Annotated in this window: 59 protein-coding genes and 1 tRNA gene (2 of these 60 running past the window's edge); 29 read left to right on the top strand and 31 right to left on the bottom strand. The window is 71.4% G+C overall.

The window, feature by feature from the left end; translation table 11 throughout:
* The 3 genes in view from LTT61_RS19760 to LTT61_RS19770 are tightly spaced (at most 46 nt apart) and all read left to right on the top strand, a layout consistent with a single transcriptional unit that may run on beyond the window.
* Positions 1 to 48 carry the 3' end of a YbaB/EbfC family nucleoid-associated protein gene (locus LTT61_RS19760; RefSeq protein WP_233015561.1) on the top strand. 285 nt of this gene lie to the left of the window's left edge, so only the last 48 of its 333 coding nucleotides appear in the window; its start codon lies beyond the left edge, outside the window; the stop codon is at positions 46 to 48.
* Between the two features lie 8 nt (positions 49 to 56).
* A complete protein-coding gene (gene recR, locus LTT61_RS19765; protein ID WP_233015562.1) occupies positions 57 to 665 on the top strand; it encodes a recombination mediator RecR in 609 nt (202 codons plus the stop codon).
* Positions 666 to 711: 46 nt separating this feature from the next.
* Complete coding sequence (locus tag LTT61_RS19770; protein WP_233015563.1) at positions 712 to 1,323, top strand: LysE family translocator; 612 nt, start codon at positions 712 to 714, stop codon at positions 1,321 to 1,323.
* A 4-nt stretch (positions 1,324 to 1,327) separates the two neighbouring features.
* Here the strand turns inward: LTT61_RS19770 and LTT61_RS19775 are convergent, their stop codons facing one another.
* The 7 genes from LTT61_RS19775 to LTT61_RS19805 all read right to left on the bottom strand — a co-directional run bounded on the left by LTT61_RS19775 (position 1,328) and on the right by LTT61_RS19805 (position 7,915).
* Complete coding sequence (locus tag LTT61_RS19775) at positions 1,328 to 1,972, bottom strand: hypothetical protein (protein WP_233015564.1); 645 nt, start codon at positions 1,970 to 1,972, stop codon at positions 1,328 to 1,330.
* Positions 1,969 to 2,175 (bottom strand): hypothetical protein, encoded by a 207-nt coding sequence (locus tag LTT61_RS19780; protein ID WP_233015565.1) that lies wholly within the window; start codon positions 2,173 to 2,175, stop codon positions 1,969 to 1,971. The genes LTT61_RS19775 and LTT61_RS19780 overlap by 4 nt, the downstream gene beginning before the upstream one ends.
* A gap of 36 nt (positions 2,176 to 2,211) precedes the next feature.
* Positions 2,212 to 2,913: a type 1 glutamine amidotransferase gene (locus LTT61_RS19785; RefSeq protein ID WP_269821768.1), complete on the bottom strand. Its 702-nt coding sequence runs from the start codon at positions 2,911 to 2,913 to the stop codon at positions 2,212 to 2,214.
* Positions 2,910 to 4,145, bottom strand: coding sequence for a Mur ligase family protein (locus LTT61_RS19790; RefSeq protein WP_233015566.1), 1,236 nt, complete (start codon positions 4,143 to 4,145; stop codon positions 2,910 to 2,912). The genes LTT61_RS19785 and LTT61_RS19790 overlap by 4 nt, the downstream gene beginning before the upstream one ends.
* 68 nt (positions 4,146 to 4,213) lie before the next feature.
* Entirely contained in the window at positions 4,214 to 4,846 is a 633-nt protein-coding gene (locus LTT61_RS19795) for a pyridoxamine 5'-phosphate oxidase family protein (RefSeq protein ID WP_233015567.1), read from the bottom strand.
* A gap of 19 nt (positions 4,847 to 4,865) precedes the next feature.
* A complete protein-coding gene (locus LTT61_RS19800; protein ID WP_233015568.1) occupies positions 4,866 to 6,626 on the bottom strand; it encodes a hydroxysqualene dehydroxylase in 1,761 nt (586 codons plus the stop codon).
* Positions 6,627 to 6,985: 359 nt separating this feature from the next.
* On the bottom strand, positions 6,986 to 7,915 hold the full coding sequence (locus tag LTT61_RS19805) for an EamA family transporter (RefSeq protein WP_233015569.1): 930 nt from the start codon (positions 7,913 to 7,915) through the stop codon (positions 6,986 to 6,988).
* A gap of 90 nt (positions 7,916 to 8,005) precedes the next feature.
* On the opposite strand from LTT61_RS19805, the gene LTT61_RS19810 reads away from it, so the two are divergent.
* Both LTT61_RS19810 and LTT61_RS19815 read left to right on the top strand, forming a co-directional pair.
* On the top strand, positions 8,006 to 8,950 hold the full coding sequence (locus LTT61_RS19810) for a LysR family transcriptional regulator (RefSeq protein ID WP_233021101.1): 945 nt from the start codon (positions 8,006 to 8,008) through the stop codon (positions 8,948 to 8,950).
* A complete protein-coding gene (locus LTT61_RS19815) occupies positions 8,947 to 9,624 on the top strand; it encodes a dienelactone hydrolase family protein (protein WP_233015570.1) in 678 nt (225 codons plus the stop codon). Before LTT61_RS19810 ends, LTT61_RS19815 begins: the two co-directional genes overlap by 4 nt.
* 13 nt (positions 9,625 to 9,637) lie before the next feature.
* Here the strand turns inward: LTT61_RS19815 and LTT61_RS19820 are convergent, their stop codons facing one another.
* From LTT61_RS19820 to leuA, 4 genes are all read right to left on the bottom strand, one after another.
* Positions 9,638 to 10,021, bottom strand: a complete 384-nt coding sequence (locus LTT61_RS19820) for a hypothetical protein (RefSeq protein ID WP_233015571.1) — start codon at positions 10,019 to 10,021, stop codon at positions 9,638 to 9,640.
* A 14-nt stretch (positions 10,022 to 10,035) separates the two neighbouring features.
* Positions 10,036 to 10,554 (bottom strand): DUF3558 domain-containing protein, encoded by a 519-nt coding sequence (locus LTT61_RS19825; protein ID WP_233015572.1) that lies wholly within the window; start codon positions 10,552 to 10,554, stop codon positions 10,036 to 10,038.
* 21 nt (positions 10,555 to 10,575) lie between these two features.
* Positions 10,576 to 12,273 (bottom strand): AAA family ATPase, encoded by a 1,698-nt coding sequence (locus tag LTT61_RS19830; RefSeq protein WP_420094668.1) that lies wholly within the window; start codon positions 12,271 to 12,273, stop codon positions 10,576 to 10,578.
* A 191-nt stretch (positions 12,274 to 12,464) separates the two neighbouring features.
* The gene (gene leuA / locus LTT61_RS19835; protein ID WP_233015573.1) at positions 12,465 to 14,258 is read right to left on the bottom strand and encodes a 2-isopropylmalate synthase; all 1,794 of its coding nucleotides are present in this window, start codon (positions 14,256 to 14,258) and stop codon (positions 12,465 to 12,467) included.
* Positions 14,259 to 14,487: 229 nt separating this feature from the next.
* Here leuA and LTT61_RS19840 point away from each other — a divergent pair, with 229 nt between their 5' ends.
* The 3 genes from LTT61_RS19840 to LTT61_RS19850 all read left to right on the top strand — a co-directional run bounded on the left by LTT61_RS19840 (position 14,488) and on the right by LTT61_RS19850 (position 17,859).
* Positions 14,488 to 15,255, top strand: coding sequence for a sulfite exporter TauE/SafE family protein (locus tag LTT61_RS19840; RefSeq protein ID WP_233015574.1), 768 nt, complete (start codon positions 14,488 to 14,490; stop codon positions 15,253 to 15,255).
* Between the two features lie 115 nt (positions 15,256 to 15,370).
* Positions 15,371 to 16,987, top strand: a complete 1,617-nt coding sequence (locus tag LTT61_RS19845) for a GMC oxidoreductase (protein ID WP_233015575.1) — start codon at positions 15,371 to 15,373, stop codon at positions 16,985 to 16,987.
* A 44-nt stretch (positions 16,988 to 17,031) separates the two neighbouring features.
* Positions 17,032 to 17,859 (top strand): ion transporter, encoded by an 828-nt coding sequence (locus LTT61_RS19850; protein ID WP_233015576.1) that lies wholly within the window; start codon positions 17,032 to 17,034, stop codon positions 17,857 to 17,859.
* Positions 17,860 to 17,862: 3 nt separating this feature from the next.
* On the opposite strand, the gene LTT61_RS19855 is transcribed toward LTT61_RS19850, so the two are convergent.
* The 3 genes from LTT61_RS19855 to LTT61_RS19865 all read right to left on the bottom strand — a co-directional run bounded on the left by LTT61_RS19855 (position 17,863) and on the right by LTT61_RS19865 (position 20,306).
* Entirely contained in the window at positions 17,863 to 19,074 is a 1,212-nt protein-coding gene (locus LTT61_RS19855) for a low temperature requirement protein A (protein WP_233015577.1), read from the bottom strand.
* A 26-nt stretch (positions 19,075 to 19,100) separates the two neighbouring features.
* Positions 19,101 to 19,553: an SRPBCC family protein gene (locus tag LTT61_RS19860; RefSeq protein ID WP_233015578.1), complete on the bottom strand. Its 453-nt coding sequence runs from the start codon at positions 19,551 to 19,553 to the stop codon at positions 19,101 to 19,103.
* 168 nt (positions 19,554 to 19,721) lie between these two features.
* Positions 19,722 to 20,306, bottom strand: a complete 585-nt coding sequence (locus LTT61_RS19865; RefSeq protein ID WP_233015579.1) for a TetR/AcrR family transcriptional regulator — start codon at positions 20,304 to 20,306, stop codon at positions 19,722 to 19,724.
* A gap of 70 nt (positions 20,307 to 20,376) precedes the next feature.
* Here LTT61_RS19865 and LTT61_RS19870 point away from each other — a divergent pair, with 70 nt between their 5' ends.
* Positions 20,377 to 20,940 carry a dihydrofolate reductase family protein gene (locus LTT61_RS19870; protein ID WP_233015580.1) on the top strand — a complete coding sequence of 188 codons (564 nt, stop codon included), beginning with the start codon at positions 20,377 to 20,379 and terminating at the stop codon, positions 20,938 to 20,940.
* Positions 20,941 to 20,964: 24 nt separating this feature from the next.
* Positions 20,965 to 21,540 (top strand): dihydrofolate reductase family protein, encoded by a 576-nt coding sequence (locus LTT61_RS19875; protein WP_233015581.1) that lies wholly within the window; start codon positions 20,965 to 20,967, stop codon positions 21,538 to 21,540.
* Here LTT61_RS19875 and LTT61_RS19880 read toward each other — a convergent pair.
* The gene (locus tag LTT61_RS19880) at positions 21,537 to 21,944 is read right to left on the bottom strand and encodes a YjbQ family protein (RefSeq protein WP_233015582.1); all 408 of its coding nucleotides are present in this window, start codon (positions 21,942 to 21,944) and stop codon (positions 21,537 to 21,539) included. The genes LTT61_RS19875 and LTT61_RS19880 overlap by 4 nt on opposite strands.
* A gap of 174 nt (positions 21,945 to 22,118) precedes the next feature.
* Here LTT61_RS19880 and LTT61_RS19885 point away from each other — a divergent pair, with 174 nt between their 5' ends.
* From LTT61_RS19885 to LTT61_RS19895, 3 genes are read left to right on the top strand one after another with little or no spacing between them, the layout of a single operon-like run.
* On the top strand, positions 22,119 to 23,384 hold the full coding sequence (locus LTT61_RS19885) for an aspartate kinase (RefSeq protein WP_233015583.1): 1,266 nt from the start codon (positions 22,119 to 22,121) through the stop codon (positions 23,382 to 23,384).
* Positions 23,385 to 23,387: 3 nt separating this feature from the next.
* On the top strand, positions 23,388 to 24,422 hold the full coding sequence (locus tag LTT61_RS19890) for an aspartate-semialdehyde dehydrogenase (protein ID WP_233015584.1): 1,035 nt from the start codon (positions 23,388 to 23,390) through the stop codon (positions 24,420 to 24,422).
* A gap of 44 nt (positions 24,423 to 24,466) precedes the next feature.
* Entirely contained in the window at positions 24,467 to 25,381 is a 915-nt protein-coding gene (locus LTT61_RS19895) for an aminotransferase class IV (protein WP_233015585.1), read from the top strand.
* Here LTT61_RS19895 and LTT61_RS19900 read toward each other — a convergent pair whose 3' ends face one another.
* Positions 25,382 to 26,710: a serine hydrolase domain-containing protein gene (locus LTT61_RS19900; RefSeq protein WP_233015586.1), complete on the bottom strand. Its 1,329-nt coding sequence runs from the start codon at positions 26,708 to 26,710 to the stop codon at positions 25,382 to 25,384. It lies immediately after the preceding gene.
* A gap of 289 nt (positions 26,711 to 26,999) precedes the next feature.
* Here LTT61_RS19900 and LTT61_RS19905 point away from each other — a divergent pair, with 289 nt between their 5' ends.
* Positions 27,000 to 27,443 carry a Fur family transcriptional regulator gene (locus LTT61_RS19905; protein WP_233015587.1) on the top strand — a complete coding sequence of 148 codons (444 nt, stop codon included), beginning with the start codon at positions 27,000 to 27,002 and terminating at the stop codon, positions 27,441 to 27,443.
* Positions 27,440 to 28,903 carry a catalase gene (locus LTT61_RS19910; RefSeq protein WP_233015588.1) on the top strand — a complete coding sequence of 488 codons (1,464 nt, stop codon included), beginning with the start codon at positions 27,440 to 27,442 and terminating at the stop codon, positions 28,901 to 28,903. The genes LTT61_RS19905 and LTT61_RS19910 overlap by 4 nt, the downstream gene beginning before the upstream one ends.
* 520 nt (positions 28,904 to 29,423) lie before the next feature.
* On the opposite strand, the gene atzF is transcribed toward LTT61_RS19910, so the two are convergent.
* Complete coding sequence (gene atzF, locus LTT61_RS19915) at positions 29,424 to 31,142, bottom strand: allophanate hydrolase (protein ID WP_233015589.1); 1,719 nt, start codon at positions 31,140 to 31,142, stop codon at positions 29,424 to 29,426.
* An 11-nt stretch (positions 31,143 to 31,153) separates the two neighbouring features.
* A complete protein-coding gene (locus LTT61_RS19920; RefSeq protein WP_233015590.1) occupies positions 31,154 to 31,870 on the bottom strand; it encodes a GntR family transcriptional regulator in 717 nt (238 codons plus the stop codon).
* A 164-nt stretch (positions 31,871 to 32,034) separates the two neighbouring features.
* Here LTT61_RS19920 and LTT61_RS19925 point away from each other — a divergent pair, with 164 nt between their 5' ends.
* From LTT61_RS19925 to LTT61_RS19945, 5 genes are all read left to right on the top strand, one after another.
* Complete coding sequence (locus LTT61_RS19925; protein ID WP_233015591.1) at positions 32,035 to 32,760, top strand: GNAT family N-acetyltransferase; 726 nt, start codon at positions 32,035 to 32,037, stop codon at positions 32,758 to 32,760.
* Positions 32,761 to 32,792: 32 nt separating this feature from the next.
* Positions 32,793 to 34,001 (top strand): cytochrome P450, encoded by a 1,209-nt coding sequence (locus LTT61_RS19930; RefSeq protein WP_233015592.1) that lies wholly within the window; start codon positions 32,793 to 32,795, stop codon positions 33,999 to 34,001.
* A complete protein-coding gene (locus LTT61_RS19935) occupies positions 33,998 to 34,582 on the top strand; it encodes a TetR/AcrR family transcriptional regulator (RefSeq protein ID WP_233015593.1) in 585 nt (194 codons plus the stop codon). The genes LTT61_RS19930 and LTT61_RS19935 overlap by 4 nt, the downstream gene beginning before the upstream one ends.
* Before the next feature lie 347 nt (positions 34,583 to 34,929).
* On the top strand, positions 34,930 to 35,244 hold the full coding sequence (locus LTT61_RS19940; protein ID WP_233015594.1) for a hypothetical protein: 315 nt from the start codon (positions 34,930 to 34,932) through the stop codon (positions 35,242 to 35,244).
* Between the two features lie 22 nt (positions 35,245 to 35,266).
* Entirely contained in the window at positions 35,267 to 35,851 is a 585-nt protein-coding gene (locus LTT61_RS19945) for a hypothetical protein (RefSeq protein ID WP_233015595.1), read from the top strand.
* A gap of 6 nt (positions 35,852 to 35,857) precedes the next feature.
* On the opposite strand, the gene LTT61_RS19950 is transcribed toward LTT61_RS19945, so the two are convergent.
* From LTT61_RS19950 to LTT61_RS19970, 5 genes are all read right to left on the bottom strand, one after another.
* Positions 35,858 to 36,325: a hypothetical protein gene (locus LTT61_RS19950; RefSeq protein ID WP_233015596.1), complete on the bottom strand. Its 468-nt coding sequence runs from the start codon at positions 36,323 to 36,325 to the stop codon at positions 35,858 to 35,860.
* The gene (locus LTT61_RS19955; RefSeq protein ID WP_233015597.1) at positions 36,322 to 37,431 is read right to left on the bottom strand and encodes a MerR family transcriptional regulator; all 1,110 of its coding nucleotides are present in this window, start codon (positions 37,429 to 37,431) and stop codon (positions 36,322 to 36,324) included. The genes LTT61_RS19950 and LTT61_RS19955 overlap by 4 nt, the downstream gene beginning before the upstream one ends.
* 100 nt (positions 37,432 to 37,531) lie before the next feature.
* Positions 37,532 to 37,605: transfer RNA gene (locus LTT61_RS19960), tRNA-Pro, on the bottom strand.
* Positions 37,606 to 37,666: 61 nt separating this feature from the next.
* Positions 37,667 to 38,413, bottom strand: a complete 747-nt coding sequence (locus LTT61_RS32670) for a hypothetical protein (RefSeq protein WP_269821769.1) — start codon at positions 38,411 to 38,413, stop codon at positions 37,667 to 37,669.
* A gap of 195 nt (positions 38,414 to 38,608) precedes the next feature.
* A complete protein-coding gene (locus tag LTT61_RS19970) occupies positions 38,609 to 39,565 on the bottom strand; it encodes a metallophosphoesterase (protein ID WP_233015598.1) in 957 nt (318 codons plus the stop codon).
* A 111-nt stretch (positions 39,566 to 39,676) separates the two neighbouring features.
* Here LTT61_RS19970 and LTT61_RS19975 point away from each other — a divergent pair, with 111 nt between their 5' ends.
* Positions 39,677 to 40,141 carry a GatB/YqeY domain-containing protein gene (locus LTT61_RS19975; RefSeq protein ID WP_233015599.1) on the top strand — a complete coding sequence of 155 codons (465 nt, stop codon included), beginning with the start codon at positions 39,677 to 39,679 and terminating at the stop codon, positions 40,139 to 40,141.
* Positions 40,142 to 40,156: 15 nt separating this feature from the next.
* Here LTT61_RS19975 and LTT61_RS19980 read toward each other — a convergent pair whose 3' ends face one another.
* Positions 40,157 to 42,520, bottom strand: coding sequence for a penicillin-binding protein (locus LTT61_RS19980; RefSeq protein WP_233015600.1), 2,364 nt, complete (start codon positions 42,518 to 42,520; stop codon positions 40,157 to 40,159).
* A 355-nt stretch (positions 42,521 to 42,875) separates the two neighbouring features.
* Here LTT61_RS19980 and LTT61_RS19985 point away from each other — a divergent pair, with 355 nt between their 5' ends.
* Positions 42,876 to 43,199 (top strand): WhiB family transcriptional regulator, encoded by a 324-nt coding sequence (locus LTT61_RS19985; RefSeq protein ID WP_067648142.1) that lies wholly within the window; start codon positions 42,876 to 42,878, stop codon positions 43,197 to 43,199.
* A gap of 57 nt (positions 43,200 to 43,256) precedes the next feature.
* Here the strand turns inward: LTT61_RS19985 and LTT61_RS19990 are convergent, their stop codons facing one another.
* Positions 43,257 to 44,399 (bottom strand): ArsA family ATPase, encoded by a 1,143-nt coding sequence (locus LTT61_RS19990; RefSeq protein ID WP_233015602.1) that lies wholly within the window; start codon positions 44,397 to 44,399, stop codon positions 43,257 to 43,259.
* Entirely contained in the window at positions 44,396 to 45,415 is a 1,020-nt protein-coding gene (locus LTT61_RS19995) for an ArsA-related P-loop ATPase (RefSeq protein ID WP_233015603.1), read from the bottom strand. Before LTT61_RS19995 ends, LTT61_RS19990 begins: the two co-directional genes overlap by 4 nt.
* Before the next feature lie 149 nt (positions 45,416 to 45,564).
* On the opposite strand from LTT61_RS19995, the gene LTT61_RS20000 reads away from it, so the two are divergent.
* Genes LTT61_RS20000 through LTT61_RS20010 form a run of 3 tightly spaced genes read left to right on the top strand, consistent with a single transcriptional unit; the run spans position 45,565 to position 47,034 of the window.
* Positions 45,565 to 45,726 carry a DUF4177 domain-containing protein gene (locus LTT61_RS20000; RefSeq protein ID WP_233015604.1) on the top strand — a complete coding sequence of 54 codons (162 nt, stop codon included), beginning with the start codon at positions 45,565 to 45,567 and terminating at the stop codon, positions 45,724 to 45,726.
* Positions 45,727 to 45,728: 2 nt separating this feature from the next.
* Positions 45,729 to 46,199 carry a RidA family protein gene (locus tag LTT61_RS20005; protein ID WP_233015605.1) on the top strand — a complete coding sequence of 157 codons (471 nt, stop codon included), beginning with the start codon at positions 45,729 to 45,731 and terminating at the stop codon, positions 46,197 to 46,199.
* A gap of 46 nt (positions 46,200 to 46,245) precedes the next feature.
* Positions 46,246 to 47,034, top strand: coding sequence for an MBL fold metallo-hydrolase (locus LTT61_RS20010; protein WP_233015606.1), 789 nt, complete (start codon positions 46,246 to 46,248; stop codon positions 47,032 to 47,034).
* Positions 47,035 to 47,097: 63 nt separating this feature from the next.
* Here the strand turns inward: LTT61_RS20010 and LTT61_RS20015 are convergent, their stop codons facing one another.
* Both LTT61_RS20015 and LTT61_RS20020 read right to left on the bottom strand, forming a co-directional pair.
* Positions 47,098 to 47,772, bottom strand: coding sequence for a Crp/Fnr family transcriptional regulator (locus LTT61_RS20015; protein WP_067648128.1), 675 nt, complete (start codon positions 47,770 to 47,772; stop codon positions 47,098 to 47,100).
* Between the two features lie 192 nt (positions 47,773 to 47,964).
* Positions 47,965 to 48,192 carry a hypothetical protein gene (locus LTT61_RS20020; RefSeq protein ID WP_233015607.1) on the bottom strand — a complete coding sequence of 76 codons (228 nt, stop codon included), beginning with the start codon at positions 48,190 to 48,192 and terminating at the stop codon, positions 47,965 to 47,967.
* Positions 48,193 to 48,298: 106 nt separating this feature from the next.
* Between LTT61_RS20020 and nth the strand changes: the two genes are divergently transcribed.
* Genes nth through LTT61_RS20040 form a run of 4 tightly spaced genes read left to right on the top strand, consistent with a single transcriptional unit; the run spans position 48,299 to position 51,849 of the window.
* Positions 48,299 to 49,132 (top strand): endonuclease III, encoded by an 834-nt coding sequence (nth, locus tag LTT61_RS20025; RefSeq protein ID WP_420094669.1) that lies wholly within the window; start codon positions 48,299 to 48,301, stop codon positions 49,130 to 49,132.
* Entirely contained in the window at positions 49,129 to 49,842 is a 714-nt protein-coding gene (locus tag LTT61_RS20030) for a TlpA family protein disulfide reductase (protein ID WP_233015608.1), read from the top strand. Before nth ends, LTT61_RS20030 begins: the two co-directional genes overlap by 4 nt.
* A 52-nt stretch (positions 49,843 to 49,894) precedes the next feature.
* Positions 49,895 to 50,659 carry an NUDIX hydrolase gene (locus LTT61_RS20035; protein WP_233015609.1) on the top strand — a complete coding sequence of 255 codons (765 nt, stop codon included), beginning with the start codon at positions 49,895 to 49,897 and terminating at the stop codon, positions 50,657 to 50,659.
* The gene (locus LTT61_RS20040; protein WP_233015610.1) at positions 50,656 to 51,849 is read left to right on the top strand and encodes a MarP family serine protease; all 1,194 of its coding nucleotides are present in this window, start codon (positions 50,656 to 50,658) and stop codon (positions 51,847 to 51,849) included. The genes LTT61_RS20035 and LTT61_RS20040 overlap by 4 nt, the downstream gene beginning before the upstream one ends.
* A 57-nt stretch (positions 51,850 to 51,906) precedes the next feature.
* Here the strand turns inward: LTT61_RS20040 and LTT61_RS20045 are convergent, their stop codons facing one another.
* From LTT61_RS20045 to acs, 3 genes are all read right to left on the bottom strand, one after another.
* The gene (locus LTT61_RS20045) at positions 51,907 to 52,842 is read right to left on the bottom strand and encodes an alpha/beta fold hydrolase (RefSeq protein ID WP_233015611.1); all 936 of its coding nucleotides are present in this window, start codon (positions 52,840 to 52,842) and stop codon (positions 51,907 to 51,909) included.
* Between the two features lie 18 nt (positions 52,843 to 52,860).
* Positions 52,861 to 53,355, bottom strand: a complete 495-nt coding sequence (locus tag LTT61_RS20050; protein ID WP_233015612.1) for a phage holin family protein — start codon at positions 53,353 to 53,355, stop codon at positions 52,861 to 52,863.
* 164 nt (positions 53,356 to 53,519) lie between these two features.
* Positions 53,520 to 54,531: the 3' portion of an acetate--CoA ligase gene (gene acs / locus LTT61_RS20055; RefSeq protein ID WP_233015613.1), read on the bottom strand. 941 nt of this gene lie beyond the right edge of the window; the window shows 1,012 of its 1,953 coding nt (coding positions 942–1,953); the start codon falls outside the window, past its right edge; it ends in the stop codon at positions 53,520 to 53,522.

Consider the following 54,531-nt stretch of genomic DNA (forward strand, 5'->3'; position numbering starts at 1 on the left):
GGCCCGCTCTCCGGCGGCCTCGGCGGCGGCCAGCTGCCCGGCTTCTGAGGCCGTAGGTGTACGAGGGCCCGGTCCAGGATCTGATCGACGAGCTGGGGCGGCTGCCCGGCGTCGGACCGAAGAGCGCGCAGCGCATCGCCTTTCACCTGCTCGGAGTCGAGGCGCCGGAGATCGACCGGCTGCAGGCGGCGCTGCAGAAGGTGCGCGACGGCGTGCGCTTCTGCGCCGAGTGCGGCACCGTCTCCGACGGCGAGCTCTGCCGCATCTGCGTCGACCCGCGCCGCGACCGCACCATGATCTGCGTGGTCGAGGAGCCGAAGGACGTGCAGGCGATCGAGCGCACCCGCGAGTTCCGCGGCCGCTACCACGTGCTCGGCGGCGCGCTCGACCCGCTCAACGGCGTCGGGCCGGACCAGCTCCGCATCCGGCAGCTGCTCGCCCGCATCGGGAACCAGCAGGACGGGGTCGACGTCAGCGAGGTCATCATCGCGACCGACCCGAACACCGAGGGCGAGGCAACGGCCACCTACCTGGTGCGCATGCTGCGCGACTTCCCCGGGTTGTCGGTCACCCGGTTGGCCTCCGGGCTGCCGATGGGCGGTGACCTGGAGTTCGCGGACGAGCTGACCCTCGGCCGGGCGCTGTCGGGGCGTCGCGCGCTCTGACGCCGGGGGGTGGTGCATCGCGGGCGGGCGGATTAGCCTGCGGGCAATGGGGATCGAATTTCTGCTGACCACCGTGATCATCGCGGCGACGCCGGGCACCGGGGTGCTGTTCACGGTGGCGGCCGGGCTGGCCCGTGGTGCCAGGGCGTCGGTGGTCGCGGCCTTCGGCTGCACGCTCGGCGTGGTGCCACACGTGCTTGCGGCGGTCACCGGCCTCGCGGCGCTGCTGCACACCAGCGCGCTTGCCTTCCAGACGGTGAAGTACCTCGGTGTCGCCTACCTGCTCTATCTGGCCTGGAGCACACTGCGCGAGCGCGGCGCGCTCACGCTGCCCGAACCGGGTGAGGCCCCGTCGGCGCGCCGGGGGATCGGGTCCGCGGTACTGCTGAATCTGCTCAACCCCAAGCTGACGCTCTTCTTCGTCGCCTTCCTGCCACAGTTCGTTCCGATCGACGCCGCGGCCGCGCACCCGGCCATGCTTGCCGCGGGCGGGGTGTTCATGGCCGTCACCTTCGTTGTGTTCGTCGGCTACGGGCTGGGTGCCGCGGCCATGCGCGCGAATGTGCTGGCCAGGCCGCGGGTGGTGGGGTGGATGCGCCGCGTCTTCGGCGCGTCGTTCCTGCTCCTGGCCGGCCGCTTGGCGGTGCAGGACCGCTGAGGAGTCAGAGCTCGACCGGGCTCCAGGTGACCCGGTCGAAGCGGGTGCGCTCGCCGCGGGCCCAGTCCCAGATGAGCGCGGCGACGGTGCCGGCGTCGGGGATCACCGTGCCGAAGTGGCGATCGGCGGCGCCGTCGCGGTACTCCAGGGTGTACTCGCCGGAGTCTTCGCGGTAGGTCTGGATGTAGTCGTTCGGGCCGCGGTCGACCACCAGGTAGGGGTTCGGGGCGGCCAGGCCGGCGACCCAGTCCTCGGCCAGCCGCTCGGTGAGGTAGGGGAATTCGCCCGCGCCGCCGTGGCTGACGGCCAGCGGGAGGTGGCCGGCCGGGTCGATGAGCCAGGCGAGCTGCGGGTCGAAGAGCGCGTAGCCGCGTGGGGTGGCCAGCTCGAAGAGCAGGGCGCGGCCGAAGCCGATGGCGTCGTACGGCATCGCCACCGGCAGGGTGTCGCCCGTCGCGTGCCCGCCGATCGGCGACACGCTGAGGAACGAGTCGTCCTCGGGCAGTTCCCCGTTGCGCCGGTTCAGCTCGGCGGCGATCTCGGCGACGGCGGCCGATTCGGGCTTGCCCTCCTGGGCGTCCAGGTACTCCTCAGCCGCAGGCACCGTCGACGCGACACCGGAGGGCAGCAGGACCAGGTCGTAGCTCACCCGGCGAGCCTACCGAGGCCGCGCTCCGCGCAGCCGCAGCCACCCGCGAGGTCGGTGCACTCCACCACGAAGAGGTGCCGCACCACCTCGAAATCGACGCAGCCGCCCTCGGTGCACGCGGCGATCCGCCCGGCGTGCCCGATCAGCGTCCCGTGGCAGTGATCCGTTCCGGCCGCGCAGGCCGGGCATGCGTTCGCTCCCATGTACTCCGGTCTACCACCGGGCACCGACAGCGCCGCTCAGGCGCGCAGCCGCTCCCGGCGCAGCTGCTCCACCTCGGGCAGCGGCAGCGGCGGCAGCTCGTCGACGCCGAGCGCACGGCAGAGCAGCAGGTCGGCCAGCTCCGGATTGCGGGCCAGCGCGGGGCCGTGCATGTAGGTGCCGATCACCGAGCCCTGCACCACCCCCTCCAGCCCGTCCCCGACGCCGTTGCCGACGCCGCGGGTCACCCGGGCCAGCCCGGCCGCGTCACCGCCGAGTTTCGTTCCGCCCCTGTGGTTCTCGAAGCCGGTGAGCGGCGCGGTGAGCCCGGCGACGGTCGGCGCGGTGGTGACCTCGCCGATCGCCCGCTTCTCCTGCGGCGAGGTGGTGACGTCGATCATCCCGACGCCGTCGACCCGCTCGCCGGTGGAGGTCTCGTACCAGTGCCCGAGCACCTGGATGGCGGCGCAGATGGCCAGCACCGGGGTGCCCTTCGCCGCGGCCTCCTGCAGCCCCGGGTAGCGCTGCAGATGCCGGGTGGCGAGCCGCTGCGCGGAGTCCTCGGCGCCGCCGAGGGTGTAGATGTCCAGCGAGTTCGGCACCGGGTCGGCGAGCGTGATCTCCACGATCTCGGCCTCGTGGCCGCGCATCCGCAGCCGCTGCCGCAGCACCAGCGCGTTGCCGCCGTCGCCGTAGGTCCCCATCACATCGGGCAGAACCAGCCCGATCCGCACCGTCACGAGTGGTCCTCCAGATCGCGGTTGAGATCGCGGAACGCGGTGTAGTTCGCCAGCACCTCGACCTTGCCCGCCGGGCAGGAGGCGATGGCTCGCGCCGGGTCGGCCACCGTGGTGTGCTCGACGCCCGCGTAGGTGAGCCGCACCGCGAGATCGGTGGCGCGCTCGCCCGCCGCCACCACCTGGACCCCCTCGAAGTGCTCGAACCGCACATCCCAGAGCCAGGAGAGATCCTCGCCGTCCGGCACCTGCCCGTTCACCGCGATCACCAGCCCGGCCGAGTCCGGGTCGATCATGGAGAGCGCCTCCTGCCAGCCCGCCGGGTTCTTGGCCAGCAGCAGCCGGGCGGCGTGCTCGCCGACCTGGACGGTCCGGTAGCGCCCGGCGATCTCGCGCACGGTGCCCGCCGCCGCCGCCGCCTGCGCCGCGTCGGCCCCGAGCGCGACCGCCGCCGCCACGGCCTGCGCGGCATTGCCGCGGTTGGCCCGGCCGGGAAGCGCGAGGGTGAGCGGCAGCCGCAGGTCGTCCGGGCCGCGCAGCTCGGTGCCGTCCAGCCACCACTGCGGGTCGGGGCGCTCGAAGTCGGCGCCGGTGCTGCGCCAGTGCGCGCCCTCCCAGACGATCGGCTCGCCGCTGCGCGGACAGCTGGTGGCATCCATCGCCCAGCCGCTGCCCGCCGCCACCCAGACGACGTTCGGGTGGTCGTAGGCGATCGAGGCGATCAGCACGTCGTCGCAGTTGGCGACGACGACGGTGTCCGGGTGCCGTGCCAGCCCCGCGCGCAGCCTGCGCTCGATCATGTTGATCTCGCCGACCCGGTCCAGCTGGTCGCGGCTCAGGTTGAGCAGCACCACCGCCTCCGGGTTCAGCGCGTCGGTGACGTGCGGCAGGTGCAGCTCGTCCACCTCGATCGCGGCCAGCGGGGCGCCGCGCTGCGTGCTCAGCGCGGCCACGATGCCCGCGTCCATGTTCGCGCCGTCGGCCTGGGTGGCGACGGTGCCGAGCGTGCTCAGCGCCGCGGTGGTCATCCTGGTGGTGGTGGACTTGCCGTTGGTGCCGGTGATCAGCACGGTCCGCTTGCCGCGGCCGAGCTGTTCCATGAGCGAGCCGTCGATCTTCAGGGCGATCAGCCCGCCGATCATCGACCCCTTGCCGCGCCCCGCCCGCTGCGAGGCGAACGACGCGAGCGCCGCCACCCGCAGGGCGAGCCGCCCGCGCACCGAAATATCTGCCATCCCGGTGAGTCTAGGGGGCACGCCGGAGGTGCTCGCGCCGAGTGAGTGCGGCCTCGCGCACACTCCGCTCAGCCCTGGTACAGCTTCTGCCCGTAGACCTCGGGGGAGTAGTAGTGCTCCAGCTCCTCGACCGTCTCGGTGACTCCGCTCTGCACCTCCTTCACCAGCCTGGCAGCGCTGGGCAGGGTGTCGTCGGGCCACTGCTCCGGCTGCCACAGGTGGCTGCGCAGGAACGCCTTGGCGCAGTGGAAGAAGATCTGCTCGATCGCCACCTCGACCGCGAGGATGGGCCGGTGCCCGCGCACCACCATGTCGTCGAAGTAGGGCGCGTCCCTGACCAGCCGGGCCGAGCCGTTGATCCGCAGCGTCTCGTTCCGCCCCGGGATCAGGAAGATCAGCCCGACGTGCGGGTTGACCAGGATGTTCCGGTACCCGTCGGCCCGCCGGTTGCCCGGCCGCTCCGGCACCGCGATGGTGTGCGCGTCGAGCACCTTCACGAAACCGGCCGGGTCGCCCTTCGGCGAGGCGTCGCAGTTGCCCGCCGCGTCGCTGGTGCTCAGCACCACGAACGGGCTGAGCGCGATCCACTCCCGGTCGCGCGGGTGCAGCGCGGGGCGATCCTTGTTCGCCGCACGGGGATTCACCTCGCCGAGCAGCTCCCGCAGCTCGGCCTCGTCCGTGATCTGCGCGGTATCACCCATGGAGTGATTCAAGCACCGCTCAGGGGGCGACGTCGAACATATTCGGCAGCCCGGAAGCGTATCGATCGGCGTCCAGCTGCCGCATGGGCTCCAGCTCCGGCGAGCGCCAGAGGGTGAAGAGGGGGCAGCGCGTGGCGTCCGACCCGGCCACGTCGAGCAGCGCGTTCACCGCGCGCCGCGCCGACTCGTTGGCGCCCTCCATGGTCGCCAGGTCGATGTCGGTGCGCACGTAGTCGCCGGCCAGGAAGAGGTTCTCCAGCGGCCCGTGCGGCTCGGGGCGGGCGTCCCAGGAGCCCGCGGTGTTGATCAGCAGCGGGTCGGCATTGGTGTTGCGGCCGCGCTCGGCGTTCCAGGTGATGCCGGGGTCGAGGAACCAGGAGTGCAGGTCGGCGTCGCGGAGCACCTCGCCGCCGTCGTTCAGGTGCGTGCGCAGCTGCGCCCAGACCTCGCGGGCGATCTCCTCCGGGCTGCACTGCTCGGCCGGCTTGCCGTAGAGGATGCCGGGGGTGTGCCAGTCGGAGATGTCGACCGAGAGGCAGTCGCCGACCGTCCCGTCGCCGTACTCCGGCAGTTTGCGCCGCCACACCTGGTTCTGGTTGATCGAGGTCAGCGCCCACGGCGCGTCCACGAAGGCGGCGTGGCCGCGCGCGATGTCGACCGGGGTGCGCAGGTAGTACTGGATGCCGTTCATCCAGTCCACGACCAGCCGGTCCATCGCCCGCAGCTGCGGCCAGACCTCGAGCACCTCGGCGGTCCAGAGCCTGCGGGCCTGCTCGGCGGGGAGCGCGACCACCACGTAGTCGGCCTCGATCGTGCGCGCGCCGTCGGGGGTGTCGATCCTGGCCGCGGCGATCCTGCGGTCCCGCACCTCGAGCGAGCGCACCTCGCTGCCCAGCTCCAGCCGGACCCCGAGCGAGCGCAGGTGCGCCAGCCACGGATCGATCCAGGTCGCGTTGGTCGGGCCGTTCAGCGCCCGGTCCAGCGGGCCGTCGGCGGCCACCTCCAGCGGGTTGCCGAGGAACTGCTCGCCCATGGTGCCGATGGTGCGCACGCTGGCCACGCCCTCCTTCGCCGCGACCAGCAGGCTGGTGAGCGCGCGGGAGAGCAGCGCGCGGAACTCGTGCGAGCGGGCGTGGCCGTTCACGTAGTCGAACCAGGAGGCGTACTCCCACTGGCCGAGCCTGCGCGCGTCGCAGCTGGTGTTGAAGACGAGCAGCCGGTTGGCGAAGAACAGCGCCTCGTCGTTCGTCATCCTGGTGGCCGCGGTGATCGCGCCGCTGACCGTCTCGCGGAAGGTGTCCGGGGTCAGCTTCACCGGCGCCCGCGCGCCGAGCGGCACCCGGATGTCGGCGCCGTCCGCGCGGGCCAGCCGCATCTCGGTCATGCCGACCAGGTTGTCCCGCACGCCGTCCGCGTTGCCGGGGAACGGGATGCGCCGCATGGTGTCCGGAACGTGCCGGTAGAAGCCGGGGAAGAAGCGGAAGCCGTGCTCACCGGGGAGCTCGGGCCTGCCGTCCCGCGCACTGCCGGGCACCGGCACGCTGCGCGCCTTGCCGCCCCACGCCCGCTTCTCGTGGACGGTGACCTCGAAGCCGCGCTCGGCGAGCTCGTGCGCCGCGGTGAGCCCGGCGACCCCGCCGCCGAGCACCGCGACCCGTCTGCCCGGACTCGCGAAGGCCGGAACCGGCCGTGCCGTACTCGCGATGGCCCCCGCCACCCCCGCCGTTACCGTGCCCCTCAGGAGGGTCCTGCGCGACACGGTCGACCGCTGCTCTGTCATACGTGTTCTGCTGCCTCAAAAATTTCGGGCCTGCCACGATCGGCGGCCCTGCTCGTGTTCGAACCTGCGCACGGCGGGCCGCCCACCGCGCGCCGTGCCCCGGCCGCCGCCCCGGCGGACTCGGGCGCCTGCGACAGTACCGGGGTGCGCAGTGGCCCGTGCGCCGATGGGGTCGATTGCCGGTACTTCGCTTGAACGGGGAGTGTTTCAGATTCGCGTGGTCAGGGAGTTGGCCGGTCATTCGCCGAAATCGGCGTAAGGGGGGTTGCGTGGCGGTGGTCACCCGGGCTGCCGAAGTTCGGTCCGGGTGTATCGCCGCCGGTTCGGGTCCGCGTCGGCCGGTTGCCGGCGGACGGCGGTCAGGCCGCACCCGCGCCGACCGGTCGTGGGGCGGTCGCGGGCAGGGGGACCGGCCGCCGGACCATGGTCGCCGCGCCCGCGCCCGCGATCACCACCAGCGCGCCGAGCACGGCGAGCCCGCTCGGCCGTTCCCCGAACGCCACCCACGCCGCGCTCATCCCGACCACCGGCACCAGCAGCGAGTAGGGCGCCACCGCGCTCGCCGGGTAGCGGCTCATCAGGTAGGTCCACAGCCCCGAGCCCGCCAGCGTGCCGAGCACGACGATATAGGCGAGCCCGGCCAGCGCGAGCAGCCCGGCACCGCTGAAACTCGTCGCCAGCGCATGCCATCCGGCGCCCGGCCCCTCGACCGCCGCCGAGAGCGCGAGCATCGGCAGCGGCGGAATCACCGCCATCCACATGGTCAGGTGCAGCGGGTTCACCCCGGGCGATTCCGTGGTCGCCAGCCGCGTGCCGATATTGCCGAAGGCCCACCCGAGCCCGGCCGCCAGCGTGAGCAGCACCGGCAGCAGCCCCGCGTACGGCAGCTGATCCCAGCCGATGAGCGCCATCCCGCCCAGCGCCGCCGCGATGCCCGCGCCCTGGAGCGGTCGCAGCCGCTCCCTGGCGACCAGTGCGCCGAGCACCACCGTGAACGGCGCCGACGATTGCAGCACCAGGGCGGCCAGCCCCGTCGGCATCCCGATCCGCATGGCGGTGAAGAGGAACGCGAACTGCGCGATCCCGAACCCGCCGCCGTAGAGCAGCAGCCAGCGCCCCCGCACCCGCGGGCGCGGCACGAACAGCAGCACCGGCACCGCGATCACCGCGAAGCGGAGGGCGACGAAGAAGAAGGGCGGGAAGTGGTCGAGGCCGACCCGGATGGCCAGGAAGTTCAGCCCCCAGAGCACGACGACGGTCAATCCGAGCAGGCGGTCACGAGCGGTCACGTTTCCCATGCTGGGCGCGCGCATTGTTCAGGACAATCGAATTGTTCCGAATCATATCGGTAGCATTACTTCATGGTTGATGGTGGGCCGATGGCCCCGGAACGGCTCCGGGTGCTGCGCGAACTCGCCGACCGCGGCACCATCGCGGCCGTCGCCGCCGCACTGCACAGCACACCGTCGGCGGTCTCGCAGCAACTCAAGGTGCTGGCCAGGGAGGCCGGGGTCCCGCTGCTGGAGCCGGACGGCCGCCGGGTCCGGCTCACCGACGCGGGCCGGGCCCTGGTGCCGCGCGCCGACGAGGTGCTGGCCGCGCTCGACCGCGCCGCCGCCGAGATGGCCCGCTACCGCGGCACCGCCCGCGGCCGGGTGCGGGTCGCGCTCTTCCCCTCCGGCGCCGCGCTGCTGCTGCCGAAGGTGCTCGCTGCGCTCGCCGACAGCGCCGTCGACCTGATCGCCAGCGACGAGGACCTGCCACCCACCGAGGTGCCGCGGCTGCTCGCCGACTACGACGTCGTCCTCACGCACCGCGACGAGCGCGCCCCCTCGGTCGCCGGCCCCCGGGTGCGCGCGATCCCGCTCATGCGCGAACCCACCGACGTGGTGGTCGCCCCCGGCCACCGGCTCGCCCACCGCACCGCCGTCGACCCCGCCGAACTCGCCGACGAGACCTGGGTGAGCGTGCGCGGCGGCTTCCCGGTCGACGACGTCCTCCGCTCGATCGCCACCGTCACCGGCGTCCAACCCCGGATCGCGCAACGGCTCAACGACTTCCGCGTCATCGAGAGCCTCGTCGCGGCCGGCTACGCCATCGCCCTCATGCCCCGCTGGGCGGTGGCCCACCCCGACCTGGTTCCCCTCCGCCTCAGCGGCGTCCGTGCCGCCCGCCGCTACGAACTCGCGCTGCGCCCGCAAACCGAACACACCCCCGCCGTCGCCGCCGTCCGCACCGCCTTCGCCGCCGCCGCCCGCGCCGTCGCCGGCCCCGACCCGCTACAGTCCGGAGCGGACCGCCCCGACCCGATGGAGCTCCCATGACCGACCTCGACGGCGGCTACCTCGCCACCCCCACCGGCGCCGGCCCCTTCCCCGGCGTCGTCGTCCTGCACGACGCCTTCGGCGTCACCAGCGAACTCCGCCGCGTCACCGACCACATCGCCGCCAACGGCTACCTCGCCATCGGCCCCCGCCTCTACCGCCGCGGGCTCTGCGTCCAGCAGGTCTTCCGCGGGCTGCTCCGCGACACCGGCCCGGTCTTCGACCAGATCCAGCGTGCCCGCGACACCCTCACCGCCCGCCCCGACTGCACCGGCCGGGTCGGCGTCATCGGCTTCTGCATGGGTGGGCGCTTCGCCATCGTCACCGGCGGCAGCGGCATGTTCGACGCCGCCTCCGTGAACTACGGCCTGCTCTACCCCGGCAAGCCGGTCGACCACCTGCTCACCGCCCCGTGCCCGGTGGTCGCCAGCTACGGGGACAGTGATCCCTACATCCCCACCGCCGACACCGAGCGGTACCGGGACGCACTGGAAGCCGCGGGCGTCCGCACCGACTTCAAGATCTACCCCGGAGCCAGCCACTCCTTCTTCCAGGACTACTCCGGCGTGCCCGGCCTCTACATGAAGGTCATGGGCACCACCCACGACCCCGACGTCTCCACCGACGCCTGGTCCCGCATCTTCACCTTCTTCAGCGAGAATCTGGGTCGCTAGGTCATCGCCGAAGTCAGCGAACCGTCGAGTCGATATCGGACGTGTTGGCGCTCTCCGTCGCGTCATATGCGGCATTGGCCTTGCGGAACATCTCGGCCATGGCCTGAACGACCTCGATATGCTGGCGGAGCGCATCGCGGAACGAACCGGAGCCCACGCCGCCCATCGCGAGGTCACGAAACTTTCCACCGAGAGCCTGCGAGGAGCGCAGCGCTCCGAAAGAGGCTGCGTAGTCGAGATTCTCGGTTCGATAGGCGAGGTCGGTGAGCTCTTCGATATAGCGCTCGCACTCGGCTGCACAGGCCTCCGCGACGCCCTGTTCGACGATCAAGCGGCCGTCGGTCGCGTCACTTTCGAGGGCGGTGAATACGCGGCGCATCTCATTCTGGTCGGTCACGGTGCCTCCTCGGGTCACTGCGGGATCCACTGATCGATCGCGCGTGCCGCGCGCACCACGGTGCCGCAGGGATCGGGTAGTTCGGCGAGTGTGATCGCCTTGCTGATGTAGAAGCTGACGGTGCCTTGGGAGGTCCCGTACATCACGCTGCAATTGCCCGGCGGCTTCTCGTCACCTTCGACGAACGTCGTGGCTTGTCGGCCCGGCAGATCCGCTTCGCGGAAGTCACCGAACGAACTGTTCGCGCGAAACTCTTCCGGAGTTCTATCGGTCGCGAAGATCCGAAGCGCGTATCCGTCTCCGCGCCATTGACATCCGACCCAGCCGGAGAGAGACGTCCCGAATGGGTTGTCGTTTTTCGAGTCCGGGTTCACCCCCGTCTCCGCGACAACGCTGTCGGGCAGAGTGCACGAATCGAACAGCACCTCGGGTGCGATCGAAGTGGGCGTAGCCGAACCCTCCGTCCCCGAATCACACCCCGCGACCAACGGCACCACCGCCAGCGCGCAGAAGAGCGCGAAACGTCCCCGCATGGTTCCCCCTCCGTGCCGACTCTACCCCGGCCCCTGCCGATACTGCTGCGCCGCAACATAACCGAAGTCGTCCGCGACCATCGCGGCCAATTCGAGCAGCGCGCGCCGAGTCGGCTTGGAGACCAGCTCCAGGTCGATTTCGGCCCCTTCGGCGAGGTGGTCGTCGAAGGGGACGACCTGGACGGCGCGGGTGCGGTCGAGGAAGAGGCGGCGGAGCTGGTCGAGGTCGACGGTGGAGGCGCCGCGGCGGGAGGCGTTGACGACGACGACCGTGCGCTCGACGAGTTTGCTGTGCCCGTGGTGGTCCAGCCAGTCGAGGGTGGCGGAGGCGCTGCGGGCGCCGTCGATGGCGGGGGAGGTGACGAGGACGAGGGAGCTGGCCATGTCGAGGACGCCCGCCATGGCGGAGTGCATGAGGCCGGTGCCGCAGTCGGTGAGGATGATGTTGTAGAAGGACTGCAGGATGCCGATGGCCTTGCGGTAATCGGCTTCGCTGAACGCCTCGGAGACGGCCGGGTCCTGTTCGCTGGCGAGCACTTCGAGGCGGCTCGGGGCCTGCGAGGTATGCGCCCTGACGTCCGAGTAGCGGGTGATTTGCTGGTCTTCGAGCAGGTTGCGGACGGTGGAGCGGGTCTGCCGCGGTACCCGGTGCGCGAGCGTGCCGAGGTCGGGGTTGGCGTCGATGGCGATCACGCGGTCGCCGCGCATGGAGGCGAAGGTGGAGCCGAGGCCGACGGTGGTCGTGGTCTTGCCGACGCCGCCCTTGAGCGAGAGGATCGCGATCCGGTAGTCGCCGCGGACCGGCTGGTTCACCCGGTCGAAGAGTTCGCGGTAGACCAGGTCGGCGGAGGATTCGCCGGGGTTGATCATGCCGCCGGAGGCCTTGTGCACGGCCCGGCGCCAGCCGCTGCGCGGCGCCCGGCGGGCCCGCTTGAGCAGGTTGAGGTCGTTCACCGAGTGGCCGGGCTGCCCGGGGGCCAGCATGTGCTGCGGCTGGAACGGCTGCGGATTGCCCTGCCAGCCGGGGCCGGGACCGGGGCCGGGCTGCGGCGGGAGGCCGGGAGGCATGCCGTAACCCTGCGGGCCCTGCGGGCCGGGGCCAGGGCCGGGGCCACCGAGCATGCCGGGCGGCGGACCGGGCTGCGGCGGCAGCGGTGGCTGCTGGTAGGGAGACTGCTGCGGGGGCGGCGGCGGAGCCCAGCTGTAGATCGGCCCGCTCGACGGGTCCGCCCCGCCGGGACCCGGTGCGGCGCCGGGATTCTCGGGCTGGATGGGGTGCGCACCGCTGTGCTGCGGCTGGGCGAACTGCCCGGAGTTGTACGGACCACCGGGCTGCGGCGGGGCGAAACCCTCCGAACCTTCGGGAAAACCGCTGGGCGAGAAGCCACCCTGACGTTCGCCACCGAACCCGGACGGCTGTACCGGGAACCCACCGGACGGCTCCGCCGAGAACCCACCCGGCTGGTCAGCGCTGAAACCGCCGGACGAATCCGGACCGAACCCCGAACGCTCCGCGCCGAACCCACCGGACGCTTCCGGACCGAACCCCGGCCGCTCCCCGCTGAACCCCGACCCCTCGCCTGACGCCTCCGATTCCGGCGCACCCGCCGAATCATCCTGCGCCCGACGCGCTCCGGCGTCCGAATCGGCATCGCCCGAATCCGCGGGCGCGCTCTGCAGCCAGGGCGGCGAAGTCGGGTTGTGGTCGTTCGTGGTCACAGTTCCCCCATCTGCTCGGTTTCTCGAGCAGAGAGCTCGGCCTGATTGCGAAACCACGCTAGCACGGGGGTGGTGGCCGCGCGCTCCGGTGTCGAGCCATCCCCAGCCCTGGCCACACGTCGATGAACAGCAGGTGACGACGCGAAACGGGTGCGGCCCCGGCGACCGGAACCGCACCCGTTGCACAGGACTCAGTGCGCGCGGTTCACCGCGGAGACGACGGCCCGCAGCGAGGCGGTGGTGATCGAGGTGGCGATCCCGACGCCCCACAGCACCCGGTCGCCGACGGCGACCTCGACGTAGGCGGCGGCCTGCGCGTCGTCACCGGCGGACATGGCGTGCTCGGAGTAGTCCAGCACCTCCACGTCGTAGCCGATCCCGGCCAGTGCGTCGACGAAGGCGGCCAGCGGGCCGTTGCCGGTGCCGCTGATCTCCTGCTCGACCCCGTCCACCTTGACCACCGCGGAGATGGCGTCGGTGCCGCCGTCGGTCTCGGACGCGGTCACCTTCTGCCTGATCCGCTCCAGCGGCCGGATCGGGCTCAGGTACTCCTCGTGGAAGACGTCCCACATCTCCTTCGGGGTGACCTCGCCGCCCTCGCCGTCGGTGATCTTCTGGATCGCCTGGGAGAACTCGATCTGCAGCCGCCGGGGCAGCTTCAGCCCGTGGTCGGTCTTCATGATGTAGGCGACGCCGCCCTTGCCGGACTGCGAGTTCACCCGGATGACGGCCTCGTAGGTGCGGCCGACGTCCTTGGGGTCGATCGGCAGGTACGGCACCTCCCAGGTCAGGTCGTCGACGTCGGTGTCGGCGGCGTCCGCGACCGCCTTCATGGCGTCCAGCCCCTTGTTGATGGCGTCCTGGTGGCTGCCGGAGAACGCCGTGTAGACCAGGTCGCCGCCGTACGGGTGCCGCTCGTGCACCGGCAGCTGGTTGCAGTACTCGACGGTGCGCCGGATCTCGTCGATGTCGGAGAAGTTGACCTGCGGGTCGATGCCGCGGGAGAACATGTTCATCCCCAGCGTCACCAGGCAGACGTTGCCGGTGCGCTCGCCGTTGCCGAACAGGCAGCCCTCGATCCGGTCCGCCCCGGCCTGGTAGCCCAGCTCGGCGGCGGCCACCGCGGTGCCGCGGTCGTTGTGCGGGTGCAGCGAGAGCACGATCGAATCGCGGCGGGCCAGGTTGCGGCTCATCCACTCGATGGAGTCGGCGTAGACGTTCGGCGTCGCCATCTCGACGGTGGCGGGCAGGTTGATGATCAGCGGCTTCGCCGGCGTCGGCGCGATGATCGCGGAGACGGCGTCGCAGACGTCGAGCGCGTACTCCAGTTCGGTGCCGGTGTAGGACTCCGGGCTGTACTCGTAGCGCCAGGCGGTGTCGGGGTAGCGCTGCTCGATCTCCAGGCACAGCGCGGCGGCGTCGGTGGCGATTTTCTTGACGGCCGCGCGGTCGGCGCGGAAGACCACCCGCCGCTGCAGGATCGAGGTCGAGTTGTAGAAGTGCACGATCACGTTGCCCGCGCCCGCGCAGGCCTCGAAGGTGCGCTCGATCAGCTCGGGGCGGCACTGGGTCAGCACCTGGATGGTGACGTCGTCCGGGATGGCGCCGTCGGTGATGATCTCGCGGACGAAGTCGAAGTCGGTCTGGCTGGCGGCCGGGAAGCCGACCTCGATCTCCTTGTAGCCCATCCGGACCAGCAGGTCGAACATGCGGCGCTTGCGGGCCGGGCTCATCGGGTCGATCAGGGCCTGGTTGCCGTCGCGCAGGTCGACGGCGCACCAGCCGGGGGCGACGTCGATGACGCGGTCCGGCCAGGTGCGGTCCGGCAGCGTGATCGGCTGGACCTCCTCGGCGTACGGCCGGTACCGGAAGGACGGCATGGCGGAGTTCTGCTGCCGGTTCCAGCCGGGCTGGTCGGCGGGGGCCGGCTTGGCGGGCGCGGTGATGGTGCGCGTACCGGATACGAATGCATCAGCGGGGGACATGGAATTTTCTCCGTGGGTGTGGTGGATCCCAGTCAAGGGGGCGACCGGCGCGGCAGAACCCCGCGACGGGAGCCGGTCCGTTCAGACCCCGCCGCGGCGGCCGAGAAGAAGAGCCCGCTGCATGATGACCGCGAGTTTACCGCGTCGGGGTGGAGCAGCCAAAGGAGGTCCCGTCTCCGGGTCGTCCACGCACAAGGCTAGCGTTCGAGCCGGAGGGAAGGAACGCCGCATGACACCGCTGGAAATGCTCGCCGTGCTGGTCGCGGGGATGGCCGCCGGGACCATCAACACGGTGGTCGGCTCCGGCACCCTGATCACCTTCCCGGTGCTGCTCGCCTTCGGGCTGCCGCCGGTGACGGCGAACGTCTCGAACACCATCGGCCTGGTGCCCGGCTCGATCAGCGGGGTCATCGGCTACCGCGAAGAGCTGGTGGGGCAGGGCGCGCGGCTGGCCAGGCTCGGGGTCGCCTCGCTGGTCGGCGGGCTGATCGGGGCAGTGCTGCTGCTGCGGCTGCCGGAGGGCGCGTTCACCGCGATCGTGCCGGTGCTGATCATCCTGGCGCTGATCCTGGTGGTGGTGCAGCCGCGGCTCTCCCGCTGGGTGGCGCGCAGGCGCGAGCGGGGCGACAGCGCGGCGCCGGAGCACGGCGGGCCGGTGCTGTTCGCGGCGGTCGGCGCCACCGGCATCTACGGCGGGTACTTCGGCGCGGCCCAGGGCGTGCTGCTCATGGGGCTGCTCGGGGTTTTCGTGCAGGACGATCTGCAGCGGCTGAACGCGGTGAAGAACGTGCTCGCGCTGATCGTGAACGCGGTCGCCGCGGTGTTCTTCCTCGTGGTCGCGGAGGTGTCGTGGGCGGCGGTCGCGCTGATCGCGGTCGGCTCGATCGTCGGCGGGCAGATCGGGGCGAAGGTGGGGCGGCGGTTGCCGCCCGCGGTGCTGCGCGGGGTGATCGTCGTGGTCGGGCTGGTCGCGGTCGCCCGGTTGCTGCTCGGCTGATCCGCCGAACGCGCCGATCGCTACGCGCCTCGATCGCGCATCGACCCGGCGGGCTGGTCGCCCTTGCCCGCGGCCGGTAACCTTCGCTGCGCCCGAGGACGCAGGAGGTGGCCGGGTGGACAGACGCGCCTTTCTGAAGGCGACCGGGGCGGTGGCGCTCGGCGCGGCCGCCGGCGGCGCGCTCGCGCACGCCCCGGCGACCGCGAACCCGATCTGGGACGGCCTGTTCCAGGAGTGGGTGCCGGAGATCTTCGCCCCGCTGCCCGACGCCCCCGAGCACTCCGACGCGCTGGTCATCGGCTCCGGTTTCGGCGCCGCCGTCACCGCGCTGCGGCTGGCCGAGGCCGGCGTCGCCACCACCGTGCTGGAGCGCGGCTCGCGCTGGCCGAACGATCCGCGGCGGGAGATCTTCACCGGCGACGACCTGCCGGACGGCCGCGGCTTCTGGCACCGCACCACCTTCACCGGGGTCACCAAGGTGCCGATGCAGTTCTCCTCCTTCGGCGGCGTGCTGGACTGCACCGAGTACCCGGGCATCGATGTCTGGCGGGCGGCCGCGGTCGGCGGCGGCTCGGTGATCTTCACCGGCGCCATGATCGCGCCGGAGCGCCGCTTCTTCGACGAGGTCTTCCGCGGCGCCGTCGAGTACGGCGAGCTGGACCGGGTCTACTTCCCCCGGGTGCGCCGGATGCTGCGGCTCAGCCCCATGCCCGCCGACATCTACGGCTCGTCCCCGTTCACGCACTCCCGCGCCTGGGACGATCAGGTGCGCAAGGCCGGCTACCAGCCGCAGCCCAACGACTCCATCTTCAACTGGGACGTGCTCCGCGCCGAGCTGAACGGCGGCTCCAAGCCGTCGGCCACGGTGGCGCGGAGCAACCTCGGCAACTCCAACGGCGCCAAGTTCGACCTGAACCAGAACTACCTGAGGGACGCCGAGGCCACCGGCAACTGCGGGATCTTCCCCGGCCACCGGGTGGATTCGATCGGGCGGGACGGCAGCCGCTACACCGTCGCGCTGACCAAGCTCGACCCCACCGGCGCCGTGCTCGCCACCCGCACCGTCACCGCGGACCGGCTCTTCCTCGGCGCCGGCTCGATCGGCAGCACCGAGCTGCTGGTCCGCGCCCAGGCCACCGGCGCGCTGCCGAACCTGAACGAGCACGTCGGCGACGGCTGGGGCACCAACGGCGACGTGGTGCTCGCCCGCGGCGCGAGCTCGCTGGCCGGGCTCGGCCAGGGCGTGCCGAGCGCGAGCCGCATCCTGGACGAGAGCGCGGTGCCGCTCACCCTGGAGAGCTGGTACATCCCCGGCATCCCGTTCGAGACCGGCGCGCTGGCCTCGCTCGGCATGGTGCTCGACCCGGCCCGCACCCGGCTCGGCTACGACGGCGCGACCGGCGAGGTCGGGCTCACCTGGTCGCAGCGGAACCGGGACGACGTGGTCGCCGCGGCCCGCGCGGTGGACCGGAAGATCGCCGAGCGGGCCGGCGCCATGGTCGAGTACAGCGCGCTCGGCTACGACGCCAATGCCCTGTTCACCGCGCACCCGCTCGGCGGCGCGGTGCTCGGGAAGGCGACCGACGGCTACGGCCGGGTGGTCGGCCACCCCGGGCTGTACGTGATGGACGGCGCGGTGATCCCGGGCAGCACCGGAACGGTGAACCCGTCGCTGACCATCAGCGCGCTGGCCGAACGCAATATCGAGGAGATCATCCGCGCCGGACGCTGAGGCGCGGATTACTCTCGGCGACAACGTTGTCGAAGGGAAATGACGTGTCCGCTGGCATTCCCGGTCCGGTTCCGCAGGAACCGGAGGACTATCCGCGCAAGCCGCCCGCGCTCTGGACCGATTTCGCCATGCTGGTGCTGGCGATCGTCTCGGTGGTGCTCGTCGTCTGGATCACCTTCTTCTCGGTGACCCCGGAGACGCACCGGGTGATCGTGATCCTGGACGTGAGCATCTGCGCGGTCTTCGCCGTCGAGTTTCTCTGGCGCTGGCGCCGCGCGGGCTGGCCGTGGACCTTCCCCTTCGTCTACTGGTACGAAGTGCTCGGCATGATCCCGGTGACCAGCCCGTTCTTCCGCGCCTTCCGGCTGCTGCGGATCGTGGTGGTGCTGGTCCGGCTGGCCAGGGTGGCCGACCGCGCCTTCGGCGACCGGGTCACCGCGGCGGTGCTGAACCGCTTCGTCCGCACCATCGTCGAGGTGATCAAGAAGCCGATCACGATGGCGGTGCTGGACGAGGTGGCCTGCGCGCTGCGCACCGGGCACTACACCCGCAATATCGCGGCCGCGCTGGAGGAGAACCGCTCCGAGCTGGACGAGATGATCGTCGACCTGATCAAGAACGACCCGCAGACCCGCCGGGTGCGCTACCTCCCGTTCCACGACGACATCATCCGGCTGATCGCCGACACCACCTTCCGGCTCACCTTCCAGGTGCTGGCCGACCCGCGCACCGACGAGCTGGTGGCCGACATGATCCGGGAGAACGTGGACCAGATCCGCCGGGCGCTGGCCGACGGCGTGAAGGTGGAGCCGTCGGCCTACGGGCCGACCGCCGCCGAGTACTCGGTGCGGCACCGGACCGCGCACCTGTAGCGGTCAGGCCGCGGAGCCGTGCCGCAGCTGCTCGCGCGGGTCGGCGAAGCGCACCGTCTCGTACCCGATCAGCGCGAGCAGCACCGCGCAGAGCAGGCCGAGCGAGACCAGCGCTGGCAGCGCGGTCGCGACCGGGGTGAGCGCGAGGAGCAGCACCACCACGACCGCGCGCTGCGTGCCGAACTCCCCGGTGGCGTAGTGCTTCGCGCCGATCAGCCCGACCAGGAAGAGCACCACGCCGCCGTAGAGGCAGTAGAGCGGGGCGCCGTACAGCGCGTCGTGCAGCGTGTGGTGCGAGGCGTCGCCGACGTAGTACAGCACCTTCTTCAGCCCGAGCGAGAGCGCGATGATGCCGACGATCATCGGGAAGTGCCAGAAGGTGTAGGAGTTCCGCGCGATCTGGATCTGCCGCTCGCCGGTGGCGTGCTCCAGCTCGTGCTCGACCGCGATCGCCGCCACGTCGAAGTAGGCCCACCAGAGCAGCCCGGAGATGGCGAGCCCGAGCAGCGCGGCCAGCGCGATCGGCCAGGAGATGGGCAGCGTCCGCACCCCGATGCCGATCGAGACGATGGACTCGCCCAGCGCGACGATGATGATCAGGCCGTAGCGCTCGGCGAAGTGCCCCGCCGAGTTGATCCGCCAGCCGTTGCCCGCGACCAGCGTCCACAGGTAGTCGCCCGCGATGGCGGCGAACCAGAGCGCGATCTGCACCGTGCCGTGCGTGGTCGCGGCGATCAGCAGCAGCGTGGTGCCGATGGTGATCGAGCCGAGCGCCCAGCGCACCACCTGGGTGCGCAGCTGCGAGTCGTCGGCGCTGCAGAGCCAGAACATGACCAGGTGCACCAGCCGCACCACCAGGTAGGCGATGGCGAAGACCAGCGGCCCGTACCAGCCGCCGGGCAGGTCGTCGAAGGCCTCCGGGATGGTGAGCGCCGCGATGAACGCGCCGCCCATGGCGACGAACATGGCCACCCGCATGATGCCCTCGTCGGCCCTGACCACATTGCCGAGCCACGAGTAGGCGATCCACACCCACCACATGAGAGCCAGCACCAGCAGCGCGCGGACCAGGTTCTTCGCGCTGGGATCGTCGGCGGCGAGGTCGGTCACCACCGTGAAGGCGAAGACGAGCACGAGATCGAAGAAGAGTTCGAGCTGGGTGACCGAGGATCCCTCGCTCATCGGCTGCAGCCGCAGCCGCTTGGCACCTGTCATGCCGGACATCGTCGCACCGACGGCGCTCAGACGGCGGTCTCTACCTCCGGAAATCGCTCCGCGAACTCCGCGAACCGCTCCACCACCTCCTCCTGCGCCCGCTTGTTCTGGCGGTGGACGAGGAAGCCGGGCAGGGGGAACGGGAGCTGCTGCTCGACGTGCTGCCAGACCTCGGTGCCGTCCGGGCCAGGTGTCACCTCGTACCAGCCGCGGCCGCGGACGCCGCGGGTGCTGTCCGCGACCTCCCAGGAGCAGCGGCCCGGCGTCCAGCTGTACTCCAGCACCTGGATGTCGGAGCCGCCGGGGAGATCGGCGGTGACGAAGACCCGGGCGGGCCGATCGCGCTGGTCCCTGGTCGCCACCCGGACGTCGCTGTAGCTCGACGACCACTCGGGTAGCAGCTCGACCGCGGCCAGCGCGGCCATCACCTGCTCGGGATCGGCGTCCACGACGATTCGGACATCAGTCTTGGTTCTCATGCCATTCCTCCGCCCGCGGGGGTACCTCTGAGCCCGATTGTCACCAAACCGTGACACCGCGTCAATACCGGGGCGAAGTCGCACTATTGCGACCTCGGGCCTGCTCAGAGTCTTTTTCGGTCCTCCGGAAGGGGCCTCCGGTCGCGGAATCGGCTACCTGGCAAGCGTTCAGCTTCCCGGCGGGATCACCAGGAGCCGCTCGACGGCGGCCGCGACGAGTGCGCGGCCCTGCTCCTCGGTGAAGACCTCCGAGAGCGTGAGCCGCTCCACGATCAACCAGTTCAGCGCCAGATAGAGCAGCAGAACGGTGGTCTCGTCACCGGGCATGCCCGCTTCCACGTGGGTGCGCACGTTGTGGTCGATATCCGCGCGCACCCGCTCGGTGAGCAGCCTCCGCAACTCCGGCCTGCGAGTGGCCTCCAGCCGCAGTTCGAGCAGGGCCAGATAGCCGCTGCGGAAAGCCTCGATCCGGTCAACGATCTCGTGCATGAGCCGGGTGACGGTGGCCCGGTCCTTGGGATCCTCGGCGAGCGGACGGAGGGCCTCGGGGCCCGGCGTGAGCCGCTCGTAGAAGCGGCTGCCCGCCTGGGTGAGCAGGTCGTCGCGGTCGGTGAAGTAGTTGGAGGCGGTGCCCGCCGGCACCGCGGCCCTGCGGTCGACCGCGCGGAAGGTGAGCCCGCGGGCGCCGTCGTCGGCGAGCACCTCGAGCGCCGCGTCGAGCAGGGCGCTCCTGCGCTCCGGATTGGTCCGCATATTGACACCACTCCATCTGTAGTACTACGGTCAAACCACTTCAATCAGAGTACTACGAACGGTGGTTCCCGTGCGCAAGCTGGTGTACTACGTGGCCGTCACGCTGGACGGCTATATCGCCGGGCCGGGCGGCGAGTTCGACTTCTTCCCGGTCAGCGCCGAGCAGGGCGCCGCGCTCAACGCCGACTACCCGGAGTTCGTTCCCACCGCCTTCCGCGGCCGGGCCGGGATCGCCGCCGAGCAGCCGAATGCCCGCTTCGACACGGTCCTGATGGGCCGCCACACCTATGCGGTGGGCGGTGCCAGCCCGTACGCACACCTCACCCAGTACGTGTTCTCCACGACGCTCGGCGCCGACCCGGACCCGGCGGTGCGGACGGTCGGCGGTGATCCCGCCGCCTTCGTCCGCGCGCGCAAGGCCGAAGCCGGCGGCGACCTCTGGCTCTGCGGCGGCGGCGTACTCGCCGCGGCGCTGCTTCCCGAGATCGACGAGCTGATCCTCAAGACCTACCCGGTGGTCGCGGGCGCGGGCGTGCCGATGATCGCGGGCGGCTTCCGGCCGGGCCAGTTCCGGGCGGTGCGGCGCCGCGAGTTCGACAACGGCGCGCTGGTCGGCTGGTTCACCCGGGCCTGAGCCCGCAACAGTAAGGAGCACCCCATGCCCGAACTCGTCTACTTCGTCGGCGTCTCGCTGGACGGCTACATCGCGGGCCCGGACGGCGAGATCGACTTCTTCCCGCTCGGCCCCGACTTCGTCGAGTGGCTCGGCGCCGACTACCCGGAGACGCTGCCCGCGCACGTCCACCCGCATTTCGGCATCGCGCCCGGCACGCCGAACCGGCATTTCGGCAGCGTCGTCATGGGCCGGGCCACCTACCAGCCCGGCCTGGACGCGGGCTTCCCGAGCCCGTACCCGCATCTGACCCAGTACGTCGTCTCGACCACGCTGACGGCGGCCCCCGCGCCGGACGTCCGCGTGGTCACCGACCCGAAAGCGCTGGTCCGAGAGCTGAAGGCGACCGAAGAGCGCGATATCTGGCTGGCGGGCGGCGGCAGGCTGGCCGCCGCGCTGCTGGACGAGATCGACGCCCTGGTGATCAAGCGCTACCCGGTGCTGGCCGGCGCGGGCATCCCGGTCTGCGCGGGGGAATTCCGTCCGACGCGGTGGGCGCCGGTACACCGGCGGTCCTTCGAGAACGGCACCCAGGTGAGCACCTTCCGCCGCGCGGGCTAACCGCGCAGGAAGGAGAGCCGCACCTGCCGCTCCGGGTTGTCGACGTTGAGGTCGACGAAGGCGATGGACTGCCAGGTGCCGAGCTGCAGCGCGCCGCCGATGACCGGGACGGTGGCGTAGGGCGGGATCAGCGCGGGCATGACGTGCGAGCGGCCGTGCCCGCGGCTGCCGTGCGCGTGCCGCCAGCGGTCGTCGGCGGGCAGCAGGTCGCGCAGCGCGGCGAGCAGGTCGTCGTCGCTGCCCGCGCCGAGTTCGATGATCGCGATCCCGGCCGTCGCGTGCGGCACGAAGACGTGCAGCAGGCCGTCGCCGCCCTGCCCGCGGGCGAACTCCGCGCACCGCGGCGTGAGGTCGACGACCACCTCCCCGCGGCCGGTGGTCACGTCGAGGGTGATGCTCTCCATGCGTGCGACGCTCCTTCCCGGGTGCGCGATACCCCGCCGGACATTCGCTATTCGAATTGCTCCACAGCTGTGTGGTTTTGCACAGGACTCGGAGGTAGCGGCCGGGACGGCGGGGTCCGGCCGGTACCCTTGGAGCCTGTTACCTGCACGTTGCCGACCATGGAGGACCCTGCTGTGGCTCTCGTAGTTCAGAAGTACGGAGGATCCTCGGTGGCCACCGCCGAGCGTATCCGGCGCGTCGCTGAACGGATCGTCGAGACCAAGAAGCAGGGTCACGACGTCGTGGTGGTCTGCTCCGCCATGGGCGACACGACCGACGAACTCCTGGAGCTGGCGCAGGAGGTCTCGCCGTCGCCGCCGGTGCGCGAGATGGACATGCTGCTCACCGCGGGCGAGCGCATCTCGAACGCGCTCGTCGCCATGGCCATCCACTCGCTCGGCGCCGAGGCCAGGTCGTTCACCGGCTCGCAGGCCGGGGTGATCACCACCGGCGCGCACGGCAAGGCCAAGATCATCGACGTCACGCCGGGCCGGCTCAGGGAGGCGCTGAACGAGGGCACGATCGTGCTCGTCGCGGGCTTCCAGGGCGTCAGCCAGGACAGCAGGGACGTCACCACGCTCGGCCGCGGCGGGTCGGACACCACCGCCGTCGCGCTGGCCGCGGCGCTGGAGGCCGACGTCTGCGAGATCTACACCGATGTGGACGGCGTCTTCACCGCCGATCCGCGCATCGTCGCCGACGCGCAGAAGCTGGACCAGGTCTCCTACGAGGAGATGCTGGAGATGGCGGCCTGCGGGTCGAAGGTGCTGATGCTGCGCTGCGTCGAGTACGCGCGCCGCTACAACGTGCCCGTGCACGTCCGCTCGTCCTACACCGACAAGCAGGGCACCTACGTCTACGGATCGATGGAGGACATCCCCTTGGAGCAAGCAATCCTCACGGGCGTCGCGCACGACCGCAGCGAGGCCAAGGTGACCGTTGTCGGGCTACCGGACGAGCCGGGGTACGCCGCGAAGGTGTTCCGCGCGGTCGCCGACGCGGAGATCAATATCGACATGGTGCTGCAGAACATCTCCAAGATCGAGACCGGCAAGACCGACATCACCTTCACGCTGCCCAAGGACGACGGCTCCCGGGCGGTCGAGTTCCTGACCAAGCGGCAGGGCGAGATCGGCTTCTCCCAGGTGCTCTACGACGACCACATCGGCAAGGTGTCGCTGGTCGGGGCCGGGATGAAGAGCCACCCCGGCGTCACCGCGACCTTCTGCGAGGCGCTCGCCGAGGCCGGCGTGAACATCGACCTCATCTCCACCTCGGAGATCCGGATCTCGGTGCTGGTCAAGGATTCCGAGCTGGACCATGCGGTGCGGGTGCTGCACCGCGCCTTCGATCTCGGCGGCGACGAGGTCGCCGTCGTGCACGCCGGAACGGGGCGATAACCGATGGGTATTCGCGTAGGAGTCGTCGGTGCGACCGGTCAGGTCGGCGCCGTCATGCGGAAGTTGCTCGAGGAGCGGGATTTCCCGGCCGACGAGGTGCGGTTCTTCGCCTCCGCACGCTCGGCGGGGAAGACCCTGCCCTGGCGCGGCGGCGAGATCGTGGTGGAGGACACCGAGGCCGCCGATCCGAGCGGGCTGGACATCGCGCTGTTCTCGGCCGGGGCCACCATGTCCCGGGTGCAGGCGCCGCGGTTCGCGGCGGCGGGCGTCACGGTGATCGACAACTCCTCGGCCTGGCGCAAGGATCCCGATGTGCCGCTGGTCGTCTCCGAGGTGAACCCGGAGCAGACCCGCAACCTGGTCAAGGGCATCATCGCCAACCCGAACTGCACCACCATGGCCGCCATGCCGGTGCTCAAGCCGCTGCACGACGCGGCCGGGCTGCAGCGCCTCATCATCTCCAGCTACCAGGCCGTCTCCGGCTCCGGGCTGGCCGGGGTCGAGGAGCTGGCCGGGCAGGTACGCGCGGTGATCGACGATATCGAGCAGCTGGTGCACGACGGCAGCGCCGTCCGGTTCCCGGCGCCGAACAAATACGTCGCGCCGATCGCCTTCGACGTCATCCCGCTGGCCGGTTCCCTGGTGGACGACGGCAGCGAGGAGACCGACGAGGATCAGAAGCTGCGCAACGAGAGCCGCAAGATCCTCGGGCTGCCGGAGCTGCTGGTCAGCGGCACCTGCGTGCGCGTCCCGGTCTTCACCGGGCACTCGCTGTCGATCAATGCCGAGTTCGCCGAGCCGCTCTCGCCGGAGCGCGCCAGGGAGATCCTGGGCAAGGCCGCCGGGGTGAAGCTGGTCGACGTGCCGACGCCGTTGCAGGCGGCGGGGGCCGACGAGTCGCTGGTCGGCCGGATCCGCCGCGATCCCGGCGTGCCCGACGGCCGCGGCCTCGCGCTCTTCGTCTCCGGTGACAACCTGCGCAAGGGCGCCGCGCTGAACACCATCCAGATCGCCGAAGTGCTGCTGCGGGAGCGCTGAGAACGAGGTCGCCCGGCGCGGGCGGCGGCTGCTAGCCTGCGCCGATGGCGACTCCCCATCCCCAGGTCTTCTTCGGTGACCGGCTCGTCCCCGCCGCGGCGGCGACCGTCGGCGTCGCCTCGTCGGCGGTGCTGTACGGCCTGAGCGTCTATACCGTCTTCCCCGTGCACCGGACCGCTGGCACGCGCACCGCATTCCGGCTCGCGGATCATTTCCGCAGGCTGGAGGAGTCCTGCAAGATCATCGGGATCGACCGGTTCGCGCAGGAGTGGGACTACGCGCGCTTCGAGGCCACCGTGCGCGAGCTGATCGCGGCGAACGAACCGCGGGACGAGGTGTTCGTCCGGGCTACGGTGCACGTGGTGGAGTCGCTGCCGGGCACACGGGTGCGCGGCACGGCCATCGCGGTGAGCATGTTCGGCTACGACGCGGTGCCGATCGTCCCGCAGGACGGCATGCGGCTGAAAGCCAGCCCGTGGCGGCGCATTCCGGACAATGCCATCCCGTCACGGGCGAAGGTCAACGGCGCCTACGTGAACTCCGTGCTGGCCAAGCAGGACGCGATCGACTCCGGCTACGACGACTGCGTCTTCCTCGACGGCAACGGCCACGTCTGCGAGCTCAGCGCCGCCAATATCTTCCTGGTGCGCGGCGGCACGCTCATCACCCCCGACGTCAGCTGCGACATCCTGGACGGGATCAACCGCCGCACCGTGCTCACCCTGGCCGCCGAGGACGGCATCCCGGTGCTGGAGCGCACCGTCGACCTCACCGAGCTCTACATCGCCGACGAGGTCTTCGTCACCGGCACCTCAGCCGGCGTCGCGCCGGTGCTCGAGGTGGACGGCCGCATCGTCGGCGACGGTACGCCGGGGCCGATCTCGCAGGCGCTGCGCAAGCGGCACCACGCCGCGCTGCGCACCGACGACGCGCACGGCTGGCTCACCCGCCTGGACTGATCAGCGAATGCCCGGCGTGCGCGGGTCGGTGCCGAGGCAGGCCAGCACCGCGCACCCGGGCGGCGCGTCCGCGAAGGGCGCCGCGAGCGGGGCGCCGAGGCAGCTGAGCACGTTGCAGCCGGGGTAGGCGGCCGGGCCGATGCCGAAGACGGCGAGCAGCAGCGTGCTGTCGATGAACTCGCCCGGGTCCGTGGTGAGCGGCGGCTCCAGGTACGGGCCGGGGTCCGGCTCGCCGAGCGCGGGCAGCAGCCTGCGGAAGAACTCGTGCGGCAGCTCGGTGGTGTTCTGGATGATGCCGGTCGCCCCGTACCGGCTGACGTTCCCGTACGCGCCGGTCCACACCACCATGAGGTCCAGCTCGGGCAGCACGAAGACGTTCTGCCCGCCGAACCCGGCCATCGTGTACACCCCGGCGGGCAGGAAGTCCGGGGTCTCGGCGCACCCGGGGCCGAGCCAGAAGAGGTAGCCGTAGCACGCGTTCGCCGGTGACGGGGTGCGGGCCGCGTCCAGGTAGGCGGTGGAGACGAGCTGTTTTCCGGCCCAGCGGCCGTCGTTGCGCACCAGCATGCCGATCCGGGCCAGGTCGACCGGCGGGACGAACAGGTGCGCGTAGCCGTAGGTGGTGCCGGAGCGGTCGCGCGCCCAGTAGTAGTCGCCGCGCGGAATGCCGATCGGGTCGAAGAGCTCGCGCTGCGCGAACTGCTGCAGCGGCTCCCCGAGCGCCCGCTCGAGCACGAAGGTCAGCAGGTCGACGGTGCGCTGGCTGTAGCTGAAGGTGGTGCCGGGCTCGTGCTCGAGCGGGACGCCGAGCGCCTGCACGGCGCTGTTCGGGTCGATCGGGACGACGCCGGTCAGCCCCTCGGTGATCACCCCGACCCGCATGCCAGAGGTCTCGGTGAGCAGGTCGCGCACGGTGATGCCGCGGTGCGCGGCGTCGCCGAGCCCCGGCGGCAGGTAGCGGTCGATCGGGGCATCCAGCTCGATCAGCCCGCGGTCCGACGCCATGCCGGTGAGCATCGAGGTGACGCTCTTGGTCACGCTCCAGACGTTCCACGGCACGTGCCCGGTCTGCGCGTTGCCCGGCCCCTCGCCGATCAGGCAGTTGTGCCGGAAGACCTGGATGTTCAGCCGGTTGCGGCCGGCGGCGAAGTCGAGCGCCGCGGCCAGCTGCCCGCTGTCGACGCCGACGTCTTCCGGTGCGGCGCGGACGAATTCGCGGCCGGACGGCTCCGCGCACGAAGTCGCCGCCGCGGCGCTGCCGACGGCGACGTGCCCCGTCAGTAGCGCGAAGGCAGCGAGCAGTATCAGCCATGCCGACCGACGAGTCATGACGCAAAGGCTAGTCCGGCGGCGGCGGTGTCGAAACCGCAACACGGGGTAACCGTGGGAACACGAAAGTTGGGGTGTCGACGCCCGGCAAGCGCCTCTCGGCGGGTGGTCGCTCGCAGCGACGAATCAGATGCGGCCCGGGGCTGCCCAAGAGCGCCGACAGTCCCATTCAACCGCGGCCCGGCCGCCGATCTTCCGTAATCGGAGGTGACCTGCGCCACAGCCGCCCACCCTGTCTGGAAGAGTTAGTTTTCTTGACTAATTCCAAAAAAGGGGCATACTCGAACCCATGGACACCGAACCCCGCGACTGGCTGCGCCGGGCGAACCTGCGGGTGACCGCGCCTCGCCTGGCCGTGCTGGAGACGGTCGCCGCGCATCCGCACTCGGATGCCGACCGGATCGCCGCCGCCGTGCGGAGCTCGCTCGGCGCGGTCTCCACCCAGGCCGTCTACGACGTCCTGCGGGCCTGCGTGCGGGCCGGAATTCTGCGGCGCATCGAGCCGGCCGGCTCGGCGGCGCTGTACGAGACCAGGATCGGCGACAACCACCACCACCTGGTGTGCCGCGGCTGCGGCGCCGTCGCCGATGTGGACTGCGTCGCGGGGGCGGCCCCCTGCCTGCACCCGGACGACGCGCACGGCTTCGTCCTGGACGAGGCCGAGGTCGTCTTCTGGGGTCGCTGCGCCGCATGCGCCCGTTCCACCGACAGCCCGAGGAGGCTTCCGCTATGACCAAGCCGACCACGACCAACAGCGGTATCCCGGTCGAGAGCGACAACGAGTCGCTCACCGCGGGTACGCAGGGCCCGATCCTGCTGCACGACCACTACCTGATCGAGAAGCTCGCCCAGTTCAACCGGGAGCGGGTGCCGGAGCGGGTGGTGCACGCCAAGGGCGCGGGCGCCTACGGCGAACTGGTGGTGACCGGCGACGTCAGCCGCTACACCAAGGCCGCGCTGTTCCAGCCGGGTGCGCGCACCGAATCGCTGGTGCGGTTCTCCACCGTCGCCGGCGAGCAGGGCAGCCCGGACACCTGGCGCGACCCGCGCGGCTTCGCGGTGAAGTTCTACACCGAGGACGGCAACTACGACCTCGTCGGCAACAACACCCCGGTCTTCTTCATCAAGGACCCGATCAAGTTCCCCGACTTCATCCGCTCGCAGAAGCGGCTGCCAGGCAGCGGCCTGCGCGACCACCACATGCAGTGGGACTTCTGGACCCTGCGCCCGGAGTCGGCGCACCAGGTGACCTGGCTGATGGGCGACCGCGGCATCCCGAAGACCTACCGGCACATGGACGGCTTCGGCTCGCACACCTACCAGTGGATCAACGCCGCGGGCGAGCGCTTCTGGGTGAAGTACCACTTCAAGACCGACCAGGGCATCGACTTCCTGACCCAGGACGAGGCCGACCGGCTGGCCGGCGCGGACGCCGACTACCACCGCCGCGACCTCTGGGACGCGATCGAGCGCGGCGACTTCCCGAGCTGGACGCTGCACGTGCAGGTGATGCCGCTGGCCGAGGCCGAGGCGTACCGCTTCAACCCGTTCGACCTGACCAAGGTCTGGTCGCAGCGCGACTACCCGCTGATCGAGGTCGGCAAGTGGACGCTGAACCGCAACCCGGGCAACTACTTCGTCGACATCGAGCAGGCCGCCTTCGAGCCGTCCAACACGGTGCCCGGCATCGGCTTCTCACCGGACAAGATGCTGCTCGGCCGGGTCTTCGCCTACGCAGACGCGCACCGCTACCGGGTCGGGACCAACTACGCGCAGCTGCCGCCGAACCGGGCGCGCGCGGCCGAGGTGAACTCCTACTCCAAGGAGGGCGCCATGCGCTTCGACTACAACGACGCGAGCACCCCGGTCTACGCGCCGAACTCCTACGGCGGCCCGCACGCCGAGCCGGAGCGGGCGCCGGACGGCGGGATCTGGGATTTCGACCCGACCATGGTCAGGGCCGGGTACATCCAGCACGCCGAGGACGGTGACTTCACCCAGGCGGGCACGCTGGTCCGCGAGGTGCTCTCCGACGAGCAGCGCGACCGGCTGGTCGACAACATCGTCGGGCACGTGCTCGACGGCGTTCGGGAGCCGGTGCTGAGCCGGGTCTTCGAGTACTGGAAGAACGTCGACGCCGAGCTGGGCAAGCGGGTCGAGGGCGGCGTGCGCGCCGGGCTCGAGCAGGGCTGACCCGACCGGCGACGAGGGCGGGCGGTGCCAATGGCACCGCTCGCCCTCGTGCGTTCCACGGGGCCCGTCTAGAGCAGCCCCCACCAGTACAGAACGCAGGCGAGCACCCAGACGACCACGGTTTCCATCGCTTGCTCCACTCTTGTCGATGCTGCTGTCCTCCATCATTCCCCTCCGGGCCGTCCGCCGTTACGGCTCGCGAGAATTCCGGCATTTCCGGCCGCAAGGTCTTGTTAAGCGGCTCGAGAGCGGGGCGTCGCACAGTAGTTCCCGTACCGGATCGCTTCTGAGGGGTTGCGAAACGGGAACGAGGGGACGTCCGGCCGGACCGGTGCACGAGGGGTGATCGGTCCGGTCGGTTCGTCGGGGATTGACGCAGCAGGCTCTTCCGGGTGCTGAAGGAGCCGGCGCCGCGGGCGGCGGCCGACCGGCCACTGCCGAAGGTAACCGTTGCCGCCACTGCCCGACCCGTCCCGACCACACAGGACGGGCCGGTCCGCGGGAGGCCGGCCCACCGGCATCATCGTGCGGCGAGATACGCCTTCCAGCCGCCGTGCCCGGTGATGTCCGTGCCGGCCACCGCCGCGTCGTAGCCGCAGCCGAAGCCGACCACACTGCGCCCGTCCGCGAGATCGACGCTGTTCAGCGCCATGGGAGCGGGAAGCGCCGCGAGAAAGGCGCCGAGCCCGGCCTTCGACACCAGGAACAATTCGCCCGCGATCGGGGCGCCGAGCCCGGGCCCGTGCCGCACCAGCCCCGGCTTCGGCGGCACCGTGTCCAGCGCGGCCAGCCGGTAGGCGTCGGTGGTGGTGATCTCCCCGGCGAAGCGGGCGTGCAGCGCGGTGAGCTGGTGGTGCAGCGGCTGGCCGCGCAGGTGCGCGCCGAAGACCGCGAGCGGCACCGCGTCGGGGACGAGCAGCGGCGGCTCGTCCCCGGTGAGCAGCGCGGCGATGTCGACCGCGAGCTGGTCGGCGAAGGCGGGCACCACCGCCATCACGCCGAAGGGGAGCCCGGCAGCGGTCGGCAGGCCGGGCACCGCGACCGCGGCCATGTCGAGCAGGTTGCAGAAGTTGGTGAAGGTGCCCATGCGCCGGTTCACCGTGAGCGGGTCGGCCTCGATCGCGGCGATGGCCGGGTGCTCGGTCGTCGTCGGCAGCAGCAGCCCGGCGAAGCCGTCGAGCAGGGCGCCCGCCTCGGCCTTCGTGCGGGCCAGGGTGTCCAGGTCGGCGGCGAAGGCGGCGCCGCTCGGGGTGGCGGCGGCGCCGATGATGGCGGCGACGGTGGGGTCGACGCCCGCCGGGCCGGTCGCCAGGAATTCGCCGACCGCCGCGTACCGCTCGGCGACGATCGCGCCGTCGTAGAGCAGCCGCGCGGCGTCGAGCAGCGGCGCGATATCGACCTCGGTCGGCTCCGCGCCGCGTTCGCGCAGCAGCCGCAGCGTGCGCTCGAAGGCGTCGCGGTACTCGGGGGCGAGCGCGGCGAGGTTCGCGCCGGTCGGTACCGCGATCCGGGGGGCGGCGGCCAGCGGGACGTCGGCGGGCCAGCTCCGGCTGCGCGGGTCGCGCGGCTCCGGACCGGCCATGACCCGGATGGCGGCGACCGCGAGCGGGAGTCCGGCGGCGAAGACGGTGACGGCGTCGAAGTCCGCGCAGGCGGGAAGCACGCCGTGCGCGGGCACGATGCCGAGCGTCGCCTTGATCCCGACGATGCCGTTCAGCGCGGCGGGCACCCGGCCGGAGCCCGCGGTGTCGGTGCCGATCCCGATATCGGCGATGCCGAGCGCCACCGCCACCGCCGAGCCGGAGCTCGAACCGCCGGAGACCAGCTCGGGGTGGTGCGCGTTGCGGACCGCGCCGTACGGGCTGCGGGTGCCGACCAGGCCGGTGGCGAACTGGTCCAGGTTGGTCTTGCCGAGCAGCACCGCGCCCGCCGCGGTCAGCCGCTCGATCGCGGCGGCGGTCTCGTCCGGGGTCCGGGCGAAGCCGGGGCAGGCGGCGGTGGTCGGCACCCCGGCCACGTCGATGTTGTCCTTCACCGCGACCAGCAGCCCGGCCAGCGGCAGCGCCTCCCCGGCGGCCAGCCTGGCCTGCACCGCGGCGGCGTCGGCGCTGACCTCGGCCTCGGGGCGGAGGGTGATCCAGACCTCCGGCCGGTCCACCTCGGCGATCCGGCGGTAGGCGGCGCGCACCCGGTCGACCGGCGACGGGTGCAGGGCGGTTTCGTCGAGCAGGGCGGTCATGGCGGCTCCGATCAGGGGGTGCGGTCGGTGGCCAGCGACATCGCCGCGACGGCCTTGGTCACGCGGTCCAGGACGACGTCCAGCGATTCGCCGATGTGGGTGTGCAGCAGGCGATACGCCAGCGCGAGCTCGTCGGCGAGCACCGCGTCGAGGATGCCGAGGTGCTCGGCGATGGTGGTCTCGATCCGGTTGTTGACCATGAAGTCGTACATCCGCACGTGCCGGATCCGGGAGTTGACCTGCACCAGCGCGCGCACCAGCTCGGCATTGCCCGACGCCGTCAGCAGCGTCACGTGGAACTCCTCGTCCCTGACCACGAACCCCGGCTGCTGCTCCGGCGGGTCGGCGCGGAGCTCCAGCCAGCGCTCCCGCTCGGCGCTCAGCGCGGCGTGGTCGTGCCGGACCGCCGGATTGGTCATGGCGCGCTGGATGCCGCCGAGCTCCAGCGTGATGCGCAGCTCGTAGAGGTCGCGGATGAGCGGGATGCTCGGCCGCACCGGGCTGAAGCCGTACTCCGCGCGCTGCAGCAGCCCGTCCGAGCAGAGCACCGTCAGCGCCTCCCGGATCGGGGTCCGGGAGATGCCGAAGCGCGCGGAGAGCTTGGGCTCGGTGAGCCGCTCGCCGAAGGTGATGTCACCGTTCATGAGTTCGCTGCGCAGCGCCTCGTAGACCACATCCCGCAGCGGGCGCCCGGCGGCGTCCGCGAGCGTGCTCAACCGTGTCGACATGGCTGTATACGCTATGGACGCCGTGTTTCGCCGGTGTGACGGTGCTGCGGCGGGAAGGTAAGCGGTTGCGCACCCGGCCGGAGAATTCGCTCGCGTTTCCGCGCCGCGCCCGCGATTGTTTGCGTGTGCTTTCACCTGTACCGGAAAACGATATCCCCGCCCGGATGGCCGCGAACCTGGCCGAGCACGCGGCGCACCTGCACCGCGGGCTGCCCGGCGCCCGCGTCCTCGAATCCGGCGACGTCACCATCGCGGACAGCGGCCTCGCCGACGACACCTTCAACCAGATCGTCGGGTTCGCCGACGCCCGGCGCATCGAGGAGGTGGCGGCGCTGGTCCGCGCGACCGGGCGGCCGTTCTCCTGGTGGTCGCAGTCGGCGGAGCTCGGCGCCGCGCTGACCGCGGCGGGCTGGACCGCGACCGAGACCGAGACCGCCATGTGGGCCGAGCTCGGCGAGCTGCCGCCGATCCCGGATGTGCTCACAATCCGGCCCGTCCGGGAGCGGGGCGAGCTCGCCGACTACGCCGCGGTGCTCGCCGCCAACTGGGAGCCGCCCGCCGCGACGGTCCCGCACTTCTACGACCTGGCCGCCGCGGCGGCGCTCGCGCCGGACTGTCCGGCCCGCTACCTGGTCGGCTCCGTCGGTGATCGCGCGGTCTGCGCGGCCGAGGTCTTCCGGTTCGCCGGGGTCGCCGGCATCTACAACATCAGCACGCGTGCGGGGTACCGGCGGCGCGGCTTCGGCGGCGCCATGACCCTGGCGGTGCTGCACGCCGCGCGCGAGAGCGGTTATCGCACGGCGGTGCTGCAGGCTTCGGCGGACGGCGAGCCGGTGTACCGCAGGCTCGGGTTCCGGGCGGCCGGGGAGTTCACCGAGTACGCACTCTAGACACATAGTGCGATCTGTCTTATCTTCGGGACATGTTGGTCGATGAGTCTCGCGCCGTGTTCCAGCCCTGCTCCGGTTCCACCTGGGCCGAGCCCTGGCCGATGTACCGGGCGCTGCGCGAGCACGACCCGGTGCACCACGTGGTCCCGGCCCGGCCGGAGCACGACTACTGGGTGCTCACCAGGCACGCCGACGTCTACGCGGCGGCGCGGGACACGGCCACCTTCTCCTCGGGCCAGGGGCTGACCATCGAGTACGGCGAGCTCGAGCAGATCGGGCTGACCGCGAATCCGCCGCTGGTCATGCAGGATCCGCCGCAGCACACCGAGTTCCGCAGCCTGGTCGCGCGCGGGTTCACGCCGCGGCGGGTGGAGGCGCTGGAGCCGATGGTGCGCGCCTTCGTCCGGGAGCGGCTGGAGCTGCTCGCCGACGGCGGCGACATCGTGCGCGCGCTCTTCAAGCCGCTGCCGAGCATGGTGGTCGCCTACTACCTCGGCGTCCCGGAGGAGGACCGCGCCCGCTTCGACGGCTGGACCGACGCCGTGGTCGCGGGCGGCATCTCCGGCAGCGAGCAGGCGCGCGCGGCCTCCATGGAGATGGTCGGGTACTTCGCCGAGCTCATCAAGCGCAGGCGCACCGATCCCGGCGACGACACCGTCTCGCTGCTGGTGCAGGCCGGGCTCGGCGCCACCGACGACGACGGCACCGGGCTGGTGCAGCTGCTCGCCTACACCTGGACCATGGTCGCGGGCGGCAACGACACCACCACCGGCCTGCTCGGCGGCGCGGTGCAGCTGCTGCACCGCAACCCCGTGCAGCGCGCGCGGCTGGTGCGCGAACCGGAGCTGATCCGCGCCGCCGTCGAGGAGTTCCTCCGGCTCACCGCGCCGGTGCAGGGGCTGGCGCGGACCACCACCCGCGACGTCGAGATCGCGGGCGTCACCATTCCGGCGGGCCGTAAGGTGCTGCTGGTGTACGGCTCCGCCAATCGCGACGAACGGGTCTACGGCCCCGACGCCGCCGACCTCGACATCCACCGCAACCCGCAGAAGCTGATGACCTTCAGCCAGGGCCCGCACCACTGCCTCGGCGCCGCCGCCGCGCGCATGCAGGCGCGGGTCGCGCTGGAGGAGCTGCTCGCCCGCTACCCCCACTTCGCCGTCGACCCCGACGGTGTCGAGTACGCCGACGGCCCGTACGTGCGGCGCCCCACCCGCGTCCCGTTCCGGAGCGTGGCGTGAGCGACTGGCTGAGCGGCCGGCGCACCGAACTCGCCGCCGACCGCATCCTGGACGGGGTGCGCAGCCTCTTCCGCACGCGCGGCCTGACCGGGGTCTCCGGGGTCGGGATGGCCGAGGTGGCCGCGGCGGCGGGCTGTTCCCGCGCCACCCTCTACCGCTACTTCCCGAACCGGCAGGCGCTCTTCGTCGCCTTCGCCGACCGGGAGGCGCAGCGGGTGGTGGCGCGGGTCTGGCGCGAGCGCGGCGCCGTCACCGACCCCGCCACCGCCCTGCTCGACACCCTGCTCGCGGTGCTCGCCGCCGTGCGCGGCACCGAGTACCTCGCCGTCTGGTTCGAGCCGGTGAACGCGGGCGTCGTCGCCCAGCTGGCCGACTCCTCCGACGCCGTCGAGGTGCTCGCCGGCCAGTTCGTCGCGAGCCTCCGCCCCGACCTCGACCCCGACGCCGCCCGCCGCCTCGGCCGCTGGCTGGTGCGCAGCGTGGTCTCGCTGCTCACCATGCCCGCCGAGCCGGACGAGGAGCGCGAACTCCTGCGCGCCTTCGTCGTCCCGTTCCTGGCCGGCGAGCGGATCCCGGCCTGATCAGCGCGGACTTGGATGACTCCGACGGCAATCCTCTATTCTGCAGCACCGGTGTATAGCCGGGTTTACATCGTTACCCCGTAGCGTTCCGGGCGCCGGTGCCGGTGTCGCACCGTGGTGGCGCGACGTAAATGCTCGCGAGGTATCGCTCGTCGGAACCGGTCGGTTCGCATCGCGAGCATCGAGCGCAGCGAGACTTGTTCGTGCGCTGAGTATTTCGCCCTTAGGTTGAGGTGGTGATGAGGTGGGGAAAGGGTTGGTGGGAGCAGGAGGCCGATCAACCCAGACAATATCCAAGGGGGGCTTGTGTCACGCACTGCGGCAAAGAACCCGACAGGTTTCCGTCCGTGCCGCGCTGGCACCGAGAATTCGCGCTTTCGGTCGTCGGCGGAAAGTTGGATGTCGAGAAAGCGGTCTACGCGGCCTTCGGGCGGTCGTATCTTCCCGGTGACATCGTTCGGTACTTCAAGGTCGGCGAGTTGCAGGACAACGAGTACTGGGTCTACCAGTGGCCGACTCGCCGCAATCCGCAGCACGGACGGGTGTCGGCGCCGGTGCGGGGCGACTGTGTCGACGAGCATAGAGCCTGGTGGGAGAGGTCAGATCGTGTCAAACTGTCGAAGTTGATCGCAGGTCCGGAGGTCGAGCATGTTCCGCTCTGAGCGTCGTGCCCCTTTCGCCTGGATGCGCGATATCGCGATCGGGGAGTTCGAGCGGGATCTCCGCGTGGTCCCCCTGAACGGCCTCTCCGCGATGGCGAAGCTGCCCAGGGGCGCATTACTCAACTGGGTTTTCGACCAACCCGATGAGGAGTCCACCTATCATCTCTTCGTTTACCTGACCGCCAGGGAATCGCAGAAGGTCTACGAGGCTCCCTACGACCGGGGAATGCTGGAGGTCGTGCGTGGAAAGCTCGCGAATCGCGGCGCGATCCTGGCGGTGGTTCGCGGTGTCGACGCCGACATCGTCACGAGGCGGTATGTGATCCCGGCCGATGGCCTCGAACACGAGTTCATCGCCGACCTGATGATCGCGGCGAAGACGGTTCTGGAGTACTCGGAATCGGTCAAGGCAGGTGCGGAAGCCGAGATCACTCGGCTCGGTGGGCCCCGCATCGAATTCGCCGAGGCGAGTGCGGTCCGTCCTTCGAGTGCCCACCGTTCCGAGACCGATTCCTACCTGACCCGCCTGCGTACGTCGGCCGCGCAGGATCGGGAGCGAAGGGACGCGCAGAACGTGCGGACGATCATGCGGGGCACCTTCGCCTGAGCGAGCTCAGCGCTTGCTCGTATCGCACCGCTCGATCGCCGCGCCGACGCCGTCGATGGCGCCGCGGATGAGGTCGCCGTACGGGTCGGGGCCGAGGGCGGGGGCGTGCTGCCTGGCCAGGGCGAGGTGTTCGGCGGCGGTGGGGAAGGAGCCGAGGCGGCGGTAGTCGTCGGCGAGGTTGAGGTGCAGGGAGGGGTAGAAGCCGGCGATGCGTAGACTGTTGTGCTGCTCCTTCACCCGGTCGTCGGTGATGGTGTCGGCGGCGTCCAGGGCGCGGATGTTCCAGGCGAGGGCCTGGGCCGGGTCGTCGTAGAGGTCGGCGAGGTAGTGCGCGAGGGTGCAGCGGTGCAGTGGGTCGCCCGCGGGGCCGATCTCGCCCCAGAGCTCGAGCAGGGCGGTGCGGGCGGCACCGGTGTCGCCGTCACGGCCGGTGCCGACGGCGGCGAGGATGGCGGTCATGGTGGGGTCGGTCATGGGGTTCCGTTTCGGGGGTGGACGGGCATGGCGAGGGTGGTGAGGTCGCCGCGGTCGGCGGAGCGGAGGGTGATCGGCTGGGTCGGGCCGCGCAGGTCGAGCAGGAGTTCCGGGCCGATCGCGGTGGCGACGGCCGGGTGCAGGGTGGCGGGGTCGAAGTGCAGGGTGCACGGGGTGCCCGTGACGGTCGCAGGTAGCGCGGTGCCGCCGACGCGCAGCTCGCCGGTTCCGCCGGAAGCGAGTTCGCTATCGACGGGGTCGCGGACAGCGGATGGCGAGGTGGCGCCGGGCGCGCCTCCGGCGGCTGCGCGCAGTTCGATATCGCTGCCCCGGTGCTCTTCGAGCGCGCGGAGCAGGGCGTCCCGGCCGACGGTCACCCTGGTACCGACGGCAGCGAGCGTGGCGAGCATGCCGCGGTAGTCCGGGAATTCCTCCGGCAGGATGCGGCAGCTCTGCGCACCGAGCCCGAGGCGGTGCGCGGTGGCGCGCAGCGTGACCACCGGCGTGCGCCGAATGTCCGGCACCGCCGCCCGCAGATCGACCCCGGCGACAGTCCCCGCCCAGCTCGAAGCGGGTGCCTCGGCCGGGGCGATGCTCCGGGTCGAGAGCCGATACCGGTCGGTGGCGGTGAGGATCACCGCATCCGGCAGCGCCTCCACGCAGACCCCGTTGAGCACCGGCAGCCCCGGGTCGACGGCGGTGGCCGCGAGCACCTGCTCGATCGCCGCCGCCAGCACCGGCCCCCGCACCGCCCCGATCGCCACCTCCGGCGCGCCACCGAACGCCGCCTCCAACTCGGCGGCGGTCCGCTGAGCGAGCACCGCCTCCGCCGCCACCGCTTCCGCGTGCTCGCGGACCAACCGCACCGCCTCCGCCGGATCCCCCTCGAGTACCAGGAGCACCGGCGCCAGCGGCATCCCGATCTCGCGCAACCGGCGCAGCACCCCGGCTCGCTCGACCTGCTCCCCGGCGTAGTACCGATACCCGGTCGCCGCATCCACCTCGGCGGGCAGCAGCACCCCGGTGTCCGCGTAGAAGCGCAACGCGCTGGCGGTGAGCCCGCTGCGGCGCGCGAATTCTCCGATCGGCATGAGTTCGTCCGGCATGCGGCCATCATGGAGCTTCGAGCGACTCGAAGGTCAAGTCGCAAAAAAAGGCCCTGATCTGTGTACACAGATCAGGGCCTTCGTGTCTCAACCACACGAGTCGGGGTGACAGGATTTGAACCTGCGACCTCTTCGTCCCGAACGAAGCACGCTACCAAGCTGCGCCACACCCCGGGGAGGAGAACCTGAAGTAGCTTACAACAGGGGGCCTCCGGACGTTAAACCGGCAGGTCAGTCAGGGTTCGTAGGGGCGGATGGAGCTGAAGACGCGCTTGGCTCCGGCGGCGTCGAGTGCGTGCGGGACGCCGGTGTCGGCGGCGATCACCATGACGAAGCTGCCGTTGGTGCTGGGAGCGGCCCAGGTGTAGACGGAGTACTCGGCGGCGCAGCCGGGGGCGGGCCGGGCGATCCGGCCCCTGGTCTCGACGAACATGCCCTGCTGGCCGCCGTCGATGGAGCGCAGCGGCTCGGCGGGGGCGGCGGTGCCGGGGTCGGCGTAGGCGAGGCGGGCGGCTTCGGCGCCGACGGCGGTGGCCGCGGCGGCGGAATCGGCGTCGGCGGCGGCGGTGAGGAAGGAGACGGTGCGGGTGGAGCCGGGGCAGTAGTCGCGGCCGTCGGTGGCGTAGCCCTTGCCGGTGAGCGCGTCCGGGGCGCGGCCGAACCCGGCGACGGTGTCCGCGGGGGCGATGTGCCAGCCCGCGGGGACGTCGTAGGCGGCGTCCCGGTCCGGCGCGGCGACCACCTGGTAGCCGGGGAGCACCGGCGGCGGCGCCGCGACGCTGGCGGGCGCCTCGCTGGTGAGCGCGCTGACCAGCGAGGGGCCGTCGGCCGGGGCATCCGAGCCGCGGGCGACGGCGACGGCGGTGGCGGCGGCCGCGAAGACGAGCACGACGGCGCCCGCGGCGGGCAGGGTCCGGCTCTGCCCGCTCGGCCCGGTCCGGTACTGGGCGAGGAAGGCGTCGAAATCGTGCGGCGGCGGCACGGCGGGCCGCTCCGGGTCACGCTCCCGGACGGCGGTGGCGTGCCACGAGCCGGATCCGTCCGAAAACGTCGATCCAGCGATCGGCGTAACCCGGTTCACCGCACCGGAATCCGGTCGCGCCCCCGGTAGTCCCTGCACATGGTTGTCCGCCACTGTCCCGTCCCCCTGCCTGACGTTCGGCCTCGGGACGCGACCTTAGCGGGCGACTGCCTCCGAAGCCGAACGGCCGTAGCCGATCTCGGTCTGCTCGGCCGGCGCGGCGACGAGGGTGAGCAGCGTGGCCTCCGGTCGGCAGCAGAAGCGGTACGGCGCCCACGGCGAGGTGCCGATACCGGCCGAGACGTGCAGCTTGGTGTGCTCGCCCCAGCTGGACGGGCCCTTCACCCGGGAGCGGTCGATGCCGCAATTGGTCACCAGCGCACCGAAACCGGGCACGCAGAGCTGGCCGCCGTGCGTATGGCCCGCCAGCACCAGGTCGTAGCCGTCGGCGGCGAAGCGATCCAGGACCCGGGGCTCGGGGGAGTGGGTGACCCCGATTCGCAGGTCCGCCAGCGGATTCGGCGGTCCGGCGATGGTGTCGTAGCGGTCGCGCCGCAGGTGCGGGTCGTCCACCCCGGCGGTGGCGATCCGGATGCCGCCGACCTCGAGATCGCGGCGCACGTGCGTGAGGTCGAGCCAGCCGCGCTCGTTGAACGCGGCGCGCAGATCCTGCCAGGGCAGCGGCGCGCCGTAGGTGCGGCGGTGGTTCTTCTCGAAGTACTTGAGCGGGTTCTTCGGCACCGGCGCGAAGTAGTCGTTGCTGCCGAACACGAAGAGCCCGGGGCGGGAGAGCAGGCTGCCGAGCGACTGCACGACGGCGGGCACCGCCTTCTGGTGCGACAGGTTGTCGCCGGTGTTCACCACCAGGTCCGGCTCCAGCCGGTCCAGGTCACGCAGCCACTGCTGCTTGAGCTTCTGGTTCGGCGTCATGTGCAGATCGCTGATGTGCAGGATCCGCAGCGACGACGACCCGGGCCGCAGCACCGGCATGGTCGTCTCCCTGAGCACGAAGGCATTGCGCTCGACGAGGGAGGCGTAACCGATTCCGGCGACCGCGGCTCCCGCGGCCACCGTTGCGGCGCGTCCGACGGCGGAGGTCGTGATGACGGGCATTTGCCCAGCATAGGTGAGCAGCCCCGGTCCTGCCCCGTGTGTTCTCGCACAGCGGGTGCCACGAGCGCAAATGCGCTGGGAGCCGGGTGCGGGACGGGCTAGCGTGGGGGTATGTCGGAACTGAAGTCGCAGCTGCGGGCGGATCTCACCACCGCGCTGAAAGCCAAGGACACCCTGCGTCTGGGCACCGTCCGGATGCTGCTCGCCGCGATCCAGCACGCCGAGACGGCCGGCTCCGCGGCGCGCGAACTCTCCGACGCCGAGGTGATCTCCGTGCTGCAGAAGGAGGCGAAGAAGCGCAGCGAGGCCGCGGAGGTGTACGCCCAGAACGGCCGCGGCGAGCTCGCCGCCAACGAGCACGCCGAGGCCAGGATCATCGACGAGTACCTGCCGACGCAGCTCTCCGAGGCGGAGGTGGCCGATGTCGCCGACACCGCCATCGCGCAGGTCGCCGAGGAGCTCGGCGAGCGGCCCGGCATGCGGCAGATGGGTCAGGTCATGAAGATCGCCACCGCCATCGCCGCGGGCAAGGCGGACGGCTCCCGGATCTCGGCCGCGGTCAAAGCCCGGCTCTGAGCCCGGCCCCGCGTGCTAGCGGGGGATCGGGATCGGGATCGGAATGGGCGGAAGCCGCAGCGGCGGCAACCCGGGAGCAACCGGCACGGGGGCGGGCGCGGGCGCTGGGCTCGGCGCCTGCCGCTGGGTGCCGTCGCTCACGTAGATGGTGATCACCGACCCCGGGATGGCCGACCCGTTCGGCGCGGTGCCCATCACCGTCCCCTTCGGCGTCGCGCCGCCCTGCGTCACCGCGGTGACCTGGAACCCGGCCCTGGTGAGCGCCGAGGTGGCGTCGCCCTGGGACATGTTGCTGACGTCGGGCACCTGCGCCTGGTTCGACCCGCGCACGTACTTGTCGTCCAGCGGCGGCAGCGCGGGCGGCGGGTACTGCCCGAGCACCGGCTTGATGGCGTTGAACCAGGTGCGCGCGGGCTCGTTGCCGCCGAAGAGATCACCGCTGCCGCAGTTGCGCAGCGGGAAGGAGCAGATCTCGCCGGGGGTCGGGCTGTCGCCGTAGACGTAGACCGCGGCGGCCAGTGAGTTGGTGAAGCCGAGGAAGCCGGAGGAGCGGTGGCTCTCGGTGGTGCCGGTCTTGCCGGAGGCGGGCGCGTTCCACCCGGTGGCCCGCGCCGAGCCCGCGGCGGTGCCCTCGGTGTCGTCCTTGCCCATGGCGTTCGCCAGGGTGTTCGCCAGCCCCGGCTCGACCACCTGCTCGCAGGCCTGCTGGGTGAGCGGCACCTGCTTGCCCTGGCGGTCGACGACCTCGCGGATCGGCGACGGCGGGCACCAGCGGCCGCCGGAGGCCAGCGTGGCGGCGACGTTGGAGAGCTCCAGCGGGTTGATCGCGACCGGGCCGAGGGTGAAGGAGCCGAGATTCTGCTCCTTGACCATGTCGGCCAGGCTCTGGTTGCTGAACCCGGAGGTGCCCGCCTCGGTGTACGAGCGCAGCCCGAGCCGGACCGCCATGTCCACCGTCGGCGCCACCCCGACCGCCTGGATCAGCTTGACGAAGGTGGTGTTCGGCGAGGTCGCGAGCGCCTCGGTGACCGAGAGCGGCGACTTGTACTTGCCCGCGTTCTCCACGCAGTAGGTGGCCGCCGGGCAGCCGCGGGCGCCGCCGTTGCCCATGCCCTTGGCCTCGAACCGGTTCGGCACGTCCAGCTGGGCGTTGATGCCGAGCCCCTTCTCCATCGCGGCGGCGGTGGTGAAGAGCTTGAAGATCGAGCCGGCGCCGTCGCCGACCATGGAGTACGGCTGCGGCTGCACGGTCTCGTTGGCGTCCGGGTCGAGGCCGTACCGCCTGCTGCTCGCCATGGCGACCACGTCGTGCGAGTTCTCGCCGGGCGCGACCACCGACATGACCTCGGCGATGTTCGCCAGGTTGGGGTCGGCGGCGGCGCTGACCGCGTCGCGCACCGAGTCCTGCACGGCCGGGTCGAGCGTGGTGCGGATCAGGTACCCGCCCTTGTCCACCTGCTCCCGGCTGATCCCGGAATTGGCCAGGTACTGCAGCGCGTAGTCGCAGAAGAAGCCGCGGTCGTTGGCGGCGATGCAGCCGCGCGGCAACCCCTTCGGCTCGGGCAGCACGCCGAGCGGCTCGGTCTTGGCCGTGCGGAACTCGTCGGCCCGGCTCGGGATGTTCTGGATCATCGTGTCGAGGACGGTGTTGCGCCGCTGCAGCACGCCCTCCTTGTTGGTGTACGGGTTGAGCTTCGACGAGCTCTGCACCATGCCGGCGAGCATCGCCGACTGCGCGACGTTCAGGTCGGCGGCGTCGACGCCGAAGTAGGTCTGCGCCGCGTCCTGGATGCCGTAGGAGCTGTTGCCGAACGGGACCAGGTTCAGGTAGCGGGTGAGGATCTCGTCCTTGGTGAGCTCGCGGTCGAGGGTGAGCGCCATCCGGATCTCGCGGATCTTGCGCGCGGGGGTGGTCTCGATGGCCGCGCGGCGCTCGGCGTCGGTCTTCGCGACGACGAGCAGCTGGAAGTTCTTCACGTACTGCTGGTCCAGCGTGGAGGCGCCCTGCTGCACCTCGCCGCTGGCGGAGTTGGTGAGGAATGCGCGCAGCGTGCCCTGCCAGTCGACGCCCTCGTGCTCGGCGAAGCGGCGGTCCTCGATCGAGACGATCGCGAGCTTCATGTTGTTGGAGATCTCGTCGCTCGGCACCTCGAACCGGCGCTGCTCGTACAGCCAGGCGATCGGGTTGCCCGCGGTGTCGACCATGGTGGAGACGGCGGGGACGGTGCCCTCGACCAGCTCGGCGGACACGTTGTCGACGGCATCGGCGGCACGGTTCGAGACGAAACCGAATCCACCGGCGAGCGGGAACAACAGCCCCGCGACGAGCACGGCGGCGAGCACGCAGCTGCCGGCCAGTTTCGCGAGTGTTCGTGTCATCGGCACGGAGGCAAGACTACGGGGTGGGCAGGACCCGCCTGCGAGGTGCGCACGGCGAAGGACACGCCGCCGGACGGCGGTGTCCGCTACCAATGGGCGTGTCGCCCGGTTTTCCCAGCGAGTCGGCCCGACCGGACGGTTCGAAACTTGCTTCCCAGGCACGGACGTACCAAAAAGGTTCGGGTGCGGTCTTGCGTTGCTCCCAACCTTTACCTAGATTGAGAACCCAGTGTGATAGAGCTAACACTCAAAGTGGAATGTGGTGCAGTGCGCAGCGGGGTCTGGGTTGCCGCGTACTGAACGCGATTCCGGAGCGCCGGTTCATACGGTGTTCGGACTGCAAAGGGGCACACAAATGCACATGACAACCCCCATCGCTCGATTGAACGTGGAGCAGGCCGAGGCGCGGATCGCCTGGGTCTCCGAGGCCCGATGCAAGGAAGTCGATCCCGACCAGCTGTTCGTTCGCGGCGCGGCACAGCGCAAGGCGGCGACGATCTGCCGCCACTGCCCGGTGCTGATGCAGTGCGGGGCCGACGCGCTCGACAACCGGGTCGAGTTCGGGGTGTGGGGTGGCATGACCGAGCGGCAGCGGCGCGCACTGCTCAAGCAGCATCCGGAGGTGACCTCCTGGGCCGATTTCTTCCAGGCCCAGCGGCAGCACCAGATCGCGATCTAGCCCAGGATCGCCCGCAGCCCGGAATCCGAGCCCGCAGTTGCGGGCTCGGTCCCGTGTTCAGGGGTGGACGTCGGCCGTGGGGCGGGGCCCGGCCAGCTGATCCCCCACCGCGCGCAGCGCCGCCAGGTCGGAGACCTCGAAGGGCAGCGCGCGCACCGCGACGATCGGCACCCGCGGGTGCGCTCCGGTGAAGCGCTGCAGCAGGTGCTGCTCGCGCTTCGCGGTGGCCGCCCGCTGCGCGTGCACCTGCAGTACGGCGGTGGTGAGCGCCGCGTCGTCGCCGAGCTGCTCGGCCGCCGAGCGCGCGCGGTCGCCGGAGAGCCCGCTGAGCACCGGGTGCGTGCGGTTCAGCACCAGCCCGGCCAGCGGCATCTTCTCGGTGGAGAGCCGGTCGACGAAGAACGATGCCTCGCGCAGCGCGTCCGGTTCAGCGGCGGCGACCACGAGGAAGTGCGTGCCCGGCTCGGCCAGCAGCGCGAAGGTCCGGTTCGCCCGCTCCTGGAACCCGCCGAACATCGACTCCAGCGACTGCAGGAAGTTCGAGGCGTCCTTGAGCAGCTGCCCGCCGACCACCGTGGAGACGCCCTTGAGCGCCAGGCTCATCGCGCCGGTGACGAAGCGGCCGACGCCGCGGCCGGGGGCCATGATCACCCGGATCATCCGGCCGTTGAGGAAGGTGCCGAGCCGCTTGGGCGCGTCCAGGAAGTCGAGCGCGTTCCGCGAGGGCGGGGTGTCGACCACGATCAGGTCCCAGTCCTTGCGGCCGGTCAGCTGACCGAGCTTCTCCATCGCCATGTACTCCTGCGTTCCGCCGAAGGAGGAGGCGACGGTCTGGTAGATCGGGTTGGCGAAGATCTGCTTCGCCTTGTCCGGGCTGGTGTGCTCGAGCACCATCTCGTCGAAGGTGCGGCGCATGTTCAGCATCATGGCGTGCAGCTCGCCGGGCACCTCTGGCCCCAGCTCCACCCGCTGCGGGGCGTTGTCCAGCTCCGCGACGCCGAGCGACTGGGCCAGCCTGCGCGCCGGGTCGATGGTCAGCACGACGACCCGGCGGCCCAGCTCGGCGGCGCGCAGCGCGATCGCCGCGGCCGTCGTGGTCTTGCCGACCCCGCCGGAGCCGCAGCAGACGACGACGCGCGCGCTCGGGTCGGCCAGGATCGCCGCGACGTCGAGCCGGGAACCGGTGTTCGGCGTTGTCATCGGACCCCCTGCTCGCTGAGCTTCTCGGCCAGTTCGTACAGCCCGCCGAGGTCGATGCCGTCGGTCAGCGCGGGCAGGTACAGCTGCGGCACGTCCACCTCGGCCAGCTCGGTGGCGCTGTTGTCCTGGGCGCGCAGCCGGGCCGCGTGCTCGACGGTCTCGGTGACCAGGCCGTCGAAGTCGGCGTCCGGCAGGGTGATGCCGACGGCGGCCAGGCCGGAACGCAGCTCGTCCCGGTCCAGTTCGCCGTCGGCGACCGCGTCGCGCAGCTCGGTGGGCAGGTAGCCCTGCCCCGCCCGGTTCACCACGACGGTGCCGATGCGCAGGTCTTCCGCGGTGAGCTGGGCGACGGCGTCGGCCGTCTCCTGTACCGGGAGCGCCTCCAACAGCGTCACCAGGTGGATCAGCGTCTCGTCGGAGTGCAGCAGCTTGGAGACGCCCTCGGCCTGCGCGGCGATCGGGCCGCCGCGGGCGATCTCGGCCATGGCGTTGGTGACGTCGAGGAAGCTCGCGATCCGGCCGGTCGGCGGGGCGTCGACCACGATCTCGTCGTAGACCCGCTCGCCGGTGCCGCGATCCACCCGGATCACGCACTCCTTGATCTTGCCGGTGAGGATGACGTCGCGCAGCCCGGGCGCGATGGTGGTGACGAACTCGATGGCGCCCATCCGGCGCATGGCCCGGCCGGCGAAGCCGAGGTTGTAGAACATGTCCAGGTACTCGAGGAAGGCGTGCTCGATGTCGAGCGCGAGCGCCCAGACCTCGCCGCCGCCGTCCGCGGTGGCGATCCTGGTCTCGGTGGGCGGCAGCGGTGGCAGGTCGAACAGCTGGGCGATGGACTGCCTGCTCTCCACCTCGACCAGCAGCACCCGGCGCCCGCCCCTGGCCAGCGCCAGTGCCAGCGCGGCGGCGACCGTCGACTTGCCGGTGCCGCCCTTGCCGGAGACGTAGTGCAACCGGGCGCGGGTCGCCCGCTCCGGCCAGCCCGTCGTCGGCGCTGCTGTTGGTGTTTCCACCCCAGCGAGCCTATAGGCCGGGAGACCGGTCCGTCCGTGTGATGCGCCACCGGCGGGTCGAATGGGTACAAGATGTCCCGATCACGGACTTCCGATCAGGGGCGGAGCCATGTCTGCCCCCGTCGGCGGCGTCCCGTTACGCTCTGCGCATGAGCGAAATCACCCAGTGGGAGTACGCGACCGTGCCGCTGCTGACGCACGCGACCAAGCAGATCCTCGACCAGTGGGGCACCGACGGCTGGGAGCTGGTGACGGTGCTCCCCGGCCCGACCGGCGAGCAGCACGTGGCCTACCTCAAGCGCGCGAAGTAGCCGTGGCCGAATCCGTGACCCCCTGGCGGGAGAACCTGGCCAAGCTCGGAACCACGCTGCCGCCGGTCACCGCGCCGGTCGCCGCCTACGTGCCCGCGCTGCGCTCGGGCAACCTGGTCTACACCTCCGGCCAGCTGCCCTTCGTGGACGGGAAGCTCGTGGTCGAGGGGAAGGTCGGCGCCGAGGTGACCGTCGAGGCGGCCGCCGAGGCCGCCCGGCTCTGCGCGCTGAACGCGCTGGCCGCGGTGCACGACCTGGTCGGGCTGGACGAGGTCGTGCGGATCGTGAAGGTCGTCGGCTTCGTCGCCTCCGCGCCCGGCTTCGGCGACCAGCCGGTGGTGATCAACGGCGCCTCGCAGTTCCTCGGCGCGGTGTTCGGCGACGCCGGGGCGCACGCGCGCTCCGCCGTCGGCGTCTCCGAGCTGCCCCGCAACACCCCGGTCGAGGTGGAGCTGATCGCCGAGGTCCGCTGACAGGCGAATCGATCCGATTCGCGGCCGAATCACTAGGGGAAGTGCCATGACCCTGACCCATCCCGCTTACGGGCAGCTGCGCACGGTGACGCCGAACGCGTCGGTGCTGCTCGCCGACAATCCCGGCCAGATGACCCTGGACGGCACCAACACCTGGCTCCTGAAGGCCCCGGAGAGCGCCGAGTACGTGGTGGTCGATCCGGGCCCGAAGGACAGGGCGCACGTGGACGCGATCGCCGAGGCCACCGGCGGCGCGATCGCGCTGACCCTGATCACGCACCACCACCACGACCACACCGGCGGCATCGATCGGCTGGTCGACCTGACCGGGACGACGGTGCGCGCCAAGGACCCGACCTTCCTGCGCGGCACCGAGGCCGCGCTGGCCGACGGCGAGGTGATCGAGGTGGCCGGGCTCCGCATCGAGGTGCTCGGCACGCCGGGGCACACCACCGACTCGGTGAGCTTCGTGCTGGCGGACGGGGTGCTCTCCGGCGACACCGTGCTCGGCTCAGGGACGACGGTGCTGGAGAGCCGCCCCGGCGCGCTCGCCGACTACCTGGCCTCGCTGGACCGGCTGCTCGCCGCGGGCGACGGGCGGCCGCTGCTGCCCGCGCACGGGCCGGACCACCCGGACCTGGGCCCGGTGCTGCGCTACTACATCGAGCACCGGCACCAGCGGCTGGAGCAGGTGCGCGCCGCGCTCATCGAGCTGGGCGAGGATGCCGGGCCGATGGCGGTCGTGCGCAAGGTGTACGCGGACGTCGACAAGAAACTCTGGCCGGCGGCCCGCAGCTCGGTGCAGGCCCAGCTGGACTACCTGCGCACCAACTGACGACACAGCACAGCGCGCCGTGCGGGTTACGCATCGGCGCGCTGTCTGCTGTGCTGGTCCGGGTCAGCGGGCCCGGCGGGCCAGCCGCTCCGAATCGGAGATGAGCACGCTCTTGCCCTCGAGTCGCAGCCAGCCGCGGTGCGCGAAGTCGGCGAGCGCCTTGTTCACGGTCTCCCTGGAGGCGCCGACGAGCTGCGCGATCTCCTCCTGGGTGAGGTCGTGGGTGACCCGCAGGGCGCCCGCCTCCTGGGTGCCGAAGCGCTGCGCGAGCTGCAGCAGCGCCTTGGCGACGCGACCGGGGACGTCGGTGAAGATCAGGTCAGCCAGGTTGTTGTTGGTGCGCCGGAGGCGACGGGCGAGCACCCGCAGCAACTGCTCGGCGATCTCCGGGCGCTGGTCGATCCACGCCTTCAGCGCGTCCCGATCCATGGTGACGGCGCGGACCTCGGTGACCGTCGTCGCTGTCGAGGTGCGCGGGCCGGGATCGAAGATGGAGAGCTCGCCGAACATGTCGGAGGGGCCCATGATCGTCAGCAGGTTCTCCCGGCCGTCCGGCGAGCGGCGGCCGATCTTCACCTTGCCGGTCGTGATGATGTACAGCCGGTCGCCGGGCTCGCCCTCGTTGAAGATGATGTGACCGCGCGGAAAGTCGACGGGCTGGAGTTGTTTGGCGAGGGCGGCCACCGCAGTGGGCTCGACGCCCTGGAAGATGCCTGCTCTGGCGAGGGCCTCGTCCACGAATGTGCTCCTTTGGGGAATGGCTTCCGTACCGGGACCGAATCGACCCGGCCACCAGCGGAGTCTACGCGGAGGGAGGCTCGGACAGTGACAGACACCACGTAAAGAGCGGATTGCGGGACGCCGACGGAACGAGTGATGGATAAGGCCGCGCGACCGGCTCACTCGGGCCGGACGCGGGGTGGGATGAGCTCAGCTCGCCCTGGCGACGTCGAGTTCCTCGGTGCGCGAGCGGCGCTTGCGCATCCGTGCGACGGCGGCGGGGAGACCCAGCTTGGTCAGCTCGCTGACCTCGGCATTGCTTGCCTTGTCCAGGTACTGCTGGACCTCCTCGTCGGGTTCGACGAGTTTGCGGAGGCGGCTCTCGAACCGCTCCATGCCGAGTGCGAACAGCATCATCGCCACTGGGAAGAGCACCACAGCGAGTCCTTGCATGACGAGCAGTAAACACGGTCGAGGTCTCAGATGGAACACGGCGGGAGAACTGGCAGGGCAACAGTGTCGGGCGGTTCCGTATGGTGGACGCGTGCGTTCTCCCGCCTCCACCGCCGCAGCCGACGGTTCCGCCAGCGCCACGGCCGGGGCGGCGGCGACGCCGGGCGGCGGCGCCGCGCCGCGCCGCAAAGCCAGGGCGCGACAGGCGGAAACACGGCTGGGCCTCGTACGGAGGGCGCGGCGGATGTATCGCACGCTGACCGTCGCCTTTCCGGACGCGCACTGTGAACTGGATTTCCGGACGCCGCTCGAATTGGCGGTTGCGACGATTCTTTCCGCCCAGTGCACGGACCAGAGAGTGAATCTCACCACTCCCGCGCTTTTCGTCAGATATCCCGACGCCCGCGCCTACGCGGAGGCCGATCGCGCCGAGCTGGAGGAGTTCATCCGGCCGACCGGCTTCTTCCGGAACAAGACCAGTTCGCTCATCGGGCTCGGGCAGGCGGTGCTGGAGCGACACGACGGCGAACTTCCGCACACCCTGGACGAATTGGTGCAATTGCCCGGAATCGGGCGCAAGACCGCCAATGTCATCCTCGGCAACGCGTTCGACATTCCCGGCATCACCGTCGACACGCACTTCGGGCGGCTGGTGCGGCGCTGGGGCTGGACCGAGCTGGAGGATCCGGTCAAGGTCGAGCACGCGATCGGGGAGCTGATCGAGCGCAAAGAGTGGACCATGCTCTCGCACCGGGTGATCTTCCACGGCAGGCGCGTGTGCCATGCCCGCAAACCCGCCTGCGGCGCCTGTCTGCTCGCCAAGGACTGCCCGTCCTACGGCGCGGGCCCGACCGATCCCGAGGTGGCCGCCAAGCTGGTGAAGGGGCCGGAGGCGCCGCACCTGCTCGAACTGGCCGGCCGGTGACGCGGTGGCCGGTCGCCGCCCGTCTCGCGCTCGTCGCGGTGATCGTCGCGGTGGCGGCGGTCGTCGCGCTGTGGCCGCGTAGCGCGGACTCGCCGGGGGCCGGTCGGGAGGCGCCCGCCGCGGCGGCGTCGCCCGAGGAGCGCGCGGCGGCCGGGCTGATCCCGTGCCCGCGGCCGCCGGGCGCGCCCGCGCGGCCCGACGGGGCCGGAACGGCAGCGGCGCCGTCCAGCAATGCCGGGCCGGCGGAATCCGTGCCCGCGGGCACCGGAGCAGCCGGGGACGCGGGACCGCTCGCCGGGCTGAACCTCACCTGCCTCGCCGACGGCAACCCCGTCGACCTGCGCGCCGCACTCGCAGGCAAACCCGCGCTGCTGAACCTGTGGGCCTACTGGTGCGCGCCCTGCGCGAAGGAACTGCCCCATCTGCAGGAGTTCGCCGGGCGGGCGGGTGACAGGATGACCGTGCTGACCGTGCACAGCGACCCGGAGGAGGCGTTCGCGCTCAGCCGGCTCACCGGTCTCGGCGTCACGCTGCCCGGCGTGCTCGACCCCGGTGCCGCCCTGCGGAACGCGGTCGGCGCACCGGCGGTGCTGCCGATCTCGGTACTGCTGCGCGCGGACGGCACCGTCGCCGACGTCGTGGTGCGCAGCTTCACCGACACCGACGACGTCGCGCGGACTGTCGCAGGCGAACTGGGAGTTCTGGTATGAGCGGGTCAGGAATGGCTGGGTCGGTGCACGTTGTGCTGGTACAGGTAGTCCCATGAGCGTGCCCGCCTCCGGATCGCCGGACAACCAGGGTTTCACCGCGCCCGACCCGGACCCCGCCGCGGCTCCGGAGTGGCTGCGCGCCACCACCGTGCCGCCCGCGCCCGATTCCGGCGACACCCTGAGCCTGGCCCGAACCCTGCGCCGGGCCATGACCATCACCGGCAAGCCGCGCCAGGCCGCCGTGCTCGTGCTCTTCGCGGGCTCGCCCGAGCCCGACCCCGCCGCCCCCGGCGGCCTGCCCGCCGACGCCGACGTGCTGCTGACCCAGCGCGCCGCCACCATGCGGCAGCACCGCGGCCAGATCGCCTTCCCCGGCGGCAGCGTCGACCCCGGCGACTCGGGGCCGGTGTACACCGCGCTGCGCGAGGCGCAGGAGGAGACCGGGCTGGTCCCCGCGGGCGTCGCCCCGCTGGCCCTGCTGCCCGCGCTCTTCGTGCCGCCCTCGCGCTTCGACGTGACCCCGGTGGTCGCCTACTGGCGCGAGCCGAGCCCGGTCGGCGTCGTCGACCGCAGCGAGACCGAGCGGGTGGTCCGGGTGCCGATGGCCGAGCTGCTCGACCCGGCCAACCGGTTCCTGGTGCGCAGCGGGCTCGGCTACCGGAGCCCGGCCTTCCTCGTGGACAACATGCTGGTCTGGGGGTTGACCGGCGGCATCCTGGCCGGGCTGATCACCTCGGCGGGCTGGGAGCTGGAGTGGGACCGCTCCGACGTGCGCGACCTGGAGGCCGCGCTCGCCAGCGTGGGGATGGAGCTGTGAGTCCGTCGGGCTGGCTCGATCTGGCCGTGCTGCTGCTCGCGCTGCTCGCCGCCTCGTCCGGCTGGCGGCAGGGCGCGGTCTCCTCCGCGCTCGCCTTCCTCGGCGTCGTGCTCGGTGCGGTCGCGGGCATCCTGATCGCGCCGCACCTGCTGCTGCACGTGGACGAGGGCAGGGCGCGGGTGCTCGCGGGCGTGCTGCTCATCGTGGTGCTGGTGATCGTCGGCGAGGTCGCGGGCATGGTGCTCGGCCGGGCCGCGCGCAGCGGGATGCACAACCCGGTCGCGCGCGGGGTGGACAGCGCGGTCGGCGCGGTGCTGCAGGCGGTCGCCGTGCTGGTGACGGCCTGGCTGCTGGCGCTGCCGCTGGCCACCTCGTCGCAGCCGGCCGTCGCGACCGCGATCAACGGTTCGCGGGTGCTCGCCGACGTCAACCAGGTCGCGCCGAACTGGCTGCGCAAGCTGCCCAACGAGTTCTCCCAGCTGCTCAACACCTCCGGCCTGCCCGACGTGATCGGCCCCTTCGGCCGCACCCCGATCGCGGCCGCCGAACCGCCGGACGCCGGGGTGCTCGCGAGCCCGGTCGCGGCCTCGCTGCAGCAGAGCGTGCTCCGCATCCGGGGCGTGGCGCCGAGCTGCCAGCGCGCGCTCGAGGGGTCCGGGTTCGTGATCGCGCCGGAGCGGGTGATGACCAACGCGCACGTCGTGGCGGGCACCACCAGCGTCGCGGTGGACACGCCGCGCGGGCCGATCGACGCCGAGGTGGTGCTCTTCGACCCGTCCAAGGACGTCGCGGTGCTCCGGGTGCCCGGGCTGCAGGCGCCGGTGGTGCCGCAGGCGCCGAGTGCGGCGCGGCCGGGGGACAGCGCGATCGTGCTCGGCTACCCCGGCGGCGGGCCGTACACGGCCAGCGCGGCACGGGTCAGGGAGACGCTCGACCTCACCGGCCCGACCATCTACCGGAACGGCACGGTGGAGCGCGAGGTCTACACGGTCCGCGGCCAGGTGCGCGCGGGCAACTCCGGCGGCCCGCTGGTCGATACCAGGGGGCAGGTGCTCGGAATCGTCTTCGGCGCCGCGGTGACCGACGACGACACCGGCTACGTGCTCACCCTGGACGAGGTCGCCGCCGAGCTGGCCGCAGCGCCGACGGTGGCGAGCCCGGTCGACACCGGCGCCTGCGTGCTGAGCTGACCGAGCAGCCCGGCCAGCGCTCGCCTTGCCGCTGGCCGGTCCGGTGGCGAGCCACCGTCAACCGAGCAGTTTGGCCAGTTCGGCGGTGACGAACTCCGGGTTCTCCTGGTGCGCGTAGTGCCCGGCCCCCGGCACCGAGACCAGCCGCCGCTCGGGCGCGAGCGCGCGGCCGCGGTGGAAGGTGGCGGGCAGGATGTACGGGTCGTGCTCGCCGCGCAGCGCGAGCACCGGGATCCGGACCGGCTCGCGCATGGTCGCCATGAACCGCCGCCCGTCCGGCCGCCACTGGCTGCGGAAGGCCCAGCGCTGGTACTCCAGCGCGCAGTGCGCGGTGCCTGGGATCCGGATGGCGTTGCGCAGCCGCTCGGCGGTGTCGGCGAACTCCGGCCCCGCGGTGAACCCGGCGCCCGCGCGCGTGCGCAGCAGCCGCTCGGCCGTCGCACCGTCGTCCCTGGTGAGCAGCCGCTCCGGGTAGCGCGGGAGCTGGTAGCGGAGGAAGGCGGGCAGCCAGAGCCGCCGCTGCCTGCGGTCGCGCAGCACCGAGCGCTTGAGCGCGGCCGGGTGCGGCGAGCCGACCAGCGCGATCGAGCGCACCAGCCGGGGGTGCAGCACCGCCGTCGTCCAGCAGCCGAGCCCACCGTCGGCATGCCCGACCAGGGTCGCGTCGGAGTGCCCGAGCGCGCGGATCAGCCCGGCGATGTCACCGGCGGTGGTCCAGCCGTCGTAGCCGCGCGGCGGCTTGTCGGAGTCGCCGTAGCCGCGCAGGTCGACCGCGACCGGGCGGTACCCGAGATCGGCGAGCGCGGTCAGCTGGTGCCGCCACGACCACCAGAAATCGGCGAAGCCGTGCAGCAGCAGCACCAGCGGGGCGTCGACCCGCTCCGGCGCCGCCTCCACGATGTGCAGCCGGATGCCGTTGGCGCGGACGTCCCGGTGCGTCCACGGGCCCGCGTAGCGGACGCTGGACGGGTCAGGGGGAAAGGTCGCCGACACGCCCGGAAGCCTAGTCGGTCAGCTGCGGAGCGCCTTCGGCTCGTCGTGGCTCGCGCCGAACCCGCCCGGCAGTACCGTCTTGGCCTGCTTCAGCGAGTCGATGGTCTTCTCCGGCGCCCGCAGCTTCTTCACCCGCAGATAGCCGAGCAGCGCGAGCACCGCCGTCGCCAGCACCATGATCAGGAAGACGATGAGGAAGGCGGCCCAGCGCGCCAGCCAGACATCGAGCAGCTCGCCGACGAAGAAGAAAAAGAAGAAGGTGCTGAACAGCAGCACGGTCAGCGCGAGGATGAAGAAGACGCTGCCCTGCAGCCCCTTCTTGACCTCCGCCGTCACCTCGGCCTTGGCGAGCTCGACCTCGGCGCGCACCAGCGTCGACATCTGCTCGGTGGCATCGCGCACCAGGCTGCCGAAGCTGGCCGAGCCGACCGGGTCGGCGTCGGAGAGCGGGATGGCGGTGACCGACCGGCCGCGCTGCGCGTCGTTTCCGTTACCGCCCTGTGTGAAGCTCACTTGGTCGACCCTTCTCCCTGTCCCGGCTCTCGCTGTACTCATACCCGCGCTGTCCCATTCCAGCGCACCGGTTCCCCGGCGCGCGAATGGACACGCTCACGCGGCAACACTAGCGCCGAACCCAGGAGCGCCGTCGCTGACGTCGCTCCGGGCCGGTCGGCTCCTCAGGCTTTGTCCGCCCGGATCTGTTCGAACACCGACGGGTCGACCAGGGTGCTGGTGTCGCCGAGCTCCCTGCCCTCGGCGACATCGCGCAGCAGCCTGCGCATGATCTTGCCGCTGCGGGTCTTCGGCAGCTCGGGCACCACGTGGATCTCGCGTGGCCGCGCGATCGGGCTGATTTCCCGCGATACCTCCGCCTTGAGCTCGCTCACCAGCGCGTCACCGGTGTTCTCGGTGGTCGCGGTGAGGATGACGAAGGCGACGATGCCCTGCCCGGTGGTGTCGTCGGTGGCGCCGACCACGGCCGCCTCGGCCACGCCGGAGTGTCCGACCAGCGCGGATTCCACCTCCGCGGTGGAGATCCGGTGTCCGGAGACGTTCATGACGTCGTCCACCCGGCCGAGCACCCAGAGGTCGCCGTCCGGGTCGAGCCGGGCGCCGTCGCCGGCGAAGTACCAGCCCTGCTTCGCGTACCGGTCCCAGTAGGTGGCCTGGTAGCGCTCCATGTCGCCCCAGATGCCGCGCAGCATGGAGGGCCAGGGCTGGTCAAGCACCAGGTAGCCGTTGGCCTCGGTCTCGCCGAGCACGACGGGGTTGCCCTCCTCGTCCACGACCAGGGCGGAGATGCCGGGCAGCGGGGTCTGCGCGGCGCCCGGCTTGGCCGCGGTGACGCCGGGCAGCGGGGAGATCATGATGGCGCCGGTCTCGGTCTGCCACCAGGTGTCGACGATCGGGGTCTTCCCGCTGCCGATCACCGTGCGGTACCAGCGCCAGGCCTCGGGGTTGATCGGCTCGCCGACGCTGCCGAGCACGCGCAGCGAGCTCAGGTCGTGCGCGTCCGGGATCTGCCTGCCCCACTTCATGAAGGTGCGGATGAGCGTCGGCGCGGTGTAGTAGATGCTGACGCCGTACTTCTCCACGATCTGCCAGTGCCGGTGCTCGTCCGGGGAGTTCGGGGTGCCCTCGTAGACCACCTGCGTCGCCCGGTTCGCCAGCGGCCCGTAGACGATGTAG

Origin of the sequence: Nocardia asteroides (assembly GCF_021183625.1) — a bacterium.
GTDB lineage: Bacteria > Actinomycetota > Actinomycetes > Mycobacteriales > Mycobacteriaceae > Nocardia > Nocardia asteroides_A.

Excerpts from the sequence above, each read along its gene's own strand:
- LTT61_RS19970 (WP_233015598.1), bottom strand. The coding sequence starts at position 39,565 with ATGCCCGTCATCACGACCTCCGCCGTCGGACGCGCCGCAACGGTGGCC.
- LTT61_RS19930 (WP_233015592.1), top strand. The coding sequence starts at position 32,793 with ATGTTGGTCGATGAGTCTCGCGCCGTGTTCCAGCCCTGCTCCGGTTCC.
- LTT61_RS19990 (WP_233015602.1), bottom strand. The coding sequence starts at position 44,399 with ATGACAACGCCGAACACCGGTTCCCGGCTCGACGTCGCGGCGATCCTG.
- LTT61_RS19950 (WP_233015596.1), bottom strand. The coding sequence starts at position 36,325 with ATGACCGACCCCACCATGACCGCCATCCTCGCCGCCGTCGGCACCGGC.
- LTT61_RS19910 (WP_233015588.1), top strand. The coding sequence starts at position 27,440 with ATGACCAAGCCGACCACGACCAACAGCGGTATCCCGGTCGAGAGCGAC.
- LTT61_RS20000 (WP_233015604.1), top strand. The coding sequence starts at position 45,565 with ATGAGCGAAATCACCCAGTGGGAGTACGCGACCGTGCCGCTGCTGACG.
- LTT61_RS19815 (WP_233015570.1), top strand. The coding sequence starts at position 8,947 with ATGACCGACCTCGACGGCGGCTACCTCGCCACCCCCACCGGCGCCGGC.
- LTT61_RS19905 (WP_233015587.1), top strand. The coding sequence starts at position 27,000 with ATGGACACCGAACCCCGCGACTGGCTGCGCCGGGCGAACCTGCGGGTG.
- LTT61_RS19895 (WP_233015585.1), top strand. The coding sequence starts at position 24,467 with ATGGCGACTCCCCATCCCCAGGTCTTCTTCGGTGACCGGCTCGTCCCC.
- LTT61_RS19880 (WP_233015582.1), bottom strand. The coding sequence starts at position 21,944 with ATGGAGAGCATCACCCTCGACGTGACCACCGGCCGCGGGGAGGTGGTC.
- LTT61_RS19825 (WP_233015572.1), bottom strand. The coding sequence starts at position 10,554 with ATGCGGGGACGTTTCGCGCTCTTCTGCGCGCTGGCGGTGGTGCCGTTG.
- LTT61_RS19790 (WP_233015566.1), bottom strand. The coding sequence starts at position 4,145 with ATGGCAGATATTTCGGTGCGCGGGCGGCTCGCCCTGCGGGTGGCGGCG.
- LTT61_RS19855 (WP_233015577.1), bottom strand. The coding sequence starts at position 19,074 with ATGACAGGTGCCAAGCGGCTGCGGCTGCAGCCGATGAGCGAGGGATCC.
- LTT61_RS19840 (WP_233015574.1), top strand. The coding sequence starts at position 14,488 with ATGACACCGCTGGAAATGCTCGCCGTGCTGGTCGCGGGGATGGCCGCC.
- leuA (WP_233015573.1), bottom strand. The coding sequence starts at position 14,258 with ATGTCCCCCGCTGATGCATTCGTATCCGGTACGCGCACCATCACCGCG.
- LTT61_RS19860 (WP_233015578.1), bottom strand. The coding sequence starts at position 19,553 with ATGAGAACCAAGACTGATGTCCGAATCGTCGTGGACGCCGATCCCGAG.
- LTT61_RS20035 (WP_233015609.1), top strand. The coding sequence starts at position 49,895 with ATGAGCGTGCCCGCCTCCGGATCGCCGGACAACCAGGGTTTCACCGCG.
- LTT61_RS19875 (WP_233015581.1), top strand. The coding sequence starts at position 20,965 with ATGCCCGAACTCGTCTACTTCGTCGGCGTCTCGCTGGACGGCTACATC.
- LTT61_RS19925 (WP_233015591.1), top strand. The coding sequence starts at position 32,035 with ATGGCCGCGAACCTGGCCGAGCACGCGGCGCACCTGCACCGCGGGCTG.
- LTT61_RS19770 (WP_233015563.1), top strand. The coding sequence starts at position 712 with ATGGGGATCGAATTTCTGCTGACCACCGTGATCATCGCGGCGACGCCG.
- LTT61_RS19865 (WP_233015579.1), bottom strand. The coding sequence starts at position 20,306 with ATGCGGACCAATCCGGAGCGCAGGAGCGCCCTGCTCGACGCGGCGCTC.
- LTT61_RS19795 (WP_233015567.1), bottom strand. The coding sequence starts at position 4,846 with ATGGGTGATACCGCGCAGATCACGGACGAGGCCGAGCTGCGGGAGCTG.
- LTT61_RS19900 (WP_233015586.1), bottom strand. The coding sequence starts at position 26,710 with ATGACTCGTCGGTCGGCATGGCTGATACTGCTCGCTGCCTTCGCGCTA.
- LTT61_RS19985 (WP_067648142.1), top strand. The coding sequence starts at position 42,876 with ATGCACATGACAACCCCCATCGCTCGATTGAACGTGGAGCAGGCCGAG.
- LTT61_RS19890 (WP_233015584.1), top strand. The coding sequence starts at position 23,388 with ATGGGTATTCGCGTAGGAGTCGTCGGTGCGACCGGTCAGGTCGGCGCC.
- LTT61_RS20010 (WP_233015606.1), top strand. The coding sequence starts at position 46,246 with ATGACCCTGACCCATCCCGCTTACGGGCAGCTGCGCACGGTGACGCCG.
- LTT61_RS19920 (WP_233015590.1), bottom strand. The coding sequence starts at position 31,870 with ATGTCGACACGGTTGAGCACGCTCGCGGACGCCGCCGGGCGCCCGCTG.
- LTT61_RS19780 (WP_233015565.1), bottom strand. The coding sequence starts at position 2,175 with ATGGGAGCGAACGCATGCCCGGCCTGCGCGGCCGGAACGGATCACTGC.
- LTT61_RS19955 (WP_233015597.1), bottom strand. The coding sequence starts at position 37,431 with ATGCCGGACGAACTCATGCCGATCGGAGAATTCGCGCGCCGCAGCGGG.
- atzF (WP_233015589.1), bottom strand. The coding sequence starts at position 31,142 with ATGACCGCCCTGCTCGACGAAACCGCCCTGCACCCGTCGCCGGTCGAC.
- LTT61_RS19800 (WP_233015568.1), bottom strand. The coding sequence starts at position 6,626 with ATGACAGAGCAGCGGTCGACCGTGTCGCGCAGGACCCTCCTGAGGGGC.
- LTT61_RS19975 (WP_233015599.1), top strand. The coding sequence starts at position 39,677 with ATGTCGGAACTGAAGTCGCAGCTGCGGGCGGATCTCACCACCGCGCTG.
- LTT61_RS19980 (WP_233015600.1), bottom strand. The coding sequence starts at position 42,520 with ATGACACGAACACTCGCGAAACTGGCCGGCAGCTGCGTGCTCGCCGCC.
- LTT61_RS19810 (WP_233021101.1), top strand. The coding sequence starts at position 8,006 with ATGGCCCCGGAACGGCTCCGGGTGCTGCGCGAACTCGCCGACCGCGGC.
- LTT61_RS19945 (WP_233015595.1), top strand. The coding sequence starts at position 35,267 with ATGCGCGATATCGCGATCGGGGAGTTCGAGCGGGATCTCCGCGTGGTC.